50 protein-coding genes and 1 tRNA gene (1 of these 51 only partly in view) are annotated in these 57,450 nt (G+C 72.3%); 31 read left to right on the top strand and 20 right to left on the bottom strand.

Annotated features, from left to right (window positions below):
- The 4 genes from ACFV9J_RS25460 to ACFV9J_RS25445 form a co-directional block, all read right to left on the bottom strand.
- Window positions 1-235: the 5' end (the start) of an S-methyl-5'-thioadenosine phosphorylase gene (locus ACFV9J_RS25460; protein WP_385357423.1), read on the bottom strand. It extends 608 nt beyond the left edge of the window; only the first 235 of its 843 coding nucleotides appear in the window; its start codon is at window positions 233-235; the stop codon falls past the left edge of the window.
- A gap of 88 nt (window positions 236-323) precedes the next feature.
- Complete coding sequence (locus ACFV9J_RS25455) at window positions 324-677, bottom strand: FmdB family zinc ribbon protein (RefSeq protein WP_385357420.1); 354 nt, start codon at window positions 675-677, stop codon at window positions 324-326.
- 67 nt (window positions 678-744) lie between these two features.
- Window positions 745-2,010 carry an MFS transporter gene (locus ACFV9J_RS25450; protein ID WP_385357418.1) on the bottom strand — a complete coding sequence of 422 codons (1,266 nt, stop codon included), beginning with the start codon at window positions 2,008-2,010 and terminating at the stop codon, window positions 745-747.
- 248 nt (window positions 2,011-2,258) lie between these two features.
- The gene (locus ACFV9J_RS25445) at window positions 2,259-3,806 is read right to left on the bottom strand and encodes a potassium/proton antiporter (RefSeq protein WP_385357417.1); all 1,548 of its coding nucleotides are present in this window, start codon (window positions 3,804-3,806) and stop codon (window positions 2,259-2,261) included.
- 315 nt (window positions 3,807-4,121) lie between these two features.
- Between ACFV9J_RS25445 and ACFV9J_RS25440 the strand changes: the two genes are divergently transcribed.
- Window positions 4,122-6,932 carry a penicillin acylase family protein gene (locus tag ACFV9J_RS25440; protein WP_385357415.1) on the top strand — a complete coding sequence of 937 codons (2,811 nt, stop codon included), beginning with the start codon at window positions 4,122-4,124 and terminating at the stop codon, window positions 6,930-6,932.
- Between the two features lie 103 nt (window positions 6,933-7,035).
- Here ACFV9J_RS25440 and ACFV9J_RS25435 read toward each other — a convergent pair whose 3' ends face one another.
- Window positions 7,036-7,650, bottom strand: coding sequence for a 5-formyltetrahydrofolate cyclo-ligase (locus tag ACFV9J_RS25435; protein ID WP_385357413.1), 615 nt, complete (start codon window positions 7,648-7,650; stop codon window positions 7,036-7,038).
- 93 nt (window positions 7,651-7,743) lie between these two features.
- Between ACFV9J_RS25435 and galU the strand changes: the two genes are divergently transcribed.
- The 8 genes from galU (at window position 7,744) to ACFV9J_RS25395 (ending at window position 15,335) form a co-directional block, all read left to right on the top strand.
- Window positions 7,744-8,655, top strand: coding sequence for a UTP--glucose-1-phosphate uridylyltransferase GalU (gene galU / locus ACFV9J_RS25430; protein ID WP_385357410.1), 912 nt, complete (start codon window positions 7,744-7,746; stop codon window positions 8,653-8,655).
- A complete protein-coding gene (gene glp / locus ACFV9J_RS25425) occupies window positions 8,652-10,001 on the top strand; it encodes a gephyrin-like molybdotransferase Glp (RefSeq protein ID WP_385357408.1) in 1,350 nt (449 codons plus the stop codon). The genes galU and glp overlap by 4 nt, the downstream gene beginning before the upstream one ends.
- 86 nt (window positions 10,002-10,087) lie before the next feature.
- Entirely contained in the window at window positions 10,088-10,600 is a 513-nt protein-coding gene (gene moaC, locus ACFV9J_RS25420) for a cyclic pyranopterin monophosphate synthase MoaC (RefSeq protein ID WP_385357406.1), read from the top strand.
- Window positions 10,597-11,136, top strand: coding sequence for a molybdenum cofactor biosynthesis protein B (locus ACFV9J_RS25415; RefSeq protein WP_385357404.1), 540 nt, complete (start codon window positions 10,597-10,599; stop codon window positions 11,134-11,136). The genes moaC and ACFV9J_RS25415 overlap by 4 nt, the downstream gene beginning before the upstream one ends.
- A complete protein-coding gene (locus tag ACFV9J_RS25410; protein ID WP_385357611.1) occupies window positions 11,133-11,795 on the top strand; it encodes a GNAT family N-acetyltransferase in 663 nt (220 codons plus the stop codon). Before ACFV9J_RS25415 ends, ACFV9J_RS25410 begins: the two co-directional genes overlap by 4 nt.
- Window positions 11,796-11,968: 173 nt before the next feature.
- Window positions 11,969-13,237, top strand: coding sequence for a gephyrin-like molybdotransferase receptor GlpR (gene glpR / locus ACFV9J_RS25405; protein WP_385357402.1), 1,269 nt, complete (start codon window positions 11,969-11,971; stop codon window positions 13,235-13,237).
- A 55-nt stretch (window positions 13,238-13,292) separates the two neighbouring features.
- A tRNA-Ala gene (locus ACFV9J_RS25400) sits at window positions 13,293-13,366 on the top strand.
- A 208-nt stretch (window positions 13,367-13,574) separates the two neighbouring features.
- Window positions 13,575-15,335: a hypothetical protein gene (locus ACFV9J_RS25395; RefSeq protein WP_385357400.1), complete on the top strand. Its 1,761-nt coding sequence runs from the start codon at window positions 13,575-13,577 to the stop codon at window positions 15,333-15,335.
- A gap of 24 nt (window positions 15,336-15,359) precedes the next feature.
- Here the strand turns inward: ACFV9J_RS25395 and ACFV9J_RS25390 are convergent, their stop codons facing one another.
- A complete protein-coding gene (locus ACFV9J_RS25390) occupies window positions 15,360-15,845 on the bottom strand; it encodes a GNAT family N-acetyltransferase (protein ID WP_385357397.1) in 486 nt (161 codons plus the stop codon).
- A gap of 68 nt (window positions 15,846-15,913) precedes the next feature.
- On the opposite strand from ACFV9J_RS25390, the gene ACFV9J_RS25385 reads away from it, so the two are divergent.
- Window positions 15,914-16,717: an exodeoxyribonuclease III gene (locus tag ACFV9J_RS25385; protein ID WP_385357395.1), complete on the top strand. Its 804-nt coding sequence runs from the start codon at window positions 15,914-15,916 to the stop codon at window positions 16,715-16,717.
- Here the strand turns inward: ACFV9J_RS25385 and ACFV9J_RS25380 are convergent.
- On the bottom strand, window positions 16,705-17,394 hold the full coding sequence (locus tag ACFV9J_RS25380) for a MerR family transcriptional regulator (RefSeq protein ID WP_385357392.1): 690 nt from the start codon (window positions 17,392-17,394) through the stop codon (window positions 16,705-16,707). The genes ACFV9J_RS25385 and ACFV9J_RS25380 overlap by 13 nt on opposite strands.
- A 168-nt stretch (window positions 17,395-17,562) precedes the next feature.
- Here ACFV9J_RS25380 and ACFV9J_RS25375 point away from each other — a divergent pair, with 168 nt between their 5' ends.
- The 4 genes from ACFV9J_RS25375 to ACFV9J_RS25360 all read left to right on the top strand — a co-directional run bounded on the left by ACFV9J_RS25375 (window position 17,563) and on the right by ACFV9J_RS25360 (window position 21,254).
- Entirely contained in the window at window positions 17,563-19,110 is a 1,548-nt protein-coding gene (locus tag ACFV9J_RS25375; protein WP_385357390.1) for a flavin-containing monooxygenase, read from the top strand.
- On the top strand, window positions 19,107-20,051 hold the full coding sequence (locus tag ACFV9J_RS25370; RefSeq protein ID WP_385357388.1) for an alpha/beta fold hydrolase: 945 nt from the start codon (window positions 19,107-19,109) through the stop codon (window positions 20,049-20,051). The genes ACFV9J_RS25375 and ACFV9J_RS25370 overlap by 4 nt, the downstream gene beginning before the upstream one ends.
- A complete protein-coding gene (locus tag ACFV9J_RS25365) occupies window positions 20,048-20,941 on the top strand; it encodes an SDR family oxidoreductase (protein ID WP_385357385.1) in 894 nt (297 codons plus the stop codon). Before ACFV9J_RS25370 ends, ACFV9J_RS25365 begins: the two co-directional genes overlap by 4 nt.
- Before the next feature lie 85 nt (window positions 20,942-21,026).
- A complete protein-coding gene (locus ACFV9J_RS25360) occupies window positions 21,027-21,254 on the top strand; it encodes a hypothetical protein (protein WP_385357382.1) in 228 nt (75 codons plus the stop codon).
- An 89-nt stretch (window positions 21,255-21,343) separates the two neighbouring features.
- Here the strand turns inward: ACFV9J_RS25360 and ACFV9J_RS25355 are convergent, their stop codons facing one another.
- Window positions 21,344-25,255 (bottom strand): S41 family peptidase, encoded by a 3,912-nt coding sequence (locus ACFV9J_RS25355; protein WP_385357380.1) that lies wholly within the window; start codon window positions 25,253-25,255, stop codon window positions 21,344-21,346.
- 167 nt (window positions 25,256-25,422) lie between these two features.
- Between ACFV9J_RS25355 and ACFV9J_RS25350 the strand changes: the two genes are divergently transcribed.
- The 5 genes from ACFV9J_RS25350 to ACFV9J_RS25330 all read left to right on the top strand — a co-directional run bounded on the left by ACFV9J_RS25350 (window position 25,423) and on the right by ACFV9J_RS25330 (window position 30,265).
- Window positions 25,423-26,022 carry a TetR/AcrR family transcriptional regulator gene (locus ACFV9J_RS25350; protein WP_385357378.1) on the top strand — a complete coding sequence of 200 codons (600 nt, stop codon included), beginning with the start codon at window positions 25,423-25,425 and terminating at the stop codon, window positions 26,020-26,022.
- A gap of 114 nt (window positions 26,023-26,136) precedes the next feature.
- Entirely contained in the window at window positions 26,137-28,374 is a 2,238-nt protein-coding gene (locus ACFV9J_RS25345; protein ID WP_385357376.1) for an MMPL family transporter, read from the top strand.
- Between the two features lie 159 nt (window positions 28,375-28,533).
- Window positions 28,534-29,073 carry a YbaK/EbsC family protein gene (locus tag ACFV9J_RS25340; RefSeq protein ID WP_385357374.1) on the top strand — a complete coding sequence of 180 codons (540 nt, stop codon included), beginning with the start codon at window positions 28,534-28,536 and terminating at the stop codon, window positions 29,071-29,073.
- Window positions 29,070-29,915, top strand: a complete 846-nt coding sequence (locus ACFV9J_RS25335; protein WP_385357372.1) for an EamA family transporter — start codon at window positions 29,070-29,072, stop codon at window positions 29,913-29,915. Before ACFV9J_RS25340 ends, ACFV9J_RS25335 begins: the two co-directional genes overlap by 4 nt.
- Window positions 29,916-29,989: 74 nt before the next feature.
- Window positions 29,990-30,265: a DUF1876 domain-containing protein gene (locus tag ACFV9J_RS25330; RefSeq protein WP_109035016.1), complete on the top strand. Its 276-nt coding sequence runs from the start codon at window positions 29,990-29,992 to the stop codon at window positions 30,263-30,265.
- Between the two features lie 32 nt (window positions 30,266-30,297).
- Here ACFV9J_RS25330 and ACFV9J_RS25325 read toward each other — a convergent pair whose 3' ends face one another.
- From ACFV9J_RS25325 to ACFV9J_RS25310, 4 genes are all read right to left on the bottom strand, one after another.
- A complete protein-coding gene (locus ACFV9J_RS25325) occupies window positions 30,298-31,512 on the bottom strand; it encodes a serine hydrolase domain-containing protein (protein ID WP_385357370.1) in 1,215 nt (404 codons plus the stop codon).
- A 71-nt stretch (window positions 31,513-31,583) separates the two neighbouring features.
- Window positions 31,584-32,333 (bottom strand): energy-coupling factor ABC transporter ATP-binding protein, encoded by a 750-nt coding sequence (locus tag ACFV9J_RS25320; RefSeq protein ID WP_385357368.1) that lies wholly within the window; start codon window positions 32,331-32,333, stop codon window positions 31,584-31,586.
- 207 nt (window positions 32,334-32,540) lie between these two features.
- Entirely contained in the window at window positions 32,541-33,302 is a 762-nt protein-coding gene (gene cbiQ / locus ACFV9J_RS25315) for a cobalt ECF transporter T component CbiQ (RefSeq protein ID WP_385357365.1), read from the bottom strand.
- 1 nt (window position 33,303) lies between these two features.
- Window positions 33,304-34,365, bottom strand: a complete 1,062-nt coding sequence (locus ACFV9J_RS25310; protein ID WP_385357363.1) for an energy-coupling factor ABC transporter permease — start codon at window positions 34,363-34,365, stop codon at window positions 33,304-33,306.
- Between the two features lie 185 nt (window positions 34,366-34,550).
- Here ACFV9J_RS25310 and ACFV9J_RS25305 point away from each other — a divergent pair, with 185 nt between their 5' ends.
- On the top strand, window positions 34,551-34,931 hold the full coding sequence (locus tag ACFV9J_RS25305) for an SsgA family sporulation/cell division regulator (RefSeq protein ID WP_385357361.1): 381 nt from the start codon (window positions 34,551-34,553) through the stop codon (window positions 34,929-34,931).
- Between the two features lie 15 nt (window positions 34,932-34,946).
- Here the strand turns inward: ACFV9J_RS25305 and ACFV9J_RS25300 are convergent, their stop codons facing one another.
- From ACFV9J_RS25300 to ACFV9J_RS25275, 6 genes are all read right to left on the bottom strand, one after another.
- On the bottom strand, window positions 34,947-36,659 hold the full coding sequence (locus ACFV9J_RS25300; RefSeq protein WP_385357359.1) for a penicillin-binding transpeptidase domain-containing protein: 1,713 nt from the start codon (window positions 36,657-36,659) through the stop codon (window positions 34,947-34,949).
- A 93-nt stretch (window positions 36,660-36,752) separates the two neighbouring features.
- On the bottom strand, window positions 36,753-38,378 hold the full coding sequence (locus ACFV9J_RS25295) for a penicillin-binding transpeptidase domain-containing protein (RefSeq protein ID WP_385357356.1): 1,626 nt from the start codon (window positions 38,376-38,378) through the stop codon (window positions 36,753-36,755).
- Window positions 38,379-38,528: 150 nt separating this feature from the next.
- Window positions 38,529-38,843 carry a hypothetical protein gene (locus ACFV9J_RS25290; RefSeq protein ID WP_385357354.1) on the bottom strand — a complete coding sequence of 105 codons (315 nt, stop codon included), beginning with the start codon at window positions 38,841-38,843 and terminating at the stop codon, window positions 38,529-38,531.
- Complete coding sequence (locus ACFV9J_RS25285; protein WP_134654762.1) at window positions 38,840-39,085, bottom strand: hypothetical protein; 246 nt, start codon at window positions 39,083-39,085, stop codon at window positions 38,840-38,842. The genes ACFV9J_RS25290 and ACFV9J_RS25285 overlap by 4 nt, the downstream gene beginning before the upstream one ends.
- Window positions 39,086-39,574: 489 nt before the next feature.
- Window positions 39,575-39,802, bottom strand: coding sequence for a DUF397 domain-containing protein (locus ACFV9J_RS25280; protein ID WP_385357352.1), 228 nt, complete (start codon window positions 39,800-39,802; stop codon window positions 39,575-39,577).
- Window positions 39,799-40,638, bottom strand: a complete 840-nt coding sequence (locus ACFV9J_RS25275; protein WP_385357351.1) for a helix-turn-helix domain-containing protein — start codon at window positions 40,636-40,638, stop codon at window positions 39,799-39,801. Before ACFV9J_RS25275 ends, ACFV9J_RS25280 begins: the two co-directional genes overlap by 4 nt.
- Before the next feature lie 648 nt (window positions 40,639-41,286).
- On the opposite strand from ACFV9J_RS25275, the gene ACFV9J_RS25270 reads away from it, so the two are divergent.
- Complete coding sequence (locus ACFV9J_RS25270) at window positions 41,287-41,985, top strand: ATP-binding protein (protein ID WP_385357348.1); 699 nt, start codon at window positions 41,287-41,289, stop codon at window positions 41,983-41,985.
- 22 nt (window positions 41,986-42,007) lie between these two features.
- Here the strand turns inward: ACFV9J_RS25270 and ACFV9J_RS25265 are convergent, their stop codons facing one another.
- Window positions 42,008-42,577 carry a GNAT family N-acetyltransferase gene (locus tag ACFV9J_RS25265; RefSeq protein ID WP_385357346.1) on the bottom strand — a complete coding sequence of 190 codons (570 nt, stop codon included), beginning with the start codon at window positions 42,575-42,577 and terminating at the stop codon, window positions 42,008-42,010.
- A gap of 4 nt (window positions 42,578-42,581) precedes the next feature.
- The gene (locus tag ACFV9J_RS25260; protein WP_385357343.1) at window positions 42,582-44,327 is read right to left on the bottom strand and encodes a dolichyl-phosphate-mannose--protein mannosyltransferase; all 1,746 of its coding nucleotides are present in this window, start codon (window positions 44,325-44,327) and stop codon (window positions 42,582-42,584) included.
- 109 nt (window positions 44,328-44,436) lie between these two features.
- On the opposite strand from ACFV9J_RS25260, the gene rsmI reads away from it, so the two are divergent.
- The 10 genes from rsmI (at window position 44,437) to ACFV9J_RS25210 (ending at window position 57,349) form a co-directional block, all read left to right on the top strand.
- Window positions 44,437-45,369, top strand: coding sequence for a 16S rRNA (cytidine(1402)-2'-O)-methyltransferase (gene rsmI / locus ACFV9J_RS25255; RefSeq protein ID WP_385357341.1), 933 nt, complete (start codon window positions 44,437-44,439; stop codon window positions 45,367-45,369).
- Between the two features lie 156 nt (window positions 45,370-45,525).
- Window positions 45,526-45,963 carry a hypothetical protein gene (locus tag ACFV9J_RS25250; RefSeq protein WP_385357339.1) on the top strand — a complete coding sequence of 146 codons (438 nt, stop codon included), beginning with the start codon at window positions 45,526-45,528 and terminating at the stop codon, window positions 45,961-45,963.
- Window positions 45,964-46,003: 40 nt separating this feature from the next.
- Window positions 46,004-46,894 (top strand): TatD family hydrolase, encoded by an 891-nt coding sequence (locus ACFV9J_RS25245; RefSeq protein ID WP_385357337.1) that lies wholly within the window; start codon window positions 46,004-46,006, stop codon window positions 46,892-46,894.
- A gap of 87 nt (window positions 46,895-46,981) precedes the next feature.
- Window positions 46,982-48,331: a ubiquitin-like domain-containing protein gene (locus tag ACFV9J_RS25240; RefSeq protein ID WP_385357335.1), complete on the top strand. Its 1,350-nt coding sequence runs from the start codon at window positions 46,982-46,984 to the stop codon at window positions 48,329-48,331.
- Between the two features lie 472 nt (window positions 48,332-48,803).
- The gene (gene rsmA, locus ACFV9J_RS25235) at window positions 48,804-49,664 is read left to right on the top strand and encodes a 16S rRNA (adenine(1518)-N(6)/adenine(1519)-N(6))-dimethyltransferase RsmA (RefSeq protein ID WP_385357333.1); all 861 of its coding nucleotides are present in this window, start codon (window positions 48,804-48,806) and stop codon (window positions 49,662-49,664) included.
- A 22-nt stretch (window positions 49,665-49,686) separates the two neighbouring features.
- Entirely contained in the window at window positions 49,687-50,586 is a 900-nt protein-coding gene (locus ACFV9J_RS25230) for a 4-(cytidine 5'-diphospho)-2-C-methyl-D-erythritol kinase (RefSeq protein ID WP_385357330.1), read from the top strand.
- Window positions 50,587-50,643: 57 nt separating this feature from the next.
- On the top strand, window positions 50,644-52,458 hold the full coding sequence (locus ACFV9J_RS25225; RefSeq protein ID WP_385357328.1) for an ABC-F family ATP-binding cassette domain-containing protein: 1,815 nt from the start codon (window positions 50,644-50,646) through the stop codon (window positions 52,456-52,458).
- A gap of 260 nt (window positions 52,459-52,718) precedes the next feature.
- The gene (locus tag ACFV9J_RS25220) at window positions 52,719-54,518 is read left to right on the top strand and encodes a PQQ-binding-like beta-propeller repeat protein (RefSeq protein ID WP_385357325.1); all 1,800 of its coding nucleotides are present in this window, start codon (window positions 52,719-52,721) and stop codon (window positions 54,516-54,518) included.
- A gap of 115 nt (window positions 54,519-54,633) precedes the next feature.
- Window positions 54,634-56,457: a PQQ-binding-like beta-propeller repeat protein gene (locus tag ACFV9J_RS25215; RefSeq protein WP_385357323.1), complete on the top strand. Its 1,824-nt coding sequence runs from the start codon at window positions 54,634-54,636 to the stop codon at window positions 56,455-56,457.
- Between the two features lie 217 nt (window positions 56,458-56,674).
- Window positions 56,675-57,349: a LuxR C-terminal-related transcriptional regulator gene (locus ACFV9J_RS25210; RefSeq protein ID WP_385357321.1), complete on the top strand. Its 675-nt coding sequence runs from the start codon at window positions 56,675-56,677 to the stop codon at window positions 57,347-57,349.
- Window positions 57,350-57,450: the final 101 nt, after the last annotated feature.

The raw sequence follows: 57,450 nt of genomic DNA, 5'->3' as shown, positions 1-57,450 counted from the left end.
CCGAACGCAGCGCCCACAGGTTGGCCCGGTAGTTGATTCGGTGCGGCGGCAGATGGTGGCCGCGACCGTGCCGGGGGAGGAAGGCGACCCGCCGGCCGGCGACCTCGCCGAGGAAGAGGGAGTCGCTGGGCGGCCCGTACGGGGTGTCCACCCGGACCTCGGTCACGTCGTCGAGGAACGAGTAGAACCCGGAGCCGCCGATCACGCCGATCTCGGCCTTCACCTTGTTCGCCATGCCCGCACCCTAACCGCCCCGCACAACGCCGAGGACCCCGTCGCCGGACGACGACGGGGTCTCGTAAGAACGAGAACGGAACGGGGCGCTACGCGGCGGTGCTGCCCGCCGACGAGCTGCCGGAGCCCGACGACGAACCGGATCCCGACGAGGACGTGGAGGACGCCGAGGCCGACGAGGACGAACCCGAGTCCGAGGACGACGACGAAGCCGAGGACGAGGCCGTCTTCGAGGACGACGACGCCGGCGAGCTGCTCGACGAGCTGCCGCGGCTGTCGTTGCGGTAGAAGCCGGAGCCCTTGAAGACGATGCCGACCGCCGAGAACACCTTCTTCAGGCGGCCCTGGCAGTTCGGGCACTCGGTGAGGGCGTCGTCGGTGAACTTCTGCACCGCCTCGAGGCCCTCGCCGCACTCGGTGCACTGGTACTGGTACGTCGGCACTGTCTTCCTCCTGGCACTCTCACTCGATGAGTGCTAACGACGGTCCATAGTGACCTATTCCGCGGGATCAGTCCACTGTGGCGGGCGCGCGGTGACCGACACCACGTGCGACCGTGCGGCCGTGGGACCGGGTCGCCAGCCGCGACCGGAGCGCCACCAGGACCGCCAGCGCGAGGACCGTGCCGCCCATCGGCACCAGGAACCCGGCGCCGTCCCGGAACCGGTCCTCCAGCTGTCCGGCGACGGTCACGGCCGCCGCCTGGCCCAGCGCGACGGCGCCGGTCAGCCAGGTGAAGGCCTCGGTGCGGGCGCCCGCCGGGACCAGGCCCTCGACCAGGGTGTAGCCGGTGACGATGGCGGGCGCGACGCACATGCCGACCAGCAGGCCGAGGCCCGCCAGGACGAGCACCGAGTGCGCGGCCCAGAGGCCGGACGCGGTCAGCGCCAGGGCGGCGTAGCCGACCAGGAGGCGCCGCTGCGGGGCCACCTTCCAGGCGATGGCGCCGCAGGCCAGGCCCGAGATCATGTTGCCCGCCGCGAAGACGCCGTACAGGACGCCGTTGAGACCGGGCTCGCCGATGGACTCGGTGAACGCGGCCAGCGACACCTGCATGCCGCCGAAGACGGAACCGATGCCCAGGAAGGCGACGATCAGCACCCGCACGCCGGGCACCCGCAACGCGGAAACGTGCTCCACGCGCGCGTGCCCGCCGTCGGCGCCGCCGACCTTCGGCTCGGTGCTCTTGCGCGCGGCGAACAGCAGACCGCCCACCAGGGTGAGCGCGGCCTCCGTGACCAGGCCCGCGGCCGGGTCGACGGCCGTGCACAGGGCGGTCGCCACCAGGGGGCCGAGGACGAAGGTCAGCTCGTCGGTGACGGACTCGAAGGCGGCCGCCGTGCTCATCAGCGGGGAGTCCTTGAGCCGCGCGGCCCAGCGGGCCCGCACCATGGGCCCGACCTGCGGCACCGAGGCACCGGTGGGCACCGCCGCGAGGAACAGCGCCCACAGGGGCGCGTCCGAGAGCGCGAGGACGGTCAGGGTCAGCCCGGACGCCGCGTGCACGAGCACGCCGGGCAGCAGGACGGTGTGCTGCCCGTAGCGGTCGGCGAGCCGGCCGCTGTACGGGGCGAACACGGCCATGGAGACGCCGGTGACGGCCGCGGCCGCGCCCGCGACGCCGTAGGAGCCGGTGGTGTGCTGCACCAGCAGCACGATGGAGAGCGTGAGCATGGCGAACGGCTGGCGTGCCGCGAAGCCGGGGAGCAGGAACGTCCAGGCGCCGCGGGTGCGCAGCAGCTGCCCGTATCCCGGACGGGTGACCGTGGATGCCACGGCCCGTGCCTTTCTGCCGCCTGGTAGCGCGGTCCCGCTGCGTGACGGTCGTCGTGCGGGAGCGCCGAGAGCTGTCCACTTGCGCGGACTGCGGTAGATGCCGGAGCCCGCGTGGATGAGGGGGCGATCCGGCCGCCATACGGTCGCGCCAGCTCTGCTTCAGACAGAGGTGGTTCGATCAGGTGCGGCCTTCATCGTACAGGGGGCCGGGGAGGGGCGGCCTGTGAAAGGGAGCACCCCTCGTACGCTCACCTGCGATTGCCGCGGGGGTCCTCGGTGCCCCCGGTGCCCAGCCAGCCGGCCAGCTTGCCGCCGTGGCCGACCGCGCGCAGCCGCGCCTCGGCGGCGTCCCGCACGGGGTCGGTGGCGACCACCAGGAGTTCGTCGCCGCGGCGCAGCCCCGTGGTCGGCAGCGGTACGAAGGACGTCCCGTCGCGGACGACCAGCGTGACGGCGGCCCCGGTGGGCAGCCGCAGCTCGTTGACCTCGACGCCGTGCATCCTGGAACCCTCGGGGATCGTCACGGACAGCAGGTGCCCGCGCAGCCGTTCCAGGGGCGCCGACTCGATGCCGAGGTCGGCCGCCTCGTCGCCCTTGCCCAGGCGCAGCTTGCGGGCCAGCCACGGCAGCGTCGGGCCCTGCACCAGGGTGTAGACGACGACCAGCACGAAGACGATGTTGAAGATGCGCTGGCTGCCCGCGACGCCCTCCACCATGGGGATCGTCGCCAGGATGATGGGCACCGCGCCGCGCAGCCCGGCCCAGGACATCAGGGCCTGCTCCTGCCACGGCACCCGGAAGGGCACCAGGCACAGCACGACGCTCAGCGGGCGCGCCACCATGGTGAGCACCAGCCCGATGACCAGGGCGGGCAGGATGTCGTCGCCCAGCTCGTGCGGGGTGACCAGCAGACCGAGCAGGACGAACATGCCGATCTGGGCGAGCCAGCCGAGCCCGTCGGCGAAGCCCCGGGTGGCGGGCCAGTGCGGCAGCCGCGCGTTGCCCATGACCATCGAGGCGAGGTAGACGGCCAGGAAGCCACTGCCGTGGGCCATCGCACCGGCCGCGTAGGCGGCGATGGCGATCGACAGGACGGCGATGGGGTAGAGGCCGGAGGCGGGCAGCGCCACGTGCTTGAGCCCCCACGACCCGAGCCAGCCGACCGCGAGTCCGATGGCCGCGCCGATGGCCAGCTCCAGGGCGATCTCGCCGATGAGCACGTACCAGTGCTCGATCGGTCCCGCCGTGGAGAAGGCGACCACGAGGATGACCACCGGGGCGTCGTTGAAGCCTGACTCGGCCTCCAGCGTGCCCGTTATCCGCTTGGGCAGCGGAATCCTGCGCAGCACGGAGAAGACGGCCGCGGCGTCCGTGGAGGAGACCACGGCCCCGACGATCAGTGCCTGCCGCCACTCGAGGCCGGACAGGTAGTGCGCACCCGCCGCGGTCACGCCGACGCTCACCGCGACTCCGCCCAGCGCCAGCGCGGAGGCGGCCGGGAGCGCCGGTTTCGCCTCCTTCCACTTCGTGCCGAGTCCGCCCTCGGCCAGGATCACGACGAGGGCTCCGTAGCCGATGACCTGGACCAGTTCGGCGTCGTCGAACTTGATGTCGCCGATGCCGTCCTGGCCCATGGCGATGCCGATGGCCAGGTAGACGAGCAGGCTGGGGAGCCCGCTGCGCGAGGAGATCCGGACCGCCGCCACGGCGATGAGCAGGACGAGCGAGCAGACGAGCAGGAGCTGGTTGAGGTGGTGGACAGTCAGCGGCCGTTCCCTTTCCCTGGTGCACCGCATGGATCACAGCGCGGGCGAGCGCGCCCGCTCGGCGCGCGAGGCGTGCGCCGGTGGGTGCACCGGCGCACCACCCCATGGCACACGAATCCGCCATGCTCTGCGGGCAACTACTTCGTTACCTTACCTAACTCTTGACGTTTTCTTGACGCTCGGCTTGGCAAGATCGAACGCCCGTGCGTCCGCATACCCGACTCCGCGTCAAGGCGGAGCCGGGCCTGCGCCTAGAGTTGCTCCAGCGTTCGGCGTTCAGCGCTCGGCGCTCCGTACGAAGCACAGCCCGCCCCTGCCGCTCGTGTTAGGACAGCAAGGACAGCGATGCCCCCCACCACCACCGCCTCCACGGGTCAGCAGGCCGGCACGTCCGGCAGGAAGAAGAGGCGCAAGGGGCGCAAGGGCCGCCTGCTCGTCCTCGTGCTGGTCCTGGCCCTCATCGGCGGCCTCGCCTACGGGGCGTACTGGTCGATCAGCACCGTCCGGGCGTCCTTCCCGCAGACCAAGGGCTCGATCACGCTGGACGGCCTGTCGGGCCCGGTCGACGTCAAGCGCGACGGGTACGGCATCCCGCAGGTCTACGCCTCCACCGAGGAGGACCTGTTCATGGCGCAGGGCTACGTCCAGGCGCAGGACCGGTTCTACGAGATGGACGTCCGCCGGCACATGACCGCCGGGCGCCTGTCGGAGATGTTCGGCGAGAGCCAGATCGACAACGACGAGTTCCTGCGCACGCTGGGCTGGCACCGGGTGGCGAAGAAGGAGTACGACGAGAAGCTCTCGGACTCCACCAAGAAGTACCTCCAGGCGTACTCCAAGGGCGTCAACGCCTATCTGAAGGGCAAGGACGGCGCGGACATCTCCCTGGAGTACGCGGCCCTCGGTTTCACCAACGACTACAAGCCCCAGGAGTGGACCCCGGTCGACTCGGTGGCCTGGCTGAAGGCGATGGCCTGGGACCTGCGCGGCAACATGCAGGACGAGGTCGACCGCGCGCTGATGACCAGCCGCCTCGGCCCCAAGCAGATCGCCGACCTCTACCCGGCCTACCCGTACGACCGCAACAAGGCGATCGTCCAGGAGGGCCAGTACGACGAGCTGACCGAGACGTTCGACGGCGGTGGTACGTCGGGCGGCGACGAGAGCGACGGCACGGGCACGGGGACCGGCAGCGGCACGGGGACCGGCACCGGTACGGGGACCGGCACCGGTACGGGTACCGGCTCCGGCAGCGCCCTGGAGGGCCAACTGGCCGGTCTCCAGAACGTCCTGGACAACGTCCCCACCGCCGTCGGCGTGAACGGCAACGGCATCGGCTCCAACTCGTGGGTCGTCTCCGGCAAGCACACCATCACCGGCAAGCCGCTGCTGGCCAACGACCCGCACCTGTCGCCGTCCCTGCCGTCCGTCTGGTACCAGATGGGCCTGCACTGCCGCACCGTCTCCGACAAGTGCCGGTACGACGTCGCCGGATACACCTTCGCGGGCATGCCCGGCGTGGTCGTCGGCCACAACCAGGAGATCGCCTGGGGCCTGACCAACTCCGGCGCCGACGTCACCGACCTCTACCTGGAGAAGATCACCGGCGAGGGCTACCAGTACGACGGCAAGGTGGTCCCCTTCGAGACGCGCGAGGAGACCATCAAGGTCGCCGGCGGCGACTCCAAGAAGATCGTCGTCCGTGAGACGAACAACGGCCCCCTGCTCTCCGACCGCGACGACGAGCTGGTGAAGACCGGCAAGAAGGCCACCGTCGAGACCGCCGCCCCCGACCGCGGCGACGGGTACGGCGTCGCGCTGCGCTGGACCGCGCTGGAGGCGGGCACCAGCATGGACGCCGTCTTCGCCATCGACCGGGCGCAGAACTGGGACGACTTCCGCGAGGCCGCCACGCTGTTCGACGTGCCCTCGCAGAACCTGGTCTACGCCGACGAAGAGCACATCGGCTACACGCTGCCGGGCCGGATCCCGGTGCGCGCCGAGGGCCACGACGGCTCCGTCCCGGCGCCGGGCTGGGACCCGAAGTTCCGCTGGACCGGCGAGTACATCGACCAGGACGAGCTGCCCTACGAGTACGACCCGGAGCGCGGCTACATCGTGACCGCCAACCAGGCCGTCGTCGACGCGGACAAGTACCCGTACACGCTCACCACGGACTGGGGCTACGGCGCCCGCAGCCAGCGCATCACCTCCCTGATCGAGCAGAAGATCAAGGACGGCGGCAAGATCTCCACCGACGACATGCGCCAGATGCAGCTGGACAACAGCAGCGAGATGGCCAAGCTGCTCGTGCCCCAGTTGCTGAAGATCGACATCGCCGACAAGGACGTCCGCGAGGCGCAGAAGCTGCTGGAGGGCTGGGACTACACCCAGGACGCCGACTCGGCGGCCGCCGCCTACTTCAACGCGGTCTGGCGCAACATCCTCAAGCTCGCCTTCGGCAACAAACTGCCCAAGGAACTGCGGGTCGAGGGCCAGTGCCTGTGGGTCGACCCGGTCAACACCACCGGCCCCGCGGACGAGACCAACAAGGTCCGCGAATGCGGCCAGCGCGACGCCGACCAGGCGCAGCCGGACGGCGGCGACCGCTGGTTCGAGGTGGTCCGCACGCTGATGGAGAAGCCGAAGAGCGACTGGTGGACGACGCCGGCCAACGGCACCCGCAAGGGCGCCGACCACAACCGCGACGACCTGTTCAAGCGCGCCATGACCGACGCCCGCTGGGAGCTGACCGCCAAGCTCGGCAAGGACATCGACACCTGGAACTGGGGCCGCCTGCACCGCCTGTTCCTGAAGAACCAGACCCTGGGCACCGAGGGCCCCGGCTTCCTGAAGTACGCCCTCAACCGCGGCCCCTGGAAGCTCAGCGGCGGCGAGGCGGCGGTCAACGCCTCCGGCTGGAACGCGGCCGGCGGCTACGGGGTGGTCTGGGTGCCGTCCATGCGGATGGTGGTCAACCTCGGCGACCTCGACAAGTCCCGCTGGATCAACCTCACCGGCGCCTCCGGGCACGCCTACAGCGCCCACTACACGGACCAGACCGACAAGTGGGCGAACGGCGAGCTGCTGCCGTGGTCCTTCTCCAGGAAGGCCGTCGACGAGAGCACGAGCGACACGCTGGTACTCAAGCCGTAGCCTGCCCCGTCCCGTCCCGTCCCGTCCCCGCCGACGTACGGCACAACGGCCTCCACGCACGCGTGGAGGCCGTTGTGCCGTCCGGCACCCGTGGGTCAGGGCGTCAGCGGAACCTGCGCACCCCCGACGGCGTCACCACCGCGTCCACCGGCCGGTCGTGCGGCTCCGCGGGGACGTGCGCGACGACCTCCCCGTCGTAGAGCAGCACCAGCAGCGCGGGGCGCGCGCCCGCCGCCGCCAGCCGGGCCAGCACCCGGTCGTACGAGCCGCCCCCGCGCCCCAGGCGCAGCCCGCGGCCGTCCACCGCGACCCCCGGCAGCAGCACGACGTCCGCCCGCGTCACCGCCTCCGGCCCCAGCCGCTCACCGGCGGGCTCGAACAGCTCCATCCGCCCGCCGTGGCGCACGCGCGCGAGGGAGCCCTCCCCGGTGTACTCGCCCCAGTCCAGGTCGTTGTCCGGCAGCAGTGCGGGCAGCAGCACGCGCACCCCCCGCGCGCGCAGCGCGTCCAGGAGCGCGAGGGTGCCCGGCTCGGCGCCCACGGAGACGTACGCGGCCACGGCGTGCGCCCCCGCGACCTCCGGCAGACCGAGGGCCCGCCGGGCCAGCGCGTCCGCGGATTCCCGCACGTCATCCGGCGTCATCCGGGTACGCGCCGCGAGCAGGTCCCGCCGCAGGAGGCGCTTGCCGGGTCCGTCCGCGGGGTCGTTGTGAGGCAATGGTCACTCCCGTACCACTCTGATCTGCTCATATGAGCGCGAAGGCTCAGGCGACACAGATTCTCCCAATAGGCACCGGATATGGTGGCGCGCATGACTCAGTCCCACCCCAGGATCAGCAAGGCTGTCATCCCAGCAGCCGGTCTCGGTACCCGGTTCCTGCCGGCCACCAAGGCCACTCCCAAGGAGATGCTGCCGGTCGTCGACAAGCCGGCGATCCAGTACGTGGTCGAAGAGGCCGTCACCGCCGGCCTTGGCGACGTCCTCATGGTCACCGGCCGCAACAAGCGACCACTCGAGGACCACTTCGACCGCAATTACGAACTGGAGTCCGCCCTCCAGAAGAAGGGCGACGCGAGCCGCCTGGCCAAGGTCCAGGAATCCAGCGACCTCGCGATGATGCACTACGTCCGCCAGGGCGACCCCAAGGGCCTCGGCCACGCCGTGCTGTGCGCCGCCCCGCACGTCGGCCACGAGCCCTTCGCGGTCCTGCTGGGCGACGACCTGATCGACCCGCGCGACCCCCTGCTCCAGCGCATGATCGACGTCCAGGAGCAGTACGGCGGCAGCGTGATCGCCCTCATGGAGGTCGCGCCGGAGCAGATCCACCTCTACGGCTGCGCGGCCGTGGAGAGCACCGCGGACAGCGACGTGGTCAAGGTCGGCGGACTGGTCGAGAAGCCGGACCCGGCCGACGCCCCGTCCAACTACGCCATCATCGGCCGCTACGTGCTCGACCCGCACGTCTTCGACATACTCCGCAAGACCGAGCCCGGCCGCGGCGGCGAGATCCAGCTGACCGACGCCCTCCAGCGGCTCGCCGAGGACGAGTCCGTCGGCGGCCCGGTGCACGGCGTCGTCTTCAAGGGCCGCCGCTATGACACCGGCGACCGCGGCGACTACCTGCGTGCCATTGTCCGACTCGCGTGCGAACGTGAAGACCTGGGCCCGGACTTCCGGACCTGGCTCCGCAGTTACGTAGCCGAGGAGATGCAGGGACGTTGAGCAGCAGCGCGCACCGTGACACCGGCCACGACCACGCCGCCGCGGGCCCCGGCCCGGACCGGCTGTGGTCGGTGCAGGACCACCTGGACGACGTCCTCGCCACCGTCCGCCCCCTGGACCCCATCGAGCTGAACCTGCTCGACGCCCAGGGCTGCGTGCTGGTCGACGACGTCACGGTGCCGCTGTCCCTGCCACCGTTCGACAACAGCTCCATGGACGGGTACGCGGTGCGGGTCACCGACGTCGCGGGCGCCAGCGAGGAGTTCCCCGCCGTCCTGGACGTCGTCGGGGACGTCGCCGCCGGCCAGGCCGAGGCGCCGTCCGTCGGCCCCGGCCAGGCCGCCCGCATCATGACCGGCGCCCCGCTGCCGCCCGGCGCGGAGGCCGTCGTGCCCGTGGAGTGGACCGACGGCGGGTCGGGCCAGGGCCCGGCCTCCGGAATGCGGGCCCGCAGCCTGGCCCCGGAGGGCGCCGAGGGCCACGTGCACGTGTACCGGCCGGCCGAGGAACGCGCGCACGTACGCGCCAAGGGCAGCGACGTCCGCTCCGGCGACCGCGCCCTGGCGGCGGGCACCGTCCTCGGCCCCCCGCAGATCGGCCTGCTGGCCGCGATCGGCCGGGGCACGGTACGGGTGCGCCCGCGCCCGCGCGTGGTGGTGCTCTCCACCGGCAGCGAACTCATCCAGCCCGACGAGCAGCTGGCGTCCGGTCAGATCTACGACTCCAACAGCTTCGCCCTCACCGCGGCCGCCCGCGACGCCGGTGCCATCGCCTACCGGGTGGGCGCGGTCGCCGACGACGCCGAGACACTGCGGGCCACCATCGAGGACCAACTGGTGCGCGCCGACCTGATGGTCACCACCGGCGGGGTGAGCGTCGGGGCGTACGACGTGGTCAAGGAGGCGCTGGCGCACGTCGGCGACGAGGACGAGCCGGGCGGCGGCGTGGACTTCCGCAAGCTCGCCATGCAGCCCGGCAAGCCCCAGGGCTTCGGCTCCGTCGGCCCCGACCACACCCCGCTGCTCGCCCTGCCCGGCAACCCGGTGTCGTCGTACGTCTCCTTCGAGCTGTTCGTGCGCCCCGCGATCCGCACCCTCATGGGACTGCCCGACGTGCACCGTCCGACGGTCACCGCGTCCCTGGCCGCGGACAAGGCGCTGACCTCGCCGAAGGGCCGTAGGCAGTTCCTGCGGGGCAGTCACGACGGCGGTTCGGTCACCCCGGTGGGTGGCTCCGGCTCGCATCTCGTGGCCGCCCTCGCGCAGGCGAACGCCCTGATCGTCGTCCCCGAGGACACCGAGTCCGTCGAGCCCGGCACCGAGGTCGAGGTGGTCCTGCTCGGCTGAGCGGTGCCCGATGGCGGTAGCGTGTCGCGCACAGCAGGCCCACGCGCCGCACCGCGCCGGGCCAGGACCGGGAGCGCCACACGAGCATGAGTACCCAGGACCGGCCGTCCGGGAGCGGACAGGACCCGCAGGACCGGCTGACGCACATCGACGAGGCGGGCGCCGCCCGGATGGTCGACGTGTCCGGCAAGGACGTGACCGCCCGCACCGCCCGCGCCAGTGGACGCGTCCTCGTCGCGCCCCGCGTGGTCGAGCTGCTGCGCGGCGAGGGCGTGCCGAAGGGCGACGCCCTGGCCACCGCGCGGATCGCGGGCATCATGGGCGCCAAGCGCACCCCCGACCTGATCCCCTTGTGCCACCCGTTGTCGGTCTCCGGTGTGAAACTGGACCTGTCGGTCGCGGACGACGCCGTGGAGATCACCGCCACGGTGCGGACGACGGATCGCACGGGCGTCGAGATGGAGGCGCTCACCGCGGTCTCCGTCGCCGCGCTCACCGTGGTCGACATGGTCAAGGCGGTCGACAAGGGAGCGGTCATCACGGACGTGCGGGTGGAGCAGAAGACGGGCGGCAAGTCCGGCGACTGGCACCGGTCATGACGCCGGACGCCGGCGCGGGAGGCGCCCTCCCCGGGCCGTACGCCGCCCTGGTGGTCACGGCGTCCAACCGGGCCGCCGCCGGTGTCTACGAGGACAAGGGCGGACCCCTGATCGCCGAGGGGCTGCGCCGCTTCGGCTTCGACGTCGACGGCCCGCGGGTCGTCCCCGACGGCGACCCCGTGCAGGCCGCCCTCCGCGCGGGCGTCGAAGCGGGCTACGACGTCGTCGTCACCACCGGCGGCACCGGCATCTCGCCGACTGACCGCACCCCGGAGGCCACCCGGGCCGTGATCGACCGGGAGGTCCCGGGCATCGCGGAGGCGATCCGGGCGTACGGCCGGGACAAGGTGCCGACCGCCGCGCTGTCCAGGGGACTGGCCGGGGTGGCGGACGGCACGCTCATCGTCAACCTGCCGGGCTCGTCCGGCGGGGTGAGGGACGGCCTCGCGGTGCTGGAGCCGCTGCTGAAGCACGCCGTGGACCAGATCCGCGGCGGCGACCACCCGAGACCGGCCAGCGGTGGGGGTGCGAGCTGAACGGCCCGTCCTGGCCCGCCGAGCTGACGGACGGCGACATCGTCCTGAGGCCGATAAGGCTGCGCGACCAGCGGACCTGGCGCGAGGTCAACCGGCGCAACCGGGACTGGCTGCGCCCGTGGGAGGCCACCATCCCGCCGCCCGGGCCCGGCGGCCCGATCGCGCACCGGCCGACCTACCGTCAGATGGTGCGGCACCTGAGGTCCGAGGCCCACGCGGGCCGGATGCTGCCGTTCGTCATCGAGTACCAGGGGCGGCTGGCCGGCCAGTTGACGGTGGCCGGCATCACCTGGGGCTCGATGTGCTCCGGACACGTCGGCTACTGGGTGGACGAGGCGGTGGCCGGCCGCGGGGTGATGCCGACGGCGGTGGCGCTGGCCGTGGACCACTGTTTCCGCACCGTCGGACTGCACCGCGTCGAGGTCTGCATTCGCCCCGAGAACGCGCCCAGCCGCCGGGTCGTGGAGAAACTCGGATTCCGTGAGGAGGGTCTCAGGCCGCGTTATCTCCACATCGACGGAGCCTGGCGGGACCATCTCGTCTTCGCGCTCACCGCGGAAGAGGTTCCCGAAGGACTGCTGCGGCGATGGCACCGGTCACGGCACCGCAGCACCCCCAACGCGGGGAACAGCGGCAGCACCGGCAACACCGGGAATTGAATAAACGTTCGAAATTGATCGGGCCGTGACCGTCCCGAAGCGGATAATTTCGCTGTCCTGGCAGTCGGCTGATCGGATCGATCACAAGAAAAGTTCGAAATATCAGCCAGATCGTGCGACACACCGGCTCAATTGGCGGATGGCCTCACGCAAACCCCTCTACCGTGTGAGGCGTGAGCAGCAGCGGCCTCATCTACGCAGTCATCGTCGGGGCCTGGGCCGCCTACTTGGTGCCGATGTGGCTCCGTAGGCAGGACGAGCTGAACGAGGCCCGTCCGACCGAACGCTTCAGCACCGCCATCCGGCTCCTGTCCGGACGGGCCGGCATGGAGCGCCGGTACGCCAAGGACCTGCGGTCGCGCTCCGCCGACGCGGCGGGGCCCGACACCGACGCCCCGGACGCCGTCACCGACTCGGTGGACGTCCGGGCCTTCGCCGTGTCCAGGACCCGACGGCACACCCGGCCGACCCCGCCCCGGCAGGCGGCGGAGCGGCCCGAAGCGGCGCGCCCGCGGGCGGGCGGACCCGAGGACGGCCCGAGACCCGGACAGTCCGCGGAAGCCGGCCGCCAGGCCGGATCCGGCGCGGCACCGGCGCGGGGGCGGGTGCCGCAGGCGCGGCGCGCACCCGTCTCACCGGCGGCCGCGGCGCGGGCCCGGCGCAGCAAGGCGCTCGCCCGCCGCCGGCGCACCACCGTGATGCTGTTCCTGGCCTTCACGCTCGGCTCGGTCGTCGCGGCGGTCGGCGGGCTCGCGTTCCTGTGGGCGCCGGGAGTGCCCGCGGTGCTGCTCAGCGCCTACATCGCCCATCTGCGGGCGCAGGAGCGCCGGCGCTTCGCCTTCCAGATGGACCGCCGCCAGGCCGAGGCCGCCGCACAGCGACTGCGCGACCGCGACCCCCGCCCGCGCCGGCGCGGACCCGCCCCCGCCGCTCCCGGCACCGTCGGCGACCTCGACGCCGAGGAGCCGGACGACGGACCCGAGACGGAGTCCGGCGCCGGAATGTCCGCACTCGCCGCGGACCGGCGCGCCCTGGTCGAGCAGACCGACCACGCCGAATGGGTCGACCAGCAGCGCGAACGCCGGGGGCGCCCGCAGGGCGACAGCTGGGACCCGGTGCCGGTGCCCCTGCCCACCTACGTGACCGCCCCGGTCGCCCCCCGCGCCACGCCCGACGTGGACCTCGCGGCGCCGGACGCGTGGAGCTCGGCCCGCTCCTCGGCCGTCCCGCCCGACCAGGAGGACGCCGCCCGGGCCTCCGGCGCGGACCGGGACCGCCCGGCGGACGCAGCGGCGCACGCACCGGCCGAGGAGCGTCCGGAGACCCCGGGCCGCAGCGGTGCCCGCCGTGCCGCGTCGGCCCGCCGGGCCAGGGAGCGGGGCCGCACGCCGCTCTTCGACCAGTACGACGACGGTGACCGTCCGCGCGCGGCCAACGAGTAGCCGGAAGGGATTTTTGAGCAGGCCGGACGGGGTGCTAGAGTTTCACTCGTTGCAAGGGCCTGTGGCGCAGTCTGGTAGCGCACCTCGTTCGCATCGAGGGGGTCTGGGGTTCAAATCCCCACAGGTCCACGCACATTGACGAAGGTCCCGTCCGATCATCACGATCGGACGGGACCTTCGTCGTTTCCCGGCCCCGGCCCCAGCCCCGGCCTCGCCCCGCCGTCGAGACGCATCCGTGATCATGTACAGCGCAACCATCGGTGTTTCCCATGGGTCACCTGTGCGCGGTGTCACGCAGTGGCACCTTCTTGTCGTCCGGGGAACGGAAGAAGCACACATGAGACCTAACTCCCTGCGCCCGCCGTGGGCGCGTGCGGCCGTGGCCGGGGCGGCCGCCGCCGGGCTCGCCGCGGCCGGACTGGCCGGACTGGCCGGCGTCGCGCATGCGGCGGACGACCAGGTGGCGAATGGCGGGGCGCCGCTCCCCGTCACCATCACCGGCCCGGACCGGGTGGGTCTGGCGCTGGACGGGGCCGAGAGCGAGCCCGGCGAGCCGCAGATCCGCCTGGGGCTCACCGGCCCGGGGGAGGAGCCCGACGGCGATACCGAGCCACAGCCCCTCCCCAACAACGGCTACGAGATCACCGTCGACGCGACCGCGCTCAAGGGCTTCGCGAAGGTCACCCTGCCCGAGTGGTGCGAGGCGGACGGCCTCGTCGCCGTCTGCCACGAGAGCACCCTCTACCCCGGCTCCTCGCGCAACCCGAGCTGGAAGATCCGCCTCGACCCGAAGGACACCGCCGAGGCCGGCGACCACGGCACCATCAAGGTCACCGGCAAGGGCGAGGGCCTGGAGTTCACCGAGCACACCGTCGACGTGCTCGTCGGCGGTCCCGAGCTGCTCAAGAAGAAACTCCCCGTGGAACCCGAGGGCTTCCGCCCCGGCGACACCTACCGGGCCCCGCTCGGCTTCCGCAACGTCGGCAGCATGCCGGCCCACGGCGTCGTGCTCCGCTTCGCCGGCACCCGCGGCCTCTCCTTCCCCGAGTCGTACGACAACTGCTCGTACGCCGAGGAGAACAAGGACAACCTGATCCGCTACCGCCAGGTCGCGCTGTGCACCTTCGAGGGCGAGTTCCTGCACGGCATGGCCTACGAACTGAGCGAGCCGGTAGAGGTGAAGACCGCGGACTTCGCGCTCGGCGACATCTTCACCTACGGCTTCGACGCCCTCGGCGCCGAGGCCGCCGACGAACTGCGGGCGGGCGCCGGGCACCGGAAGGGAACCGGCAGGACGCTCACCCTCGAGCCGGTCGAGAGCGGCCACGTCAGCGACTACTCCAAGTACGCCGAGATCGACCTGCCCACGCAGAACACCTACGACCTCGACCTCACCGGGGCGCGGGTCGCGGGCGAGCAGGGCGAGACGGTCACCGTCGACGTCCGCATGAGCAACCACGGGCCCGCCTGGATCGGGTCGCTGCGCGCGGGCGGCGAGCCGCTCGACTTCACGGTGCGGATCCCCGAGGGCGCCGCCGTCGTCGAGAGCCCGTGCGAGCCCCTGGACGACCAGAACCCGGCCGTCTACCGCTGCTCCGCCGACACCCCCTTCCTGGAGGACGACGCGCGCACCTTCCCCTTCAAGCTGCGCATCGACAAGGTCGTCGCGGGCGCCAAGGGCAAGATCGCCCTGCCGGACTACGACAACCCGTGGGAGGGCGACCCGTCCAACGACACCGGCTGGATCGTGCTCAACGGCACCGGTGACGAGGAGACTCCGGGCGACACCGGCGGCAGCACCGGCGGCCCGGACTCCACGGGCGGTACGGGCAGCACCGGCGGTTCGCAGACGACGGGCGGCACCGGGACGACCGGTGGCTCGGACACGGCCGGGGGGACCACCGGCGGCACCTCCACCGCGGGGACCAGCGGCGGCAGCACCGGCGGTCAGTCGCCCCAGGGTGGTGCGGGCGGCGTGCTGGCCTCCACCGGCTCCACGGTGCTGCTCGGCTCGGCCGGCGCGGTCCTCGCGCTCGCGGCGGGCGGTGTCCTGTACGCCGTCTCACGCCGCCGCAGGACGGGCGGCACCGAGGCCTGACACCGGCCGCGCCGCGCCGCGCGGCTACGGGACCCGGAGCGCCTTCGCGTAGCAGAGGCTGTCCTCGTGGAAGCGGTAGTAGCCGAACTTCCCGCAGGGCTCGTAGCCGCTGGACGTGTACAGGGCCACGGCCTCCGGCTGCTTGGTGCCGGTCTCCAGCACCATCCGGGTCCGGCCCGCCGCACGGGCGTCCTCCTCCAGGGCGGCCAGGATGCGGCGGGCCAGCCCGCGCCCGCGCACCTGCTCGATCACGAACATCCGCTTGAGTTCGGCGTCCCCGTCGAGATTGCCCTCGTCGTTGGCGTCCTGGCAGCGCCAGCCGCCCGAGGCGACCGGCGTGTCGTTCTCGTCGTACGCGATCAGGTACTGGCCGTTCGGCGGCGCGAAGTCCGACGGGTCCAGGTGCGTGGCGTCGCCGCCGTCGCCGTAGCGGATGTCGTACTCGGCCTGGACCTCGTCGTTGAGCTTCACGGCGTCGGGGTGGTCGAAGGGGACCCGGCGTATGTTCATTCTTCCTACCGTATATCGATGCGGAGTCCGGAGCGGGACACCGTCCAGTGTGCCGGTATCGTGCCGGGATGCTCACCGTGACCTCCGTCAACGTCAATGGCCTGCGCGCCGCCGCGAAGAAGGGCTTCGTGGAGTGGCTCGCCGGCACCTCCGCCGACGTGCTGTGCCTCCAGGAGGTGCGGGCCGAACCCCACCAACTGCCGGACCACGTCGGCGCGCCCGAGGGCTGGCACGTGACGCACGCCCCCGCCGCCGCCAAGGGCCGCGCCGGTGTCTCCCTCTACACGCGCCGGGAGCCCGACGCCGTCCGCGTCGGTTTCGGCTCGACGGAGTTCGACGCCAGTGGCCGCTACGTCGAGGCCGACCTGCCCGGTGTGACGGTCGCCTCCCTCTACCTCCCCTCCGGCGAGGTCGGCACCGAGCGCCAGGACGAGAAGGTCCGCTTCATGGGCGAGTTCCTCGCCTACCTGAAGGACCTGCGCGAGCGGGCCGCCGCCGAGGGGCGCGAGGTCGTCGTGTGCGGCGACTGGAACATCGCCCACCGCGAGGCCGACCTGAAGAACTGGCGCGCCAACAAGAAGAACTCCGGCTTCCTGCCGGAGGAGCGGGAGTGGCTCGGCCGCGTCCTGGACCCGGCCGAGGGCGGGTACGTGGACGTGGTGCGCGCGCTGCATCCGGACGCCGAGGGGCCGTACTCGTGGTGGTCCTACCGGGGGCGGGCCTTCGACAACGACTCGGGATGGCGCATCGACTACCACCTCTCCACTCCCGGGCTGGCCGCCAGGGCGCTCAAGGGGTACGTCGAGCGGGCCGCCACGCACGCCGAACGCTGGTCCGACCACGCGCCGGTCACGGTGGTCTACGGCCCCTGACGGCCGGGGCGGCGGAGGGCCGGCCCGGTCTGCTCCGACCCCTTGCGCATCCGCCGGTCCAGGGCCAGGGACAGCTCCGCCTCCACCACGCTGCGGGCCAGCGGGCGCAGGCGGTGCAGCTCCGGTTCGGGGGCGTGGCGCAGTATCAGGTCGGCGAAGAGTTCCGCGAGGGCGTCGGCGTGCTCGCGGACGCGGACGCCGGCCTGGAGGACCTCGCCGAGCGGGATGCCCTCGCGGACCAGGGCGGAGGAGACCTCAAGCAGGCGGTGGCTGATGTGGACCAGTTCGTCGCCGTCGGTGCCGAGGTAGCCCAGCTCCATCGCGGCCGCCAGGTTCTCCGGGGTGACCTCGCCCTCGAAGCGGGCGGCGAGTTCCTCGGGGGTGAGGCGGACCGGGGTCTCCTCGGTGGGCTCGCCGAGGCCGAGCAGGTCGCCGACGTCGCGGCCGTGGTCGAAGGCGTCGGCCAGTTCCGCGATGCCGTTGAGGGTGTGGCCGCGTTCCAGGAGGGCGGCGATGGTGCGCAGGCGGGCCAGGTGGTGGTCGTCGTACCAGGCGATGCGGCCCTCGCGGCGGGGCGGCGGGATCAGTTTGCGTTCGCGGTAGAAGCGCAGGGTGCGCACCGTGATGCCGGCCAGCCGGGCCAGTTCCTCCATGCGGTATTCGCGCTTCTCGGTCACGGCACGACCCTATGGCGTACCGGCGGTAACTTTCTTCCGCCCGACCCCTACCCATGAGTACGGAGCTGTTCTACGCTCCCATTGCGCCAGTGTTCACTGGCACGGTTCTAGTGGTTCCCAGTGGATCCAAACGGCTCCACACGGTCCGGCAAGCGTGGAGGCTCAGGGATGGCCGAGCACGAGCAGGTTCACGAACACGTACGGGTGGCGGTGATCGGGTCCGGCTTCGGCGGGCTCGGGGCCGCCGTGCGGCTGCGGCGCGAAGGGATCACCGACTTCGTCGTACTGGAGCGGTCCGGCAGCGTCGGCGGCACCTGGCGGGACAACAGCTACCCGGGCTGCGCCTGCGACGTGCCGTCCCACCTGTACTCCTTCTCGTTCGCGCCCAACCCGGAGTGGCCGCGCACCTTCTCCGGGCAGGAGCACATCCGCGCCTACCTGGAACACGTCGCCGACACCTTCGGGCTCCGTCCCCACCTCCGCTTCGACTCGGAGGTGAAGCGGATGGCATGGGACACCGAGCAGCTGCGGTGGGAGATCGAGACCGTGCGGGGCACCCTCACCGCCGACGTCGTCGTGTCCGCGACCGGGCCGCTGTCGGACCCCAAGGTCCCGGACATCCCCGGGCTCGACTCCTTCCCCGGCAAGGTCTTCCACTCCGCCCGCTGGGACCACGACTACGACCTCGCCGGCAAGCGCGTCGCCATGATCGGCACCGGCGCCTCCGCCATCCAGATCGTGCCGTCCATCCAGCCGGAGGTGGGCCGGCTCACCCTCTTCCAGCGCACCCCGGCCTGGGTGATGCCCCGCGTGGACCGGGCCATCAGCGGCGCCGAACGCGCCCTGCACCGGGCGCTGCCCGCCACCACCAAGCTCCGCCGCGGGCTGCTGTGGGGCATCCGCGAACTCCAGGTGCAGGCGTTCACCAAGCACCCCAACGAGCTGGGCTTCGTCGAGCAGATCGCCAAGCGCAACATGGGCGCCGCCATCAAGGACCCGGCCCTGCGCGCCAAGCTCACCCCCGACTACCGCATCGGCTGCAAGCGGATCCTGCTGTCGAGCACCTACTACCCGGCGCTCGCCAAGCCCAACGTGGACGTGGTCGCGAGCGGCCTCACCGAGGTGCGCGGGTCGACGCTCGTCGCCGCCGACGGCACCGAGGCCGAGGTGGACGCGATCATCTTCGGCACCGGGTTCCACGTCACCGACATGCCCATCGCCGAGCGGGTCGTGGGCGCCGACGGGCGGACCCTCGCCGAGACCTGGAAGGGCGGCATGGAGGCGCTGCGCGGCGGCACGGCGGCCGGTTTCCCCAACTTCATGACGGTCATCGGGCCCAACACCGGCCTCGGCAACTCGTCCATGATCCTGATGATCGAGTCCCAGCTGAACTACCTGGCCGACTACCTGCGCCAGCTCAACGTCCTGGGCGGCCGCACCGCCCTCGACCCGCGCCCCGCTGCCGTGCGCAACTGGAACCACCGCGTGCAGGAGCGCATGAAGCGCACGGTGTGGAACACCGGCGGCTGCACCAGCTGGTACCTGGACGCCAGCGGCCGCAACACCACCGTCTGGCCCGGCACCACCGCCGAGTTCCGGCGCGAGACGCGGCGCGTGGACCTCGCGGAGTACCAGGTGCTGCGCCCGGCCCCCGCGCAGACCACGGCGAAGACCACGGCGAAGGCCCCCGACACGGACGCCGAGGTGAGCGCGTGAGCCGCCTGCTGCACGTCGCCGACGGCCCGTACGCGCCGCCCGTGCCCGCCCACGAGCTGACCGTCACCGCCGCCGACGGCGCCCGGATACACGTCGAGGTGCACGGCCCCGAGAACGCGCCCGCGGTCGTCCTCGCGCACGGCTGGTGCTGCTCCACCGCCTTCTGGGCGGCGCAGATCCGCGAACTGGCCGCCGACCACCGGGTCATCGCCTACGACCAGCGCGGCCACGGACGCAGCCCGGCCAACCCGGCGTACGGCACCGAGCCGCTCGCCGACGACCTCGAAGCCGTCCTGGAAGCCACCCTCGCGCCGGGTGAGCGGGCGGTGCTCGCCGGGCACTCCATGGGCGGGATGACGCTGATGGCGGCGGCGACGCGGCCCGCGGTGCGCGAGCACGCGGCGGCCGTCCTGCTGTCCAGCACGGGCAGCGCACGGCTGGTGGCCTCCGCCACCGTGGTGCCGATGCGGGCGGGCCGTATGCGCACCTGGCTGACCCGGCGGATCCTCGGCTCCCGGGCGCCGCTCGGGCCGGTCACACCGCTCGCCCGCCGGATCCTCAAGTACGGGACGATGGGCCCCGGTTCGGCCCCGCAGATGGTCGACGCCTGCGCCCGCATCGTGCACGCCTGTCCGAGCCGGGTGCGGCACGGCTGGTCCCAGGTGCTCGACCTGCTCGACCTGGACCACGGCGTACGGGAGCTGCGGATGCCGGTGGAGATCGTGGTCGGTACGGCGGACCGGCTGACGCCGCCCGTGCACGCACGCGCGCTGGCCGCCGCCCTGCCCGACTGCGTGGGCCTCACCGAACTCCCGGGCCTCGGCCACATGACGCCGGTGGAGGCGCCGGACCTGGTCACCGGCAAGATACGGGCGCTCGCCGCCACCTACATACCCAGCGCACGCGGTGAGCGTGCCGTACCCGCCGAGGAGAGCGCATGAGCAGGGTGAGCCTGGAAGGACGCGTCGCCGTCGTCACCGGAGCCGCGCGGGGCGTGGGGGAGTTGATGGCCCGCAAGCTGTCCGCGCGCGGGGTGAAGGTGGCGCTGGTCGGCCTGGAGCCGGACGAACTCAAGCAGGTCTCCGCCCGGTTGCACAGCGACAGCGACCACTGGCACGCCGACGTCACCGACCACGAGGCGATGGCCCGGGTGGCGGCGGAGGTCAGGGAGCGCTTCGGGAAGGTCGACATCGTCGTCGCCAACGCGGGCGTCGCCACCGGTGGACCCTTCGTCGACTCCGACCCGGAGTCCTGGCGGCGGGTCATCGAGGTCAACCTGATCGGCTCGGCCGTCACCGCCCGCGCCTTCCTGCCCGCGCTGCTGGACAGCCGCGGCTACCTGCTCCAGATCGCCTCGCTGGCCGCCCTCACCCCCGCCCCGATGATGAGCGCCTACTGCGCCTCCAAGTCCGGCGTCGAGGCGTACGCGCACAGCCTGCGCGGCGAGGTCGGGCACCGGGGCGTGAAGGTCGGCGTCGGCTATCTGTCCTGGACCGACACCGACATGGTGCGCGGCGCCGACCAGGACGACGTCATGCGGGAGTTGCGGCAGCGGCTGCCCTGGCCGTCCAACAAGACCTACCCGCTCGGCCCGGCCGTCGACCGGCTGGTGGAGGGCGTCGAACGCCGCTCCGCGCACGTCTACGGGCAGTGGTGGCTGCGCGGCATGCAGGGCGTGCGCGGCTACCTGCCGGCCCTCATCGGCACCGTCGGGCAGCGTGAGATGCGGCGCTTCGGCGACCGGCTGAACGGCAGGCGGATCGGCCTGGTCGGCGCCGGTGGAGCGGCCGACGAACACCGTCCGACCAGCGCGACTACGGTCCGTAAGTGATCGACATGCGCACGGTCACGGCCCATGTGAATCTGATCGAGCACCCGGCCGATCCGGTCGGGCCCGATCACAGGAGTGAACCCACATGGGTATGAAGGACCAGTTCCAGGACAAGGCCGAGCGCATGCAGCAGCAGGGCAAGCAGCGTGCCGAGCAGGCGCGGGACCAGTTCCAGAACCGCGACCGCCGTCGCGACGAGGACGAGAACGACCCGTCTTCCCCGGCCTCGCGTCGCCGCGAGTCGGAGCACCAGGACCCGTCCTCGCGCCGTCGTGACGAGGACGAGCGCCTCCAGGACAGCTTCGACGCCTGACGCGCCGCCGCTGAGGTGAGAGGGCGCCCCCCGGGCCGACCGGGTGGGCGCCCTTTCCCGTGCCACCGGAGGTGTCGCGGGGGAGGTCTCTACTCCCGCGGCGGCAGGGGCGGACGCGACCGGTCCGGTACGGCCTCGTAACCGGGGGGTGTGGCGGGCGGGTTGGTCTCCAGCAGCTCCAACGCCAGCCGCACGGCCTCGTCGAGGACCGGGTAGCGGCCCTCGGCCCAGTCCAGCGGGGTGCGCAGCGCCTCGACGTCGGGGGCGACACCGTAGTTCTCCACGGACCATCCGTAGGCTTCGAACCAGGCCGCGTTCATCGGCACCGTGATCACCGAGCCGTCGCCGAGGCCGTGCCGGCCGGTCATGCCGACCACTCCGCCCCAGGTGCGCTGCCCGACCACCGGGCCGAGGCGCAGCAGCCTGAACGCCGCCGTGATCATGTCGCCGTCGGAGGACGTCGCCTCGTCGGCGACCGCGACGACCGGACCGCGCGGCGCGTTGGAGGTGTACGACACCGGCTGGGCGTCCCGGGTCAGGTCCCAGCCCAGGATGGTCCGGGTCAGCTTCTCGATGACCAGCTCGCTGATGTGCCCGCCCGCGTTGCCGCGCACGTCCACGATGAGCGCGGGCCGGGACACCTCCATGCGCAGGTCGCGGTTGAACTGCGCCCAGCCGGAGCCGCCCATGTCGGGGATGTGCAGGTAGCCGCACCGACCGCCGCTCAACTCCCGCACCACCTCGCGGCGTTTGGCCACCCAGTCCTGGTAGCGCAGGGGGCGTTCGTCGACGAGCGGCACGACGGCGACCCGGCGGGAGGGCCCCTGGCAGCCCTCGCCGGGCGCGAAGGTCAGCTCCACCGTCGTACCGCCCGCGCCCGCAAGCAGCGGGGACGGGCCGAGCACCGGGTCGACCGGGCGGCCGTCGACGTGGGTGAGGACGGCACCGTCGCGGATGCCCGTGCCGGCCAGCGGGGAGCGGGCCTTGGAGTCGGAGGAGTCGCCCGGCAGGATCCGCCGGACCAGCCACCGTCCGGCCCGGCAGGCGAAGTTGGCGCCGAGCAGGCCCTGCCGGCGCTGGTAGTGCGCCGGGCCCTCGTTGCGCCGGGCGGCGACCACGTAGGCGTGCGAGGTGCCCAGCTCGCCGAGCACCTCGCGCAGCAGGTCGGCGAACTCGTCGGGCGAGGCGACCCGTTCCAGCAGCGGACGGTACTGGTCCAGAACCGCGTCCCAGTCGATGCCGCACATGCCGGGGTCCCAGAAGTAGGCGCGGATCAGCCGCCCCGCCTCGTCGTAGGCCTGGCGCCACTCGGCGGCCGGGTCGACCTCGTGCAGGACGCGGCGCAGGTCGATCCAGGTGGTCGAGTCGCCGTCGCCCACCTCGCACGCCGGTACGGCCCGCAGGTCGCCCTCGTCGAGCACGACCAGGCGGCTGCCGTCGCCGCTGACCCGGAACCAGTCCAGGTGGTCGACCAGCTCCGCCTTCTTCGCCTTGGCCAGGTTGAAGTGCTCCAGCGTGGGCCGCTCGCTCGGGTCCGCCGGGTTGGCGAAGGTCTCGCCGAGCGCACCCGAGATCGGCCAGCGCAGCCAGACCAGGCCGCCGCCCGCGACCGGCTCCAGCGCCGAGTACTTGGAGGCGGTGACCGGGAACGGCGTCACCCGGCTCTCCAGACCCTCGACCTCGACGGTCACCGCGCCGCCCTCGCCGGGTTCGTCCTCCAGGGGGTCCAGGCCCCCGGCCGCGGGGCGGCCCTCGGGGTTGAGGGCGAAGGGGGAGGGGGTCGCGGAGGACAGCGGCACCAGGTAGGGGCGGCAGCCCAGCGGGAAGGACAGGTCGCCGGTGTGCACGTCGTACACCGGATCGAAGCCGCGCCAGGACAGGAAGGCGAGGTAGCGGCCGTCCCGGGTGAACACCGGGTTCTCGTCCTCGAAGCGGCCGTTGGTGACGTCGACGACGAGGGTGCCCTCCGGGCCGTCGATCCGGGCCATCTTGATCTGCCGCAGAGTGCGTCCGATGCCCGGGTGCGACCAGGTGAGCCAGGTCCCGTCGGGGGAGAAGGCGAGGTCGCGCACGGGGCCGTTGACGGACCGGATCAGCTCGGTGACCTGGCCTCCGACGGTCGCGGGGGTGCCGGGGCCGCCCGGCATGCCGGTCCCCCCGGCGTCGGTGCCGGTGCCTTCGGCGGTCGGGGGGACACCGGGGCCGGGACGGGGGTCGCGCGGGGCCTCTGCCCCGGGGGCTGCGGTGCCGGGGTCCGTGGGGTCGCTTCCCGCTGTGCCACTGGCGGTCGTTCCGCCTCCCGCGGTGCCGCCGGGCGCGGAGTCGCCTTCCGGCGTGCCGTCTGCCGGCGTGCGGGTGCCCCCGGCGTCGGTGCCGAGGCCGGGGGTGTCCGTGCCGGTGCCTTCGGCGGTCGGGGGGACACCGGGGCCGGGACGGGGGTCGCGCGGGGCCTCTGCCCCGGGGGCTGCGGTGCCGGGGTCCGCGGGGTCGCTTCCCGCTGTGCCACTGGCGGTCGTTCCGCCTCCCGCGGTGCCGCCGGGCGCGGCGTCGCCTTCCGGCGTGCCGTCTGCCGGCGTGCGGGTGCCCCCGGCGTCGGTGTCCCCGGTGGGGGCGTCCTCGGCGGGGGCGTCCGGGGTGGGGGCGTCCGGGGTGGGGGCCGCCCGGGCGGCCGTCCCCGCCGCGTCCGCGTCCCCCGCGTCCTCGTCCCCCGCGTCCGGCGGATACCCGGCGTCCACCGCCTCCAGCGCCAGCGTCACCTCCGTGTCGGGCTCCGCGACGTCGAGGATCAGCAGCCGTCCGTCGTGCGAGGCGACGGCGAGCCGGTCGCCCGCCGGGTCGGAGACCAGCTCCAGGACCCGGCCCAGGCGCCCGGAGGCCAGCCGCCGGGCCGCGCGGCCGCCGGTCGCCCGGGGCAGGTAGGAGATCTCGACCGCGTCCTCGCCCTCCGCGTCCGTCACGTACGCGATCCGCCCGCTTTCGCCGAGCATCTCCGGCAGCCGCACCCGCACCCCCGGGGTGTCCGCGATGGTGCGGGCCGGGCCGTCGCGGTGGGTGAGCCAGTACAGGCTGCCGCGCACCACGACGGCGCTCGCGCGGCCGGTCTCGTCCACGGAGACGCCGCCCACGTGCTGGGCCGCGGGCACCTGGTGCGTACGCCGCCCCGCGCGCGGCCCGCTCAGCCGTACGTCGAGCCGGCGCGGCGCCGAGCCGGGCGCGAGGTCGTCCACGATCCACAGGTCGCCCGCGCACTGGTACACCACCCGGGTGCCGTCGCTCGCGGCGTTGCGGGCGTAGAACGCGTCGTGGTCGGTGTGGCGGCGCAGGCCGGTGCCGTCGGGCGCGCAGGAGTAGAGGTTGCCGACGCCCTCGTGGTCGGAGAGGAAGGCGATCCGGCCGCCGACGAACATGGGGGCGGCGAGGTGCCCGCCGAGGTCGGGCAGCAGCCGCTCGCCGTGCAGCCAGAGCCGGCCCGTGGCGCCGCCCCGGTAGCGCTTCCAGGCGGCCGGCTCGTGCGGCGGGGTACCGGTGAGCAGGAGGGTCCTGCGTTCGCCGTCGAGGTCGGCGGCCTGGATGTCGGTGACCGGGCCCCAGGGCAGCTTGCGGCCGGGGTCGCCGTCGGGGGTGACCTTGTAGGCCCAGGTGAGGTGCGAGAAGGGCTCGCCGTGCGAGGCCACGGCGAGGACCGCGGTGGTGCCGTCGGGGTCGGGGGGCGACCAGCCGCAGACCCGGGTGTCGAGGCCGCCCCAGTGGGTGAGCTGCCGTCCGGGGCCGCCGGCCACCGGCACCAGATGGACCTCCGGCACCAGACTGCGCCAGCTGGTGTACGCGATGTGCCGGCCGTCGGGGGAGAAGCGCGGGGGACCGGCCTTGGTGCGGTCGACGGTGAGCCGCCAGGCCCGGCCCGGACCGTCGAGGGACGCGAGCCAGAGGTCGTCCTCGGCCACGAAGCACAGCTGGTCGCCACTGAGGTGCGGAAGGCGCAGATAACTCACCCGCCCCATGCTTTTCCGGGCGCCGGGTACCGGCAACTTATGCGCTGCCGACAACCGTGACCCACAACACGAACGAAACCGTTTCGTTTCGCTAGGCGGTGGGGTACATTCTTGGTGTACGAAACGGTGCCGTTCGGCCCCCCTGGAGCCGGGCGGAACGGGAAGGAGTGAGCGAGATGACCGAGGCCGCCACCGCGCGCCGCAGTCGGATCACTCCCGAGCGCGAGGCCGAGCTGTACGAGGCCGTGCTCGACCTGCTCCGCCAAGTCGGCTACGACGCGCTCACCATGGACGCCGTGGCCGCCCGCACCCGGTCCAGCAAGGCGACGCTCTACCGCCAGTGGGGCGGCAAGCCGGAGCTGGTCGTCAAGGCCATCCGGCACAACAAGCCGGGCGAGATCGGCGACGTCGACACCGGCTCGCTCCGCGGCGACCTGCACGCCCTGATGGCCCGTGAGGACGACTGCGCCATGGAGCAGAACTCCGCGCTGATGCGCGGCGTCGCCATGGCACTGCACCAGAACCCGGACCTCCGCCAGGCGTTCCGGGAACAGCTCATCGAACCGGAGATGGCCGAGTTCCGGCGAGTGATGCAACGCGCCGTCGACCGCGGCGAGATCAGAGCGGACTGCCCGGCGCTGGACTTCCTCGTGCACATGATGGTCGGCGGATTCGCCACCCGCACGCTGCTGGACGACCAGCCGCCGACCCAGGCGTTCCTCACCTCCTACATCGACGCCGTGATCCTCCCCGCCCTCGGCGTCCCCTCCCACTGACATCCCCACGCAACTTCTGAGCCCCACCTGAGCCCCACCTGACGTAACCGCTCACGTCGTCGGGCTGATCACCCCTGCCCTGAAGACCCACGACCTGACCGGGAGTACGCCCCCGTGGCCACGTTCCTCTACAAACTCGGCCGGCTCGCCTTTCGCCGACGGCACTTCGTCGCCCTGATCTGGGTGGCCCTGCTGACGCTCGCCGGCGTCGGCGCCGCCAGCGCCCCGCCCGCCGGCAACTCCTCCTTCTCCATCCCCGGAACGGAGGCCCAGAAGGCCTTCGACCTGCTGGAACAGCGCTTCCCCGGGGCGAGCGCCGACGGGGCGACCGCACGGGTCGTCTTCAAGGCACCCGCCGGCGAGAAGATGACGGACGCCGGCCACAAGGCGGCCGTCGAGAAGACCGTCGACGAACTGGCGGACGGCTCCGAGGTCGCCTCGGTCGCCGACCCCTACACGGGCGACGCCGTCAGCAAGGACGGCACCATCGCCTACGCCTCGGTGAAGTACGACGTCTCCGGCATGGAGCTGGAGGAATCCACCAAGGACGCCCTGGAGGACGCCGCCCAGCAGGCGCGCGACGCCGGGCTGACCGTCGAGATCGGCGGTGACGCGCTCCAGGCCGTCCCGGAGACCGGCGCCACCGAGGTCATCGGCATCGCGGTCGCCGCCGTCGTCCTCGTCATCACCTTCGGCTCCCTGGTCGCGGCCGGGCTGCCCCTGCTCACCGCCCTGATCGGCGTGGGCATCGGCGTCTCCTCGATCACCGCACTCGCGAGCGCGCTCGAACTGGGCTCGACCACCTCGATCCTGGCCATGATGATCGGCCTCGCGGTCGGCATCGACTACGCCCTGTTCATCGTCTCCCGCTACCGCGCCGAACTCGCCGAGGGGCGCGAACGCGAAGAGGCCGCCGGACGGGCCGTCGGCACCGCGGGCTCCGCGGTCGTCTTCGCCGGCCTCACCGTCGTCATCGCCCTGGTGGGTCTCGCGGTCGTCAACATCCCGATGCTCACCAAGATGGGCATCGCGGCGGCCGGCACCGTCGCCATCGCGGTCCTGATCGCGCTCACGATGATCCCCGCGCTGCTCGGCTACGCCGGTCGCAGGGTCAAGCCCGCCGGGGTGAAGGGCAAGCTGCTGGGCCGCTCCCGCAAGGGCGAGCCGAAGCCGGACCGGCCGGCCGGGCAGCCGAAGGCCAACCTGGGCACCCGCTGGGCGAGCTTCGTCGTCCGCCGCCCCCTCGCCGTCCTCCTCCTGGGCGTCATCGGCCTCGGCGCCGCAGCGGTCCCCGCGACCTCCCTGGAACTGGGCCTGCCCGACGACGGCTCCCAGCCGACGTCCACGACCCAGCGCCGCGCCTACGACCTGCTCTCCGAGGGCTTCGGCCCCGGCTTCAACGGCCCCCTGATGGTCGTCGTGGACGCGAAGGGCAGCGACGCGCCCAAGGACGCCTTCACTGACGTCGAGCAGCGGATCAAGGGCCTCGACGGCGTCGTGGCGGTGGCCCCGCCCGCCCCCAACAAGGGCGGCGACACCGCGACGATCACCGTGGTCCCGGACTCCAAGCCGTCCTCCGTGCAGACCGAGGACCTGGTGCACGCCATCCGTGACGCGGGCGGCGACATCGAGGCGAAGACCGGCGCGGAGACCCTGGTCACCGGCTCGACGGCGATGAACATCGACGTCAGCCAGAAGCTCAACGACGCGCTGGTGCCGTACCTGGTCCTGGTCGTCGGCCTGGCCTTCCTCCTCCTCATCGTGGTCTTCCGCTCGATCCTGGTCCCGCTGAAGGCGGCCCTCGGCTTCCTGCTCTCCGTCATGGCGGCGCTCGGCGCGGTCGTCGCGGTCTTCCAGTGGGGCTGGCTGTCCGGCCTGATGGGCGTCGAGGAGACCGGACCCGTCATGTCGATGATGCCGATCTTCATGGTCGGCGTGGTCTTCGGCCTGGCGATGGACTACGAGGTCTTCCTGGTCACCCGCATGCGGGAGGCCTACGTCCACGGCGAGAAGCCGAACCAGGCGGTCGTCACCGGCTTCAAGCACGGCGCCCGGGTCGTCACCGCCGCCGCGGTGATCATGATGGCGGTCTTCGCGGGCTTCATCGGCTCCAGCGAGTCCATGGTCAAGATGATCGGCTTCGGCCTCGCGATCGCCGTCTTCTTCGACGCGTTCGTCGTCCGCATGGCCATCGTCCCGGCGGTCCTCGCCCTGCTCGGCAAGAAGGCCTGGTGGCTGCCGAAGTGGCTGGACCGCGCGCTGCCCAACGTGGACGTCGAGGGCGAGGGCCTGCGCACGGCCGCCGAGCGCGGCACCGGCCCCGACGAGGACCGGGAACTGGTGCGCACCTGACCGGCCGCCGCGGCCTCTGACAGGAGGACGGCACAGACCAGCCGGTGAGGGTTCCGTGGGGACGGGGCTGCCCTCACCGGCTTCCCCCTGTTCAGGGGCGGCGCGGTAGTGCCCTAACCGGGTCGCCTGTGCGCTACACCTACCAGTACGGTGCCCTGCATGACGACGACCGACGACGCCTCCGGCTCCACCGGCACCTCCGACTCCGCCGGCACCTCCGCCGCCCACCCGCGCTTCGCCGCCGCCCTCGGCGACCTGGGCCTCGGCGACCTGGCCGGACGGGCCCGGCGGTTCCCGGAGGCCACGCGCACCGCCGCCGAGGCCGCCGCCGCCATCGGGTGCGAGCTGAGCCAGATCTGCAAGTCGCTCATCTTCGCCGCGGACGGCGTGCCCGTACTGGTCCTCATGGACGGCGCCTCCCGCGTCGACCTGGACCGGGTCCGCGAGGAACTCGGCGCCGGGAAGGTCACCCGGGCCAAGGCCGACGTCGTACGGGAGACCACCGGGTACGCGATCGGCGGGGTGCCGCCCTTCGGGCACCGGACCAGGACCCGGGTGCTGGCCGACCGGTCCCTGCTCGCCCACGACGTCGTCTGGGCCGCCGCCGGGACCCCGTACGCGGTCTTCCCGATGGAGCCCGAGAACCTCGTCGCCACCGCCGGCGCCACCCTCGTGGACGTGCGCGAGCGCTCCGAGTGACGCCGCTGGTCACCGCCGCCGTCCTGCTCGCGGCGGTCACCCACGCCGCCTGGAACGCCATCGCCCACCGGATCACCGACAAGCTGACCGGGTTCGCGCTGATCTCCGGCGGCGGGATGCTCATCGGACTCGCGCTGCTGCCGTTCACGGCGTTCCCGGCGGCCGGGGCCTGGCCGTACCTCCTGGTCTCCGCCGCCATCCACATCGCGTACTACGCCCTGCTCATGCGCTCCTTCCGGCTGGGCGACTTCGGCCAGGCCTACCCGATCGCCCGCGGCAGCGCGCCGCTCCTTGTCACCGTCCTCGCCGCCGTCTTCGCCCACGAGGTGCCGGACGGCTGGGCGACCGGGGGCATCCTGGTCTCCTGCGCCGGGCTGACCGGCGTCGCCCTGTGGGGGCTGCGCGGACGCCGGCCCGACTGGGCGGCCATCGGCGCCGCCCTGGCGACCGGCGTGACCATCGCGGCGTACACGGTCGTCGACGGCCTCGGCGTACGCGCCTCCGGGTCCTCCCTCGGCTACATCGCCTGGCTGATGGCCGTACAGGGCACGGTCCTGCCGGCGTACTTCCTGTACCGGCACCGCGCCGGGGCCTGGGCCCTGCTGCGGCCGCACGCGGGCCTCGGACTGGCCGGCGCGGCACTGTCCGTCACCGCCTACGCCCTGGTCCTGTGGGCGCAGACCCGCGCCGAACTCGCGCCCATCGCCGCCCTGCGCGAGTCGTCCATCCTGGTCGGCGCCGCGATAGGGGCCCTGTTCTTCAAGGAGCGGTTCGGCGCGCCCCGGATCGCGGCGGCCGGCCTCCTGGTCGTCGGAATCGGGCTGATGCTGCACACCGGATAGCCGCGAGGTCCGGGATGGTGCGTACGGCCGTCGCGAGGCGCACCCTGGAAGAAGGTGTTCCGGAGGTGATCGTCATGATGCACACCACAGTGGGATGGCATGTCGAGCTGGAGTTCACGGAGGACGACCAGCACACGCGGGCGGTCGCGATGGTGCGGCTCCCCGACGGCACCGAGGTCCGCGCGCACGGCCACGCCAGCCGGCACCGGATCGACTCCCAGCAGCCACGGGTCGGTGAGGAGGTCGCGGGCGCCCGGGCGTTGAACGAGCTGGCGATGCAGCTGCTCACCAAGGCCCACGACGAGATCGACGCGGCGTCCGGGCGGACCTCGCACCCCATCCACGTCTGAATCCACGTCCGACCCGGGGCCGGGGCCCGTCGCTAGGAAGGGGACGGGCCCCGGGCGAGCGACGCGCGTACCGCCCGGACCAGCGCCTGCGCCCGCGGGTCCGCCGTCACCGTCTTGCGGAAGCCGTTGGTGACGTAGCCCAGGGCGATGCCGGTCTCCGGGTCGGCGAAGCCCAGGGAGCCGCCGCGGCCCGGGTGGCCGAATGAGCCGGGGCCCAGGAACGGGGACGCGCTGCCGTGCAGCATGTAGCCGAGGCCGAAGCGGGTGCCCACGACCAGGATCCGGTCGGGACCGGCGGACTCCTCCGCGCGGGCCAGCTCCATGGTCGCCCGGTCGAACAGCCGTACGTCGCGGGTCACGCCGTCGACCTCGCCGATCAGCGCCGCGTAGAAGCGGGCCAGGCCGTCGGCCGTCGCGATGCCGTTGGCGGCCGGGAGCGCGGCCGCGCGGTACTCCGGGTCGTTCTGGTCGGGAAACGGGGTGATCGCGGCGAAGGCGCGGCGGGTGAGGGAGCCGGGGTCTTCGTACGCCGCGGTGACGGCGCGCTTGGGGCGCAGCCGCGGGCCGTTCCCGGGCCCCGACGGCTCGGGATCGTCGAGGCGCCCCACGCGACCGGCCCTCCCCGCCGCCTCCTCCGCCGCGGGCAGCCCCACCCACAGGTCCAGGCCGAGCGGGCGGGCGATCTCGTCCGCGATCCACTGCCCGGCGCCGCGCCCGCCCGTCACCCGGCGGACCAGCTCGTCGAGCAGCCAGCCGTAGGTCAGCGCGTGGTAGCCGTGGTCGGTGCCCGGCTCCCAGACGGGGGCCTGCGCGGCGACGGCGGCGGGGCCCCGCCGCGGGTCCAGGGCTTCCTCGGGGGTGAGCGGACGGTCCAGGACCGGCAGCCCGGCCCGGTGGTTCAGCACGTGCCGGACCAGCACCCGCTCCTTGCCGTGCGCCTTGAACTCCGGCCAGTACTCGCCCACCGGCGCGTCCAGGTCCAGCTCCCCGCGCCGGTGCAGCAGCAGCGGTACGGCGGCGGCGACGCCCTTGGTCGCCGAGCGGACCACCTGGGCGGTCCCGCGACGCCACGGCTCGGTACCGGCCGTGCCGTCGACGTCCCTGGCGCCGCCCCACAGATCGACGACCTTGCGCCCGTCCCGGTAGACGGCGACGGCCGCGCCCCGCTCGCCGAGCGCGGTGAAGTTCCGTGCGAACGCGTCCCTCACCGGCTCGAAGCCCTCGGCCACCGTGCCGTGCACGTTCACGCCCACCTCTGTACGCCCCTTCCGGCCGCTCGTGACAGTGGAGGCAACCGCCACCGGCCGTCCACCATTCCTCACCCGCTCGCCCGCACCGACCGCGGGTCGAACCCGAAGGGCAGCTCCAGGCGGTGGGCGCGCATCAGGTCGTCGTCGGAGAGCAGGGCGGCGGTCGGACCGTCGGCCGCGATCACGCCGTCGCTGAGGATCAGGGCGCGGGGGCACAGCTCCAGGGCGTAGGGCAGGTCGTGGGTGACCATCAGGACCGTGACGTCCAGGGAGCGCAGGATGTCGGCCAGTTCGCGGCGGGAGGCCGGGTCGAGGTTGGAGGAGGGCTCGTCCAGGACCAGGATCTCCGGCTCCATGGCGAGCACGGTCGCCACCGCCACCCGGCGCCGCTGGCCGAAGGAGAGGTGGTGCGGCGGCCGGTCCTTGAACTCCGCCATGCCGACCAGCGTGAGCGCCCGGTCCACACAGGCCTCCAGCTCCGCCCCCTTGACCCCGGCCGCCGCCGGTCCGAAGGCCACGTCCTCGCGCACGGTCGGCATGAACAGCTGGTCGTCCGGGTCCTGGAAGACGATGCCGACCCGGCGCCTGACCTCCGCCATGTTCCGCTTGTCCACCGGCAGCCCGGCGACCGTGACCGTGCCGGTGCCGCCGGTCAGGATGCCGTTGAGGTGCAGCACCAGCGTCGTCTTGCCCGCGCCGTTGGGCCCGAGCAGCGCGACCCGCTCGCCGCGCGCGACGGAGAAGTCCACGCCGAACAGGGCCTGGTGCCCGTCGGGGTAGGCGAAGGCGAGGCCGGAGACGTCGAGGGAGGCTGTCATCGGAAAACGCCCACTTCCCGGCTTGCGGATGAGTATCGTTGTCAACGGCTGGTGCATGCGAGAGCCAAGCTTGCACCACCTCTGTGTCATTGCCGGCAACCGGGCTGGTTTCAACCCGGCTGGTGTTGATCGCGTCAGACTCGGTCGTCCGCTGGGCAATCGAGCAGCGTGAGCCAGGAATCCCCCTTGCAACCCAAGGGGGAGGATTCAAAACGTCCATCCCAGCAAACACACGACGAGAGCCGCCCCCGGGAGCAGTAAAGCGTACGACCACTGCGCCCGGGACGCGGTCACCTCGTCGATGACCGGCATCGAACCGGCGTACCCGCGGCTGACCATGGCCAGGTGGACGCGTTCGCCGCGTTCGTAGGAGCGGATGAACAGCGCCCCCGCGGACTTGGCGAGCACGCCCCAGTGCCGTACGCCCCTCGCCTCGAACCCGCGCGACTCCCGGGCGATCCGCATCCGCCGCATCTCGTCCGCGATGACGTCCCCGTACCGGATCATGAACGAGGCGATCTGCACGAGCAGCGGCGGCAGCCTCAGCCGCTGGAGACCGAGGAGGAGTTCCCGCAGCTCGGTCGTGGAGGCGAGGAGTACCGAGGCGGCGACGCCCAGGGTGCCCTTGGCCAGGACGTTCCAGGCGCCCCACAGGCCGTTGACGCTCAGGGACAGGCCGAGCACCTCGACCCGCTCGCCCTCGGCCACGAACGGCATGAGCACCGCGAACGCGACGAACGGCACCTCGATCAGCAGCCGCTTGAGCAGGAAGGCCGCCGGCACCCGGGCCGCGTACGCCACCGTCGCGAGCAGCAGCGCGTACAGGCCGAAGGCCCACATCGCCTCGCGCGGCGTGGACACCACGACGACCACGAAGGCGAAGACCGCGGCGAGCTTGGTGTGCGGCGGCAGACCGTGCACGGGGGAGTGCCCGTGCCGGTAGAGCCGATGGGCGTGGCCGGCGCCCACCTCAGAGGGTGGTTTCCGTGCTGGTCGGCGACGCGTCGTCGGTGCGGCGCCTGCGCACCGCCCAGAACACGGCGCTGCCCGCGACGACGGTGACGCCGACGCCGATCACCCCGGCGAGGCCGCCGGAGACCCGGGCGTTGGTGATGTCCTCGACGCCGTAGTCGGCGAGCGGCGAGTCGGCGTTGGCGTGCTCCTTCGCCTTCTCGTCGATGCCCTTGTCGGAGGCGACCTTCTCCAGGCCGTCGGGGTTGGCGGAGGCGTAGAAGCTGACGAAGCCGGCCAGGACCAGGGAGGCGACGAGGCCGGTGATCCACACCTTGCGGTGCGAACGGGCGGCGACGGGGGCGGGGGCCTCGGCGGGCCCGGCGCCGGGGGCGTCGACCAGCTCGCCGTTCACCCGCAGCTTGAGCCGCCGCTGAAGCCCGCGCGCCCCGTACACCAGGTCCGGGCGTACGGCGATGACGGCGCCGACGGTCAGCGCGGTGATCGCGGCCTCGCCGATGCCGATCAGCACGTGCACGCCGATCATCGCGGTGGCGACCTTGCCGATGGAGACGTCGGTGGTGCCGCCGATCCAGTACAGGAGCGTGAAGGCGAGCGCGGCGGCCGGGACGGAGACGAGCGCGGCGACGAAGGAGGCGACGGTGACCGAGCGGCGGGTGCGCGGCAGCACCTTCACCAGGCCCCGGAAGAGGGCGTAGGCGACGACCGTGGTGACGATCGCCATGTCGGTGATGTTCACGCCGAGCGCGGTCAGACCGCCGTCGGCGAAGAGGATGCCCTGCATCAGCAGCACGACGGAGACACACAGCACACCCGTATAGGGCCCCACGAGGATGGCGGCCAGCGCGCCGCCGAGCAGATGCCCGCTGGTCCCGGCCGCGACCGGGAAGTTCAGCATCTGCACGGCGAAGATGAACGCCGCGACCAGCCCGGCCAGCGGCGCCGTCCGCTCGTCCAGCTCGCGGCGTGCGCCGCGCAGGCTGACCGCGATGGCGCCCGCGGCGACGACTCCGGTCACGGCGGAGGTCGGGGCGTTGATGAATCCGTCAGGTACATGCACGGTTCGATGATAGAGACCAGTTGCAAGTCGTTCGCAAGAGCGAGGTAAAGGCTGCCGGTCCGCCGATGGGGCCCATCTCACATGTGGTATCCGGCTCGCAGGGCGTGAGCCGGGAAATATGGGACATTGGAGTGGGGGTGGACCCACAGCTTCAACACAGGTGGCAGAGCGTAAGGGGCGACCCCATGTCCGTAGTCGAACAGTACGCACGAGCCCACATCCTCACGGACGGGGACCTCCCCGACCAGGACGACGGCGGAGCGATACCCGTCGTGCTGCGCTACGACCCCGGACTCGACCCCTCCCTGGTGTGCGTCGCCCTGCCCGGGCGGGGCGGCCGTGCGTCCCGCTCCCGCGAGTGGACCTTCTCCCGCGAGCTGCTGGAACAGGGCCTGCGCGCGCCCGCCGGGAGCGGCGAGGTGCGGGTGTGGCCGTGCGGCCGGGTGCAGGCCGTGGTCGAGTTCCACTCCCCGCAGGGCTGTTCGGTGGTCCAGTTCGAGAACAAGGCTCTCATCCGCTTCCTGCGCCGCACCTACGCGGCGACCGCGCAGCCGGTGGCCCACTGAGCCGCGTGCCGGGGGTCAGCCGCCCGCCTTGAGCAGCGCCGCGACGATCGGGCCCGCCGTGTCGCCGCCGTGCCCGCCCTGCTGGACCACGCCCGCCGCCGCCAGGTCCCCCCGGTACGCCGTGAACCAGCCGTTGGGCTTCTCCTGCCCGTCGACCTCCGCCGAGCCGGTCTTGGCGCCCACGTCACCGCCGACCCCGGCCATGGCCTGCGCCGCGGTGCCGTACGCCGCCGTGTAGGACATCAGCTCGCGCAGCGCGCCGAGCGTCTCGCCCGACATCGTGCGGGAGGCCGTGGCGAGCGCCCGCCCGTCGACCGACGGGGCGACCAGGTACGGCTGGTGGAATGAGCCCGACTTCACGGTCGCCGAGACCGAGGCCATGTTCAGCGGGTTCATCCGCACGCCGCCCTGGCCGATGAGGGACGCGGCCATCTGGGCCTTGCTCTGCACCGGGACCCGGCCGTCGAAGGTGGACACGCCGACCGACCAGTTGTTCATGGACAGGCCGAAGACCTCCTTGGCCTGCCTGGTCAGGTCGTCGTCCTTCAGCTCGGGGGCCTGGCTGATGAAGGCGGTGTTGCAGGACCGGGCGAAGCTCGCCTTGAAGGTGCCGTCCTTGATCTCGAACTTGTCGTCGTTGTGGAACTTCCAGCCGCCGTACTCGAAGTACTTCGGGCACGGGTGCTTCTCGTTCACCGACGCCAGGTCCTTCTCCAGCAGCATCGAGGCGGTGACGACCTTCATCGTGGAGCCGGGCGCGAGTGAGCCCAGGAAAGCGGTGTTGAAGCCGTGCCCGCCGTTGGCGACCGCGAGGACCTCGCCGGTGGAGGCGCGCAGCAGCACCACCGACGCCCCCTTCTTGCCGTCCACCTGCTTCTCGGCGGCGGCCTGGAGGGCGGGGTCGAGCGTGGTCTTCAGCGTGCCGGGCGTGCCCTTGCTCAGCTCCAGCAGCGTCTTGTCGGCGACTTCGCCGGCGCCGGACCCCGTGGCCTCCTCGGAGCCCTTCGCATCCCCGGTTTGTTCGCCGCGCACCACGCGCAGTTCGACGCCGGGGGCGCCGCCGGACTTCTTGCCGTACTTGTCGCGCAGCCCGTCCAGGACGGTGCCGAGGGACGGGTACTTCGCGGCGGTGATCTCCGCGCCGTTCCGGTCCAGCGCCTTGACCGGCGGATCCCCGGCCTTCCCGGTGACCAGCTTGTCCCCGTCCCGCAACTCCGGGTGCACGACGGCCGCGTGCCAGTCGACGCGGGGCTCGCCGTCGCCCTCGCGCCGGACGACGGTCAGCGCGCTGTCGTACGCCAGCGGCTCGGCCGCCTTCTCGTAGGCGACCGTGGCCTTGACGGAGAAGGGGACCTTCTCCCCGGCCGGGGTGCCCGCGGTGAAGGTGGCGTCCTTGATGCGGGCGTCCTTGGCGTAGCCGGTGAGCAGCGCCTTCGCGGCCTCGGCGTCGTCGGTCGCGGCGGCAGCGGCGGCCACGTCGCCCTGCTGCCAGGCGGTCAGGAAGCGCTGGGCGGTGGAGGTGACCTCGGCCGCCGTCAGCGGGCCCGACTTCACCTTCTCCGCGGCCGCCGCGGACTTGGTGCGCGCGTTGTCGTCGCCGCTCTCGCCGCCGCCGTACATCGCGTAGGCACCGAACCCGGCACCGGCCACGACCACCGCGGCCACACTGCCGATCACGGCGGGTTTCGTCCTGCGCCGCTCGGCGGCGGCGCCCCTTCTGCTGCCCACTGCGTCCCGTTCCTCGGTGCGTTCGGTGCGTTCGGTGCCGGATGCTGCTTACGACGGCGACCACAGTAGGGGCATCGTGGCCGCCGCCCGGTGTCAGCCGCCGACTCGTAGCACGTCTGCGACGATCGGCCCGGCCGCGTCGCCGCCGTGACCGCCCTCCTGGACCATGGCCGCCGCCGCGATGTCGTTGCGGTACCCGGTGAACCAGCTGTCGGAGGTGGTCCGTCCGTCGACCTCGGCCGACCCGGTCTTGGCGCCGATGTCGCCGCCGAGCCCGGACATGGCGTTGACGGCGGTGCCCTGGGTGGCGGTGAGCCGCATCATCTGCTTGAGCTGGGAGGCGGTGCCCTGCGGCAGCCCCTTGGCGGTGGCCGGCTCCCGGTCGTCCAGGTCGAACGACACCAGATACGGCTGGCGGAACTCCCCGGTGATGGCGGTCGCGGTGACCGAGGCCATGTTCAGCGGGTTCATCTGCACCTGGCCCTGCCCGATGGCGTTGGCCGCGCGGTCCGGGCCGCCGGAGGCGGGGACGCTCCCGTCGAAGGAGACGATGCCGGTCTGCCAGTTGTCCTGCCCGAGCCCGAAGCGCTCCTGGGCCTCCTCGGTCAACGAGGAGTCGGTGAGCGGCTTCTCGTCGACGAGCTTGATGAAGCCGGTGTTGCAGGAGCGCAGGAAGGTGTTGGCGAGCGTGGCGCTCTCGTTGGGCTTCATGCCGGTCAGGTTCTTGAAGGTCTGGCTCTGCCAGGTCGCCGTGTCGGGGCAGGGCGCCGGGCCGTTCATCGAGGTCACGCCGTTGTCGATGAGCATGGCCGCGGTGATGATCTTCATGGTGGAACCGGGGGCGACCCGCCCCTGGAAGGCCGCGTTGAAGCCGTCGCGGCGGTTGTTGGCCACCGCCAGCACTTCACCGGTGCTCGGCTTCACGGCGACCACGGAGGACTCGCCGTACTGCTTCACCGCCTTCTCGGCCGCGGCCTGCACGCTCGCGCTGAGCGTCGTCTCGAGTTTCCCGGGCTTCCCCTCGGTCAGCGTCAGCAGCGGGGTGTCCGGCGTGCTTGCCACCGTGTGCCGGACCGCCAGCTCGACGCCGGGGGTACCGCCCGCCTTCGAGCCGTACCGCTCCCGCAGCGTGGCGAGGACCGGCCCGAGCGAGGGGTACTTCTCCTTCGTCAGCACGGTGCCGTTGCGCCCGACGGCCTGGATCTGCGGGGTCGCCGACTCCGCGGTGACCAGGGTGTCCCCGTCCTTCAGGTCCGGGTGGACGACGGACGGCTTCCAGTCCACCAGCGCCCGCCCGCTGGTCTCCCCGCGCACCACGGTCAGCGTGCTCTTGTAGCTGAGCGGCTTCGTCGTCCCCTCGTACGACACCTTCGCCTTCACCGTGAACGGCACGGAGGTGCCGGCCGCCGTGCCCGGCGTGATCTCGACGCCGCCGATGTGCGCGTCCTCGCCGTAGGCGGTCAGCAGCGTCCCGGCGATCGAGGCGTTGTTGGTGTACGCGGCGGCGGTCGTCGCGTCGCCCTTCTCCCAGGCCGTGAAGAACTTCTCGCTGGTCTCCGCGACCTCGTCCTTGTCCGGCGGCCCACTCTTGGCCTCCGACGACCCGGATCCCCCGCCCCCGTCCAGCGCCGACACCACGTTGTAGGCGCCGTACCCGGCACCGCCCACCATCACGGCGAACACGCCGCCTATGACGGCGACCTTGACCCCCCTGCCCACGGCAGTCCCCTCCCCGTCAGACCTTCCGCCCGCCTTCTTGAACGCGTTCAGAAGCAGTTGTGGGTTGCACTCTATGCGCAGGGGGTGACCAGCGGTACGGGTGTTTCCGTTTGGTGGCCTAAAGGAGACCGGGGGCGGGGCACGCGAGGGTCAGAACCCGGTGTCGCCGCCCGCGAAGTGGACGGGTGAGACCAGAGCGACGCGGATCAGGCCAGGTTCGGGAGGAGGCGCGTCATAGACGTAGGTCACGGTGAGAGCCGGACGCGTGGCGGTGCCTTCGACGCGAGTGGTGTAGAGCTTCATACTCCCCACGGCGCTGCGTGCCCGTCGCCCCAGCGTCGGGTTCTTCTCCAACTCGGCGCACAGGGACTCGACGGCTTCCACCGCTCCCGCGCCGATGCGTAGGCAGCGATCGCGGGCCTCTTGTGTGATCTCGGCAATGGTCCGGTCCCGGCCGTCGGTCACCGGCCGGTCCTTCGGGCTGCCTGGATCTCTGCGACGGCGGCTGCGACAGAGGTGCTGAAGGCCGGGTCCTGGCGGGCGATCACCCGGCCGCGGAACTCCTCCACGAGGCGGACGACGCCGGAGAGGTCGGCGGGATCGGCATGGTTGATCTCACGGGCCAGTTCGGCCTCGAAGTCATCGGCGTCGCCAGGGAAGCCGTAGCCCATCGTCAGGGCGGCGCGCAGTTCGCCGATGGTGCGCATGGGGGGAAGATGGGGCTGACCTGAGTCTGCCGGGTCCGCGGTCATAGCAGAGGCGCTCCTTTCACGGTGTTGGTTCACGGTAGCGGGAGGCGTGCCCTGCGGGCGACCTGCTGAACCCGGAGGACAGCCCTACGCGCAGGAAACGGCCGCTCATGTCAGACGCCACCATCCGAACCCGGTCCGAGACGCGCGACCGACTTGCCTCCGTTGCCGAAGCCGAGGGGATGAGCTTGCGGGCCTGGCTCGACCGGCTGGCGGAGACGGGGTCAGCGCCCCGGCTGAGCGCGGCGAGGGGGCTGAACGCACACGGCAGGTTTTGCAAGAGTGGACCGGATACGACCCTGCCGTACCCGACCCCGAGGCGGATGCGGTTCTCGCTCGTCGTCTCGCGGAGGCCGCGGCGGCGTGAGATCTGCCCGTCGTGTGTCCCGGCCGGCTGAGCACCATGCCACCCTCGACGGGTTTGCGTCGGCAGCCCGTAGTCGGCGTCTACGGCTGGAAGCGGTCTCGCCGGACCTTCGACAGGCTGTCGACGAACGCGCTGAAGACGTGGGAAGAAAAGGTGAGGGTCTGACGAGGCACCTTAGAGTCCCGAACGCCCACCCATGAGCCGCGGCTGGCGACCTCGACGCACTCGTTCCCTTCGCCGCCGCTGTAACTGCTCTTGAACCACTTCACGGTTCCGTGCTCGGTCGGAGAAGGCGCTATGCCTGTCATGAGGACGTCTCCTGTCGTGCTCTGGCGACCAGCCGCGACGAGAGGGTGACGTCGGCAGCCTGCGAACGTAGGTAGTCGAACGTCAACTTATAGGCACTGACGTCCTCCGCGTCATCCAGATACACGCCGCGACGGCGCATCTCGATGTACACGACCGCCATGGAGTTCAGCGGCTCCCGTTCGTCGTCACGCCCGAGGATCACGAAGTGCCCGGCCCCGGCGGCGTGCGCACCCGCGCTGAACGGCAAGATCTGGATGTCGACGTTGGGGCTCTCGGCCGTCTCATGAAGGTGTTGGAGCTGCTGGTCCATAACGTCGGTGTTTCCCACGGTCCTGCGAAGCACCGCTTCATCCAGGACGACCCAGAGATGCAGCGCCGGATCGCGCATAAGGATGGCTTGTCGCTGTATCCGTGCCTCGACCATCCGCTCGATGTTCTCGTTCGAACTGCGAACCTCCCTGGCCTGATGGATGGCGAGTGCGTACTCCCGCGTCTGCAACAGGCCTGGAATGACCGTGTTCGCGAAGACGTGTTCGTATGCCGCTTGATGCTCGAACGAGACAAGCGGATCCAACCACTCGGGCACCGCATTGTTGCCGACCCACCACCCGTCGGCCTGCGACTTGGCCACCGCGACGAGGGCGTCACGTTCCTGGGGTGTCGCGTCGCATGCGTCGGCCAGCGCCTTCACCGTTGCCCAGCGGATGCGGGCGCGATCCTGCCATGCCTCGTACCTGCTGACCGTGGTGGTGCTGACGCCTGCGCGGGCCGCCACTTGCGTCTGGGTGAGCCCGCAACGTTCGCGCAGTGAGGTCAGACCTCGCGCGATCTGCATGCGACCGGCCGGTCCCGTCTGTGTAGCGCTCACGACGCATACCTCTCCACCTGTGAAATGTGCAGCGATCGACAGGCATCGACCAACCGCCGCGACCTTATGGGCTCTTCTGGAGCCTCGGACGAGGATTCGAGCTTCGTCACCCACATCAGTGAACTCTCTTCATGGGGCAGCCCGCTATGGGATTCCCGTGAGAGTTTTCCCTTGCGTTGATCCTCAGAGATGACGAGGGGCTGAAAGCATGGCTGGACTCGCGCGATTTTTGACTCAATGGCTGTGGGCGGTGGTCTTGCCTCCTGGGCGGGGGCGTCACCGAGCGGGGCGGCGGCCGGGGGCGCGATCCGTCGACATTTCGGCGGGTGCGTCTGCCGCAGCGTCACTGCCTTTCCGTGCCTCCACCGCCGGCCGCCACTGGCACGAGCCCATCGACGGCCTGTCCACTCCCCTCGTCCGCCCCTACCTGACTGCGTATGAGCGCGACGAGAAGATCCGCGTCCAGCGGCTGCGTCGCGACATCCTCTGGTGTGCCACATACGGCGTCGACCTCGACACCCGTGACATCCATGCCTGCCCGGCGGCGGCATTGTGAACGGCGGGAGGGACAGCGTACGGATCCTTTTGTGCCCCGACGCCCAAGGGCGCACCGCCGTGTTTCTCACGGACGGAACCGGGCCCGTCTCCCGGCTCGCCGACCGCATGGAAGCGGTGCAACTCGGCTTGGGCGAGCGGTTGCTCGGCAGGGCACGGGAAACGCTGGGGGAGCAGCGGATGAGTACCAGGGAACTCGGTCTCCTCACCCACCAGTTGGCGGACGCGCTCGCGGATGCCCTGCGCATCGCCGATTACCGTGGCGCTCGCCTCCGGCAATCGGACCCCTGCCCAGTGGACGGAACCTCACCGGCGCTTCGTGCATACGGCATGCTCACGCTCCCCGGCCGGAACTTCGCCTCTGCTCGGACCGCGCGCCACTACGTCCGTGACACGTGCCAGTCGTGGAGTCTGCCGACCACTACGACGGACGACCTCGTCGCCGTCACCGGCGAGTTGGCCGCCAACGCCCTGGAGCACACGGACAGCCGTACCGTCACGGTCACCTGTGCCCTCACAGCCGATACCGCCACGGTGGGCGTGACCGACGACGGCAGGAGCGGCGGTACGCCGGTGATCTCCGCGTCGACCGGTTGGTCCGAGGGGGATTGCGAAGGTGGTCGAGGGCTGCTGATCACCGATGCGCTGGCTACTCGATGGGGGACCCTGCGAACGGGCGAAGGGCTCACGGTCTGGGCGGAGGTTGCCGTCGAGGCCGGTGCGGAAACGCCGGTCGATACCGGGGGAAGCAAGTCGTAGCGGTCCTCGGCGAAGCCTCTCGTCAATCGGGTGGAACCCGGCGGGCAGGGACTTCGAAGACGACTTCGCGGCCGTCCACCTCGTCCCACTGCTCTCCGACCTCGACGAAGCCGAGGCCCGCGATCGTGGCCAGGGATGCCACGTTGTCGGGGCTTATCGCCGCCCGCACGGTCGTCACCGTGGGTTCGGCCGCTGCTCGGCGGAGCAATTCGATCAGCGTGGAGCGGGCGTATCCCCGGCGACGGAAGTCGGGGGCGATGAAGTAGCCGACCTCGACCATGCCGACCTCGTCCGGCGGCCCGTGGAAGCCCGCGTGCCCGACGACGAGACCCCGGTCGCCCACGACCGCTTGCCGCACCATCCACTGCGCGCGGCCGGGGTCGGCGGCCATCTGATCGAGCCGGAACCGCCACAGCCACCGTGCTGCGTCGGTCACGAAATGCTCGGTCAGCGAAACCCCGGCCACCCTCCCGGCTTCAGGCAGGTCACCGTCGAGCAGGGCGGACATCGCCCCGCCCGACAGCTCGACGAAACGTACACACTTCGGGCTCCGCGTGATCGGTCCCCGGTCGTTGTGGAACTTCCCGGTCACAGCGCTAGACCCACGTGTCCAGCCACATCCGCGCTCTCCACTCCTCCATTGGGATCGCCGTGCCCGTGTACAGCGGCCAGAAGTAGATGAAGTTCCACGCGATGAGGAGGACCAGGACGCCCGCGCCCGTCGCGCCCGCGACTCTGCGGGTGTCGGTGCAGCCAGGGCGGCCGATGATCGCGCCCAGGAGCATGGCCACCGCCAGGCACAGGAACGGGACGAAGACGACGGCGTAGAAGAGGAAGATCGTGCGCTCCTGGTACATGAACCAGGGGAGGTAGCCGGCGGCGATGCCGCAGGCGATGGCGCCCGCGCGCCAGTCGCGGCGGAAGAGCCAGCGCCACAGGACGTACAGGAGGGCGAAGCAGCCCAGCCACCAGAGGAGGGGTGTGCCGAGGGCAAGGACCTCGCGGGCGCACTTCTCGCCCGCGTCCACCGGGCAGCCGTCCGAGCCCGCCGACGGGGACTCGTAGAAGTAGGAGACCGGGCGGCCCAGGACGATCCAGCTCCAGGGGTTGGACTGGTAGGTGTGCGGCGAGGTCAGGTGGGTGTGGAACTCAAGGACCTGGGTCTCGTAGTGCCACAGGCTGCGCCACCAGTCGGGGAAGAGCCACGACCAGGAGCTGTTCGCGCCGTCCTTCGTCGCCCAGTCGCGGTAGTAGCCGCCGGTGCCGTCGGAGGGGGAGAGGATCCAGCCGAGCCACGAGAGGAGGTACGTGGCGAGGGCCACCGGGACGGTGGAGAGGAAGGCCCAGCCCAGGTCGTGGCGGAGTACGGCGCGGTAGGGGCGGTGGGCGCCTGCGACGCGGCGGGAGCCGACGTCCCACAGCACCGCCATCACGCAGAAGGCCGCCATGATGTAGAGGCCGTTCCACTTGGTGGCCGCCGCCAGGCCCAGCATCAGGCCCGCCGCCAGGCGCCAGGGGCGCCACCCGAGGCGCAGGGTCTGAGCGATGTGCGCGTCGGGGCGGACGCGGCCGTCCTCGTCCACCGGGAGTGCGGCGGCCAGTCGGGCGCGCGCTCTGTCGCGGTCGACGACCAGGCAGCCGAAGGCGGCCAGCACGAAGAACATCAGCACGCTGTCCAGCAGCGCGGTGCGGCTCATCACGAAGTGCAGGCCGTCCAGCGCCATCAGGGCGCCCGCCAGGCACCCCAGGAACGTGGAGCGGAACAGGCGGCGGCCGATGCGGCACAGCAGCAGCACCGAGAGGGTGCCGAGCAGGGCCGTCATGAAGCGCCAGCCGAACGGGTCGAACCCGAACAGCAGTTCGCCGAGGCCGATGACGTACTTGCCGACCGGCGGGTGGACGACGTACGCCGCGTCGGTCGGGATCGGGACGTCGCCGCCCGAGTTCAGGATGAGGTCGTTGGCGTTCTTGTCCCAGTTGACCTCGAAGCCGCGGTGGATCAGCGCCCACGCGTCCTTGGCGTAGTACGTCTCGTCGAATATCACCGCCTTCGGGCTGCCCAGGTTCCAGAACCGCAGCACCCCCGCGAGCAGCGCCACCAGCAGCGGCCCGCCCCACGCCGACCAGCGGGTCATCCGGTCGGCGAGCGGCGTCGACAACCCCAGGAACGCCCACAGGCGCGGGCTCGGGCTCGGGTACGGCGGCACCAGCCGGTCGCGGACGTCGCCGGCCGCGGGCCCCGCCGGGTAGCCGAAGCGGCGCAGCCGCTGCTGCCAGGTGGGCCGCTCGTCGTGCGGGGCCTGGTCGTGCAGGGTGTCCGTGGAGGACGCGGTACTGGTCACCGCGCCATCGTAGGGAACCGCGCTGTGCACGTCCCGTGCATGGCCCTCCCGGGTGCGGATACGTTCCCCTTCCGGGAGGACCGGCCGGGAGGACTGGGAGGATGGGAGCGTGACTGGAACCCTTGTACTCGCGGGCACCCCCATCGGCGACGTCCAGGACGCCCCGCCCCGGCTCGCCGCGGAACTGGCCGGCGCGGACGTCGTCGCCGCCGAGGACACCCGGCGGCTGCGCAGGCTCACCCAGGCGCTCGGCGTCGCCCCCGCGGGGCGTGTCGTGTCGTACTTCGAGGGCAACGAGTCCGCCCGTACGCCCGAGCTGGTGGAGGAGCTGGCCGGGGGAGCGCGGGTGCTGCTGGTCACCGACGCCGGGATGCCGTCGGTGTCCGACCCCGGGTACCGGCTGGTCGCCGCCGCCGTCGAGCGCGGCGTGCGCGTCACCGCCGTCCCCGGGCCGTCCGCGGTGCTGACCGCGCTGGCCCTGTCGGGGCTGCCCGTCGACCGGTTCTGCTTCGAGGGCTTCCTGCCCCGCAAGGCCGGCGAGCGGCTGACCCGGCTGCGCGAGGTCGCCGGGGAGCGCCGCACCCTCGTCTACTTCGAGGCCCCGCACCGCCTCGACGACACCCTCGCCGCCATGGCCGAGGTCTTCGGCACCGACCGGCGGGCCGCCGTCTGCCGGGAGCTGACCAAGACGTACGAGGAGGTCAGGCGCGGGGGGCTGGGCGAGCTGGCCGCGTGGGCCGGTGAAGGGGTACGGGGGGAGATCACCGTCGTCGTCGAAGGGGCGCCGGACACGGGGCCCGAGGAGGTCGGCGCCGAGGAGCTGGTGCGCCGGGTGCGGGTGCGCGAGGAGGCGGGGGAGCGGCGCAAGGAGGCGATCGCCGCGGTCGCCGCCCAGGTGGGAGTGCCCAAGCGGGAAGTGTTCGACGCGGTGGTGGCGGCGAAGAACGCGGAGAAGAACGCGGAGAAGAACGCGGAGAAGAACGCGGAGAAGAACGCGGCGAAGAACGCGGCGAAGAACGCGGAGAACAACCCCGGGAACTGAGGGGATCCGTAGAGCCGCCCTTGACCCGTCCCTGACCTTGCGGGCGTTCCTGCCAAGGACAGCTCAAATCGGCTAAAACACTCGGCAGCGCCTGGTGCTTTCCCGCTGGTGGAGGAGTCCACTGGAGGAAGGAGCAGAACGAACCAAGGAGCCGGGATGAGCATGAGTGAGAGCGCCGTGCGGACCGGGGTACGTGCAGGTGCCACCGCCGTCGTCCACGAGTCGTACTCGTTCGCCTGCATGCGCTGCGGGCACGGCTGGGAGCAGTCGTTCGAGATCGAGCACCACACGGACGCCGACGGCCGCGAGTTCGTGCTCTACGTCGCGGACGGCCGGGTCGTGCCCTCCCCGCTGACCCGGCCGACCTGCGCCACCTGCGACAGCCACGTCGTACGGATCCTGCGCCCGGGCCGGGTGGCCTCGGTGCGCGGCGCCACCCACACCGTCCACCGGGTGCCGCCGGCCGGCCCCCTGGAGGCGCCGCTGGTGCCCGAGGCGCCGGGGCCGGGGGCGCCGGGACTGTCCGGCGAACGCCGGCACCGGCACCTGACCGACCTCCTGCACGCCCTCCACCTCCACCGCAGGGCGAGCTGACCCCACCGGGGGCGCGCGGGAGCTTTCGTAGGATCGGGGCATGCCTTCGAACGCCTCCGGCCGGTCCGACAAGAACGGCGCGCCCCCGCTCCCCGAGCCCCTCCGGGTCCCGGTCGCCGACTCGCACACCCACCTCGACATGCAGTCCGGCCCGGTCGAGGAGGCACTCGCCAAGGCCGCGTCGGTCGGTGTCACGACCGTCGTCCAGGTCGGCTGCGACCTCGCGGGGTCCCGCTGGGCCGCCGAGACCGCGGCGGCGCACGACGCCGTCCACGCCACCGTCGCCCTGCACCCGAACGAGGCGCCGCGCATCGTGCACGGCGACCCCGACGGCTGGTCGAGGCAGGGCGCACGGCAGCCCGGCGGGGACGCGGCCCTCGACGACGCCCTCGCGGAGATCGACCGGCTCGCGGCACTCCCGCAGGTCAAGGGCGTCGGCGAGACAGGGCTGGACTACTTCCGCACCGGCCCGGAGGGCAAGGAAGCCCAGGAGCGCTCCTTCCGCGCCCACATCGAGATCGCCAAGCGGCACGGCAAGACCCTCGTCATCCACGACCGCGACGCCCACACCGACGTCCTGCGCGTCCTGAAGGAGGAGGGCGCCCCCGAGCGCACCGTCTTCCACTGCTACTCCGGGGACGCCGAGATGGCCGGGATCTGCGCCCGTGCCGGGTACTACATGTCCTTCGCCGGCAACGTCACCTTCAAGAACGCCCAGAACCTGCGCGACGCCCTCGCCGTGGCCCCGCAGGAGCTGGTTCTGGTGGAGACCGACGCGCCGTTCCTGACGCCGGCGCCCTACCGGGGGCGGCCGAACGCGCCCTACCTGGTGCCGGTCACGGTGCGTGCCATGGCGGACGTACGGGGCGTCGACGAGGACACCCTGGCGACCGCCCTCGCCGCGAACACGGCTCGCGCCTTCGGCTACTGACACGCTGAGTAGTCGCGCTACTTGGGAGAGTGACCGGCCCTCCGCTAGGTTCTGGGGGCCCGATCGGGACCCCTGGAGCGTGTGGGCGTGAGCAGAACGCAGTTCGAGCCGGCAGCGGCGTACGAGGCGCACGAGTCGGCAGCGGCGTACGAGGCGTACGCGGCGCACGAGACATACGAGGCGTACGCATACCTCGCACCGTACGACGTGCACAGCGCGCCGACCCTGCCGTACGGCGACCCGTACCGGCCCGTTCACGAGCCGACCGCGCCCGCGCTGCCCCGGCACAGCGACGGGCGGGCCGAGCGCCGACGCCGGGGGCGGGGGCGGGGCGCGGGGCGCGCGGACGCCTCCCTGCGCCGGCTGCTGCCGCGGGCGCTGGTGGTGGCCTTCCTCGCGGGCGGCACCACCGCGTTCGTCGCCAAGGACAAGGCGGTCGAGCTGACCGTCGACGGCAGCCCGCGCACGCTGCACACCTTCGCCGACGACGTGACCGAGCTGCTCGCCGAGGAAGGCGTCCAGGTGGGCGCCCACGACGTGATCGCACCCGCCCCCGGCACCCCGCTGACCAGCGGCGAGGACGTCAGCGTCCACCACGGAAGGCCCGTGCTGCTCACCCTCGACGGCCACCGGCGCCAGGTGTGGACGACCGCGGGGACGGTGGCGGGGGCGCTGCGGCAGCTCGGGGTGCGTACGCAGGGCGCGTACCTGTCCACCGGGCCCTCCCGGCACATCGGCCGCGAGGGCCTCGCCCTGGTGGTGCGCACCGAGCGGGTGGTGACCGTCATGGCGGACGGCCGCACCCGCACCGTCCGCACCAACGCCGCGACCGTGGGGGAGGTCGTCGAGGAGGCCGGCATCACCCTGCGCGGAGAGGACACCACGTCCGTCCCCGCGACCGGCTTCCCGCGCGACGGGCAGACCGTCACGGTGCTGCGGATCACCGGGTCCCAGGAGGTGCGCGAGGACCCGATCCCCTTCGCCGAGCGACGGGCCGAGGACGCCTCCCTCTTCCGGGGCACCGAGGTCGTCCAGGAGGCGGGCAGGTCCGGGCTGCGCCGCACCACGTACGCCCTGCGCACCGTCAACGGCGTCCGGCAGAAACCGCGCCGCCTGCGCACCGAGGTGGTCCGCGAGCCCAGCCCGCGCATCGTGCGGGTCGGCACCCGGCCCCGGCCGACCTCCGTCCACGGCGCCGACCACCTGAACTGGCAGGGCCTGGCCGCCTGCGAGTCCGGCGGCCGCCCGGACGCCGTCGACCCCTCCGGGACCTACGGCGGGCTCTACCAGTTCGACTCCGCCACCTGGCACGGCCTCGGCGGCGCGGGCCGCCCCGAGGACGCGTCGGCCGCGGAGCAGACGTACCGGGCGCAGAAGCTGTACGTGCGCAGCGGCGCCGACGCCTGGCCGCACTGCGGCGCACGCCTGGGGAGCTGAGGCTGCTGCCTGCGGCGTGCGGGTGTGCGGCTGGAGCTTTCCGCGGTGCCCGCGTGCGCGGGTGAGGGGCCCGTCCCGGTGCGGGCATGAGGCCGTCCGCGGGACCCGGCCGAGGGCGCGGACCCGTCTGCGGCGCTGGTCTGCGGGGCTGAGGCCTTCCGTGACGCCCGGTGCGCGGGGCTGAGGCCCTCCGCGACGCCCGGTGCGCGGGTGAGGGTGCCCGCCCCGGGCGCGGGGCCGGCCGTGGCGCCCGGCCGAGGGCGCGGACCCGTCTGCGGCGCTGGTCTGCGGGGCTGAGGCCTTCCGTGGCGCCCGGTGCGCGGGGCTGAGGCCCTCCGTGACGCCCGGTGCGCGGGTGAGGGTGCCCATCCCGGGCGCGGGGCCGCCCGTGGTGCCCGGCCGAGGGCGCCGGCCCGTCCCCGGCGCTCCGCCGCGGGCGTGGGGCCCACGCGCCCCCGGCTACCCTTGCGGGGTGAGCAGCCCCACCCCCGACGCCCTCCTGGGTCCCGCCGACGTCCGCGAACTCGCGGCGGCCCTCGGCGTACGCCCCACCAAGCAGCGCGGCCAGAACTTCGTCATCGACGCCAACACGGTCCGCCGTATCGTCCGCACCGCCGAGGTACGCCCCGACGACGTGGTGGTCGAGGTGGGGCCGGGTCTCGGCTCGCTCACCCTGGCCCTGCTGGAGGCCGCCGACCGGGTCACCGCCGTCGAGATCGACGACGTGCTCGCCGGTGCCCTGCCCGCCACCGTCGCCGCCCGCATGCCGGAGCGCGCCGACCGGTTCGCGCTCGTGCACTCCGACGCGATGCACGTGCGAGAGCTGCCGGGACCCGCACCGACCGCCCTGGTCGCGAACCTCCCCTACAACGTCGCCGTTCCCGTCCTCCTCCACATGCTCGACACCTTCCCGGGCATCGAGCGGACCCTCGTCATGGTGCAGAAGGAGGTCGCCGACCGGCTGGCCGCCGGACCCGGCTCGAAGGTGTACGGCGTGCCCTCCGTGAAGGCGAACTGGTACGCGGAGGTCAAGCGGGCCGGGTCCATCGGCCGCAACGTCTTCTGGCCCGCGCCCAACGTCGACAGCGGGCTGGTGTCACTCGTCCGGCGCAGCGAACCGCTGAAGACCACCGCGTCCAAGGCCGAGGTCTTCGCCGTCGTCGACGCCGCGTTCGCCCAGCGCCGCAAGACCCTGCGGGCCGCGCTCGCCGGGTGGGCCGGATCGGCCGCCGCCGCCGAGGCCGCGCTCGTCGGCGCGGGCGTGTCGCCGCAGGCGCGCGGAGAGGCGCTGACCGTGGAAGAGTTCGCGCGTATCGCCGAGCACAAGCAGTAGGGAGTCAGGGAGTGACGAGCAAGTGAGCGTGACGGTCCGCGTTCCCGCCAAGGTCAACGTCCAGCTCGCGGTCGGCGCCGCCCGCCCCGACGGCTTCCACGACCTGGCCAACGTCTTCCTCGCCGTCTCCCTGTACGACGAGATCACCGCCACCCCGGCCGCCGACGGGCTCCGCGTCACCTGCGAGGGCCCCGACGCCGACCAGGTCCCGCTGGACCGCACCAACCTCGCGGCGCGCGCGGCCGAGGCGCTGGCCGCGCGGTACGGCCGCGAGCCCGACGTCCACCTCCACATCGCCAAGGACATCCCCGTCGCCGGCGGCATGGCGGGCGGCAGCGCGGACGGCGCGGGCGCGCTGCTGGCCTGCGACGCCCTGTGGGGCACCGGCGCCAGTCGCGAGGAACTGCTCGACATCTGCGCCGAGCTGGGCAGCGACGTGCCGTTCAGCCTGGTCGGCGGGGCGGCGCTGGGCACCGGGCGGGGGGAACGGCTGGCCGGGCTGGAGGTGGGGGGCGACTTCCACTGGGTGTTCGCGCTGGCCGCGCGGGGACTGTCGACGCCGGCCGTCTTCCGCGAGTTCGACCGGCTGGGGGAGGGCCTGGACATTCCCGAGCCGGTCGCCGACCAGGCGGTGCTCGACGCCCTGGCCAAGGGCGACGCCGCCGCGCTCGCCGTCGCCGTCTCCAACGACCTCCAGCCCGCCGCGCTCTCCCTCTTCCCCGAGCTGTCCGACACCCTCGCGGCGGGCCGGGCGGCCGGAGCCCTGGCGGCCCTGGTCTCGGGCTCCGGGCCGACGACGGCCTTCCTCGCGACCGACGCCGGGTCCGCCTCCGACATCGCGGGGGTGCTGCGGGCCTCGGGGACCTGCCGGGACGTGCGTACGGCGGTGGGGGCGGCGGCGGGGGCCACGGTCCTGGACTGAGGCTCGCGGCGGCCGGACTACCCTGGAGGGTCGAGCGATCCCCCAGGCAGGAGAGAAATGGCCGTCAATCTGGTCAATGTCGAGAACGTCAGCAAGGTGTACGGCACCCGCGCACTCCTCGACGGCGTGTCCCTCGGCGTCTCCGAGGGCGACCGCATCGGTGTCGTCGGGCGCAACGGCGACGGCAAGACGACCATGATCAGGATGCTGGCCAGGCTGGAGGAGCCCGACACCGGCCGGGTCACCCACTCCGGCGGGCTGCGGCTCGGCGTGCTCACCCAGCACGACTCCCTCGACCCCACCGCGACCGTCCGGCACGAGGTCATCGGCGACATGGCCGACCACGAGTGGGCGGGCAACGCCAAGGTCCGGGACGCGCTGACCGGGCTGTTCGGCGGGCTCGACATGCCGGGGTTCCCGCAGGGGCTCGACACCGTGATCGGTCCGCTCTCCGGTGGTGAGCGGCGCCGGATCGCGCTGGCCAAGCTGCTCATCGAGGAGCAGGATCTCGTCGTCCTCGACGAGCCCACCAACCACCTCGACGTCGAGGGCATCGCCTGGCTGGCCGGGCATCTGCGCGAGCGGCGCTCCGCGCTCGTGTGCGTCACCCACGACCGGTGGTTCCTCGACCAGGTCTGCACCCGCATGTGGGACGTGCAGAAGGGCGACGTCTACGAGTACGAGGGCGGCTACTCCGACTACGTCTTCGCCCGCGCCGAGCGCGAGCGCATCGCCGCCACCGAGGAGACCAAGCGGCAGAACCTGGTCCGCAAGGAGCTGGCCTGGCTGCGGCGCGGGGCGCCCGCGCGGACGTCCAAGCCCCGCTTCCGCGTCGAGGCCGCCAACGAGCTGATCGCCGACGTGCCGCCGCCCCGGGACAGCAGCGAGCTGATGAAGTTCGCCTCCTCCCGGCTCGGCAAGACCGTGTTCGACCTGGAGGACGTCACCGTCCAGGCCGGGCCCAAGGTGCTGCTCAAGCACGTCACCTGGCAGCTCGGCCCCGGCGACCGCATCGGCCTGGTCGGGGTCAACGGCGCCGGCAAGACCTCCCTGCTGCGGGACCTGGCGAACGCCGCGTACAGCGACGGGGAGCAGCAGCCCGCGGGCGGGCACGTCCGGGTCGGCAGGACCGTCAAGCTGGCGTACCTGTCGCAGGAGGTCGCCGAGCTGGACCCCGCCTGGCGGGTGCTGGAGGCCGTGCAGCGCGTCCGCGAGCGCGTCGACCTCGGCAAGGGGCGCGAGATGACCGCGGGGCAGCTCTGCGAGACCTTCGGGTTCGGGAAAGAGAAGCAGTGGACGCCGGTCGGTGACCTGTCCGGCGGTGAGCGGCGGCGGCTGCAACTGCTGCGGCTGCTCATGGACGAGCCCAACGTCCTCTTCCTCGACGAGCCCACCAACGACCTCGACATCGAGACCCTGACCCAGCTGGAGGACGTCCTCGACGGCTGGCCCGGCTCGATGATCGTCATCTCCCACGACCGGTTCTTCGTCGAGCGCACCACCGACCGGGTCTTCGCCCTGCTCGGCGACGGCGCGCTGCGCATGCTGCCGCGCGGCATCGACGAGTACCTGGAGCGGCGCCGGCGCATGGAGGAGGCCGCCGCGTCGAGTGCCCCGGCCGTGGCGGCCAGGCCCGCCGCCGCCGTGCCCGAGAAGAGCGCCGCCGACGTGCGCGCCGCCAAGAAGGAGCTGCAGAAGATCGAGCGGCAGCTGGACAAGGTCTCCGAGAAGGAGACCAAGCTGCACGCCCAAATCGCCGAGAACGCCACGGACTTCGCGAAGGTCGCCGAACTGGACGCCGAGCTGCGCGGGCTGACGGGACAGCGCGACGAGCTGGAGCTGCGCTGGCTGGAACTGGCCGAGGACGCCTGAGCGACCGCGTGCGCCGGGCGCGCGCGTGATGTAAAGGGCGCGTGAAGGCTCGTAACAGTGGCATCACGGGCCGGTCCTCCCTTGGGAACAGCGGCGCACGCGGCCCGGTGAGTGGTTGGGCGCGGGTGATAGAAAGGCCGTCCGAGGACTGTCCCAGGGCGGTCCGAGGCTTGTGGAACGATCGCCGTAGACGACTCCGGGGCCAGCGCGTGACCCGGGGCGTGGCTAAAAATCAGTGAGTAATAAGGGGGAACGCGCTGATGAGCCAGCCGCCTAATCAGCCGCCGCAGCCGGGTGGCTTCGGAGCACCGCAGGACCCGCCGCCGGGAGGTTTCGGGGCACCGACCCCGCCGCCCCCGCAGGGCCCGCCGCCCGGTCCGCCGCCGCAGCAGCAGCCGGGCTACGGGTATCCGCAGCAGCCGGGCCAGCCCGGTCAGCCCGCCCAGCCGGGGCCGTACGGTCAGCAGCCCGGGCCGTACAACTCCGGGCCGTACGCCGCCCAGCCGCAGCAGCCGGGACCGTACGGCCAGCAGCCCGGCTACGGCTACCCGCAGCAGCAGTACCCCGGCGCTCCCGGCGCCCCCGGTACGCCGCCGCCCGGTGGTCCCGGGTCCCGCAACCCCTTCAAGGGCAAGCCCGCCCTCGCCGTCGGCGCGGCCGTCGCGGCCCTGCTCGTCATCGGCGGCAGCGTGTGGGCGGTCACCGCGAGCGGCGGTGACGACGAGAAGGACAAGAAGCCCGTCGTCGCCAAGACCGACGACCCCAAGCCCTCCGGCTCCAAGGGCGGCGCTCCGGTCAACCCCGGTGACGGCAGCGGCGACGGCGGCGAGGACCCCGAGGACCTCAACGAGGGCCGCCAGGCCGGCGAGTCCAAGGTGCTCTGGTACAAGGAGGCGCCCGACGCCCCCGGTTCCGGGGCCGACGCCAACGGCATGTGGATCACCGGCAAGGCGGCGGTGAAGGCGGCGTACAAGCAGGTCTTCGCCTACAACGTCGGCGACGGCAAGCCCGCCTGGGAGCCGATCGCCTTCCCGGAGAAGATCTGCGCGGTCACCCCGGAGAAGACGGCCGACGACAAGATCGTCGTCGCCTACATGAGCGGCTCCAGCGACCGCGCGAAGTGCAACAAGCTCCAGGAGATCGACCTCGCCACCGGCCAGAAGGGCTGGTCCGAGGAGGTGGCCGAAGGCGATCTGTTCGACTCCACGCTCTCCCTCGAACTCTCGCTCAGCGGCAACACCATGATGGTCGGCCGCTCCCAGTCCGGCACCGCCTACGACGTCAAGAGCGGCAAGAAGCTGTACGAGAAGAAGAAGTACGGCGACGCCTGCTTCCCCGCCGGATTCGCGGGCAGCGCGAACAAGCTCGTCCAGGTCGCCTCCTGCGGCGCCGGCGGCAACAACGCGCACGACGAGCTCCAGGGCCTCGACCCGAAGACCGGCAAGGTCCTGTGGACCTACAAGTACGAGAAGGGCTGGCGGATCGCCCGCGCCTACTCCGTCGACCCGCTGGTCGTCTACGCCACCAACGAGGACAAGAAGGTCTGGAACATCTCCAGCTTCACCTCCGGCGGCAAGGTCCAGGAACAGGTCGGCGTCGACGAGGACTTCGCCCCCGAGTGCGGCTGGGCCATCCTCGAACGCGACCTCCAGGGCTGCACGGGCGTGGCCGTCGCCGCGGGCACGCTCTACCTGCCGACCGAGGCGACCAGCGGCGCCAACGAGATCGTCGCGATCAACCTCACCACCGGCAAGGAGAAGTGGCGCACCAAGTCCCCCGCGGACGAGTCGATGATGCCGCTGAAGATCGAGGGCGACCAGCTCATCGCGTACGTCCAGCCGTCCTACGACGCGGGCGGTCAGATCGTGTCCATCCCGACCGGCGGCAGCAGCCACCAGCCCGCCAAGCTGCTGCAGAACCCGCAGGGCGTCGCGGACATCGAGAACAGCTTCTACTCCAAGGACATCGACTGGGTCGACGGGCGGTTCTTCATCTCCAGCACCCGCCTGACCGGGAACGACGAGTCGAAGGAGAAGTTGATGCTCGCCTACGGCAAGTGACCTCTTCTTTCTCCGCCTTCTCCTCCTCCTCTTCTTCTTCTTCTCCTTCTTCTGCCGTCGTCGTTTCGCGGGTTGTTCCGTCTCCGTCGTCTCCGCTCTCCGAGGTACTCACGTCATGACCCAGCCGCCTCCCCCGCCGCCCAACCAGCCCCCGCAGGGGGGCGGGTTCGGCCCGCCGCAGAACCAGCCGCCGCAGCCGCCGGCGCCGCAGACCCCGCCGCAGGCGCCCGCGGCTCCGGCCAACCCGCCCGCGGGGCCGCCGCCGCAGCAGCCGGGGTACGGGTATCCGCAGGCGCCGCCGCAGTCCCAGCCCGGGTACGGGAATCCGGGGCAGCCCGGTCAGCCTGGGGCGTATGGGCAGCCGACGCCGGGCTACGGGCAGCCCGGGCAGCCCGGTCAGCCCGGTCAGCCCGGGTACGGGTATCCGCAGCCGGCCACCATGCCCATGCAGCCGCAGGCCGCGGGGTCGGGCGGTGGGCGGAAGATCAACGCGCAGGTCGCGATCATCGTGTCCGCCGTCGTCGCGATCGCCCTGATCATCGGCGGCGGGGTCTGGTACGCCGGTTCCTCCGACGACGGGGGCAAGGACGACACCGCCGGCTCCAGTGGCGGCACGGGCGGCGACGGCGGTACGGACCAGAAGGGCGGCGACGGCGGCAAGGCCTCCGGCGCCGAGGAGAAGGCGCCCTCCGACCCGGCCGCCAAGGTGCTCTTCCAGGTCCCGATGCCCGCGGTGAGCAAGGAGGACGACAGCGTCGTCGTCTCCGGCTCGTGGCTCACCGACAAGGTGTACGCCAAGAGCGGCATCGCCGAGGTCAACGGGTACGACCCCGCCAAGGGCAGCAAGAAGTGGACGATCAAGCTGGACGGCCCCGTGTGCGCCGTCACCCGGCACGTCACCGACGACAACAAGACGGTGATCATCCACCAGCCCGCCATGCCGACCAAGGCCGAGCCCTCGCACGGCTGCACCCAGGTCGCGGTCCTCGACCTGGACGCCGGGAAGAAGGTGTGGACGAAGTCCGCCGGCGAGGGGCCGATCTCCTTCGACAACGTCACGATCAGCGGTGACACGGTCGCCGCGGGCAGCTCCGACGGCGGCGTCGCCTTCGACATCGCCAAGGGCGACATCCTCTGGTCCCCGAAGACCACCGACACCTGCTACGACGCGGGCTACGGCGGCGGCGAGAAGCTGGTCGCGGTGCGCAAGTGCGGGTCGTACGACGCCCGGGAGCTGCACATCCAGACCATCGACCCGAAGAGCGGGAAGGTGATCACCGAGTACAAGATGGCCAAGGGCATCGAGTACGCGGCCGTCGTGTCGACGAACCCGCTGGTCGTGGCCGCCGACGTCGGTGACTCCGCCGGGGACGGCAGCGGCATCTCGGACTTCTTCTCCATCGACAACAAGACCGGCAAGCTGCTCACCCGCATCTCGGCGCCCGGCGACCAGTTCGCGGCCAGCTGCGACAGCATCACCAAGACCGAGAGCTGCCACGGGCTCGCGGCCGGCAACGGCAAGCTCTACATCGCCACCGAGGAGCACGAGGGCGGCGGCGAGTCGTACAGCCGGGCCAACGAGGTCGTCGCCTTCGACCTGGCCACCGGCAAGCAGACCGGTCAGCGCGCGGACTCGGGCGAGGACTACACGATCACCCCGCTGCGCATGGACGGCGGCAACGTGATCGCCTACAAGCGTCCGCCGTACGACAAGGGCGGCCAGGTCGTGAGCATCGACGGAGCGACGTTCAAGCAGACCACGCTGCTGGAGAACCCGGCGACGGAGGCGGTGCGGGACGTGGAGTCCAGCATGTCGCCGGACTACTCCGAGCTGATCTACTCGCAGGGGCGGCTGTTCATGTCGCAGGTGTACGCCAGCGAGCCGACGAGCGCGGACGAGAAGGAGTACCTGGCGATCGGGTTCGGCACCAGCGGGTGATGCCGTCGGCGTCCCCCGGGTGACCGTTCCGGCCCCGTCCCTGTCGCAGGGGCGGGGCCGGCCGCATTGCCGGGGATTTCGGCACTCCGGGGCGGTTCTCACCGGTAGGGGCAGCGCGCGGGCTGGCTAGCGTGTAGCTTCCGGGGGACATGCCGGGGGGTATGCCGGGGACCGGTGAATGCGTGAATGGATGGATGGGTGACTGGGGGGTTGCTCCATGGGAGTACGGCTCATGGTGGTCGACGATCACCGATTGCTCGCCGAGGCGCTGGCCTCGGCGCTGAAGCTGCGCGGGCACCGGGTGCTGGCCGCGGCGGCGCCGGCCGCGGGGGCGGCGGAGCTGGTGATCAGCCGGGCGCCGGAGGTGTGCCTGCTGGGGACGGCGACACCGGCGGAGCCGGGGAACTTCGATCCGGTGGTACGGATCAAGCGGGAGCGTCCGCAGGTGGCGGTGCTGGTGCTGGGCCCGGTGCCGAGCCCTCGCGGTATCGCGGCGGCGTTCGCGTCGGGGGCGTCGGGGTACGTCCGGCACGATGAGCGCATAGAGGGCGTCGAGCGGGCCATCATGAAGGCGCGGGCGGGGGAGGCGGCGGTGGCGCCGGCCTTGTTGCAGGGGGCGTTCGGTGAGCTGCTGAATCCCGCGGCCCAGCCCGACGACGAGGGGCAGCGGCTGTTGCAGATGCTCACGCCGCGGGAGGTGGAGGTGCTGGTGCGGGTCGCGGACGGCGAGGACACGCGGCTGATCGCGGCGGGGATGGGGATCGCTCCGTCGACGGCGCGCACGCATGTCCAGCGGGTGCTGATGAAGCTGGGCGTGGGGTCCCGGCTGGAGGCCGCGGCGCTGGCGGCGCGGACGGGGTTGCTGGACCGGGCGGGGGCCTCCGGCGGTTGAGCGGGGTGCCTGCGGCGGCCTGTGGGGGTTGGGTGGGGGTGCGCGTAGCGCCGTTTGTGCGGTGGGTGGGTCGGGGTCGTGCCGGGGGGTGTCCGTCCTCG

Source organism: Streptomyces sp. NPDC059906 (assembly GCF_042730645.1).
Taxonomy (GTDB): domain Bacteria; phylum Actinomycetota; class Actinomycetes; order Streptomycetales; family Streptomycetaceae; genus Streptomyces; species Streptomyces rubrogriseus.
The sequence above is the reverse complement of the archived record's forward strand: the minus strand, read 5'-3'. Positions and strand labels throughout refer to the sequence as shown.

Excerpts from the sequence above, each read along its gene's own strand:
- ACFV9J_RS25445 (WP_385357417.1), bottom strand. The coding sequence starts at position 3,806 with ATGCGGTGCACCAGGGAAAGGGAACGGCCGCTGACTGTCCACCACCTC.
- ACFV9J_RS25440 (WP_385357415.1), top strand. The coding sequence starts at position 4,122 with ATGCCCCCCACCACCACCGCCTCCACGGGTCAGCAGGCCGGCACGTCC.
- galU (WP_385357410.1), top strand. The coding sequence starts at position 7,744 with ATGACTCAGTCCCACCCCAGGATCAGCAAGGCTGTCATCCCAGCAGCC.
- moaC (WP_385357406.1), top strand. The coding sequence starts at position 10,088 with ATGAGTACCCAGGACCGGCCGTCCGGGAGCGGACAGGACCCGCAGGAC.
- ACFV9J_RS25415 (WP_385357404.1), top strand. The coding sequence starts at position 10,597 with ATGACGCCGGACGCCGGCGCGGGAGGCGCCCTCCCCGGGCCGTACGCC.
- ACFV9J_RS25395 (WP_385357400.1), top strand. The coding sequence starts at position 13,575 with ATGAGACCTAACTCCCTGCGCCCGCCGTGGGCGCGTGCGGCCGTGGCC.
- ACFV9J_RS25390 (WP_385357397.1), bottom strand. The coding sequence starts at position 15,845 with ATGAACATACGCCGGGTCCCCTTCGACCACCCCGACGCCGTGAAGCTC.
- ACFV9J_RS25385 (WP_385357395.1), top strand. The coding sequence starts at position 15,914 with ATGCTCACCGTGACCTCCGTCAACGTCAATGGCCTGCGCGCCGCCGCG.
- ACFV9J_RS25375 (WP_385357390.1), top strand. The coding sequence starts at position 17,563 with ATGGCCGAGCACGAGCAGGTTCACGAACACGTACGGGTGGCGGTGATC.
- ACFV9J_RS25365 (WP_385357385.1), top strand. The coding sequence starts at position 20,048 with ATGAGCAGGGTGAGCCTGGAAGGACGCGTCGCCGTCGTCACCGGAGCC.
- ACFV9J_RS25360 (WP_385357382.1), top strand. The coding sequence starts at position 21,027 with ATGGGTATGAAGGACCAGTTCCAGGACAAGGCCGAGCGCATGCAGCAG.
- ACFV9J_RS25355 (WP_385357380.1), bottom strand. The coding sequence starts at position 25,255 with ATGGGGCGGGTGAGTTATCTGCGCCTTCCGCACCTCAGTGGCGACCAG.
- ACFV9J_RS25350 (WP_385357378.1), top strand. The coding sequence starts at position 25,423 with ATGACCGAGGCCGCCACCGCGCGCCGCAGTCGGATCACTCCCGAGCGC.
- ACFV9J_RS25340 (WP_385357374.1), top strand. The coding sequence starts at position 28,534 with ATGACGACGACCGACGACGCCTCCGGCTCCACCGGCACCTCCGACTCC.
- ACFV9J_RS25330 (WP_109035016.1), top strand. The coding sequence starts at position 29,990 with ATGATGCACACCACAGTGGGATGGCATGTCGAGCTGGAGTTCACGGAG.
- ACFV9J_RS25320 (WP_385357368.1), bottom strand. The coding sequence starts at position 32,333 with ATGACAGCCTCCCTCGACGTCTCCGGCCTCGCCTTCGCCTACCCCGAC.
- ACFV9J_RS25305 (WP_385357361.1), top strand. The coding sequence starts at position 34,551 with ATGTCCGTAGTCGAACAGTACGCACGAGCCCACATCCTCACGGACGGG.
- ACFV9J_RS25285 (WP_134654762.1), bottom strand. The coding sequence starts at position 39,085 with ATGCGCACCATCGGCGAACTGCGCGCCGCCCTGACGATGGGCTACGGC.
- ACFV9J_RS25280 (WP_385357352.1), bottom strand. The coding sequence starts at position 39,802 with ATGACAGGCATAGCGCCTTCTCCGACCGAGCACGGAACCGTGAAGTGG.
- ACFV9J_RS25275 (WP_385357351.1), bottom strand. The coding sequence starts at position 40,638 with ATGCAGATCGCGCGAGGTCTGACCTCACTGCGCGAACGTTGCGGGCTC.
- ACFV9J_RS25250 (WP_385357339.1), top strand. The coding sequence starts at position 45,526 with ATGAGCATGAGTGAGAGCGCCGTGCGGACCGGGGTACGTGCAGGTGCC.
- ACFV9J_RS25245 (WP_385357337.1), top strand. The coding sequence starts at position 46,004 with ATGCCTTCGAACGCCTCCGGCCGGTCCGACAAGAACGGCGCGCCCCCG.
- ACFV9J_RS25225 (WP_385357328.1), top strand. The coding sequence starts at position 50,644 with ATGGCCGTCAATCTGGTCAATGTCGAGAACGTCAGCAAGGTGTACGGC.
- ACFV9J_RS25220 (WP_385357325.1), top strand. The coding sequence starts at position 52,719 with ATGAGCCAGCCGCCTAATCAGCCGCCGCAGCCGGGTGGCTTCGGAGCA.
- ACFV9J_RS25215 (WP_385357323.1), top strand. The coding sequence starts at position 54,634 with ATGACCCAGCCGCCTCCCCCGCCGCCCAACCAGCCCCCGCAGGGGGGC.
- ACFV9J_RS25210 (WP_385357321.1), top strand. The coding sequence starts at position 56,675 with ATGGGAGTACGGCTCATGGTGGTCGACGATCACCGATTGCTCGCCGAG.